49 protein-coding genes and 1 other RNA gene (2 of these 50 cut by a window edge) are annotated in these 57,671 nt (G+C 36.5%); 13 read left to right on the top strand and 37 right to left on the bottom strand.

Going from position 1 to position 57,671, the window contains the following annotated elements; all coding sequences use genetic code 11:
• The 3 genes from EK386_RS04320 to EK386_RS04310 all read right to left on the bottom strand — a co-directional run.
• Positions 1–924: the 5' portion of a sugar ABC transporter substrate-binding protein gene (locus tag EK386_RS04320; RefSeq protein ID WP_126657797.1), read on the bottom strand. 159 nt of this gene lie to the left of the window's left edge; 924 of the gene's 1,083 nt are visible here — the first part of the coding sequence; it begins with the start codon at positions 922–924; its stop codon lies beyond the left edge, outside the window.
• A gap of 545 nt (positions 925–1,469) precedes the next feature.
• Entirely contained in the window at positions 1,470–2,579 is a 1,110-nt protein-coding gene (locus EK386_RS04315) for a conserved virulence factor C family protein (RefSeq protein ID WP_126657796.1), read from the bottom strand.
• A 12-nt stretch (positions 2,580–2,591) separates the two neighbouring features.
• Positions 2,592–4,478: an ABC-F family ATP-binding cassette domain-containing protein gene (locus EK386_RS04310; RefSeq protein ID WP_126657795.1), complete on the bottom strand. Its 1,887-nt coding sequence runs from the start codon at positions 4,476–4,478 to the stop codon at positions 2,592–2,594.
• 153 nt (positions 4,479–4,631) lie between these two features.
• On the opposite strand from EK386_RS04310, the gene EK386_RS04305 reads away from it, so the two are divergent.
• Positions 4,632–5,279, top strand: coding sequence for a carboxymuconolactone decarboxylase family protein (locus tag EK386_RS04305; RefSeq protein WP_126657794.1), 648 nt, complete (start codon positions 4,632–4,634; stop codon positions 5,277–5,279).
• A gap of 89 nt (positions 5,280–5,368) precedes the next feature.
• Positions 5,369–5,614 (top strand): YkuS family protein, encoded by a 246-nt coding sequence (locus EK386_RS04300; protein WP_126657793.1) that lies wholly within the window; start codon positions 5,369–5,371, stop codon positions 5,612–5,614.
• Between the two features lie 84 nt (positions 5,615–5,698).
• Here the strand turns inward: EK386_RS04300 and EK386_RS04295 are convergent, their stop codons facing one another.
• On the bottom strand, positions 5,699–6,319 hold the full coding sequence (locus EK386_RS04295) for an HD domain-containing protein (protein WP_126657881.1): 621 nt from the start codon (positions 6,317–6,319) through the stop codon (positions 5,699–5,701).
• 115 nt (positions 6,320–6,434) lie between these two features.
• Here EK386_RS04295 and EK386_RS04290 point away from each other — a divergent pair, with 115 nt between their 5' ends.
• Entirely contained in the window at positions 6,435–6,893 is a 459-nt protein-coding gene (locus tag EK386_RS04290) for a DoxX family protein (protein ID WP_342774248.1), read from the top strand.
• A 243-nt stretch (positions 6,894–7,136) separates the two neighbouring features.
• On the opposite strand, the gene EK386_RS04285 is transcribed toward EK386_RS04290, so the two are convergent.
• Together EK386_RS04285 and EK386_RS04280 are read right to left on the bottom strand one after the other, a co-directional pair.
• Complete coding sequence (locus tag EK386_RS04285; protein WP_126657791.1) at positions 7,137–7,844, bottom strand: DNA alkylation repair protein; 708 nt, start codon at positions 7,842–7,844, stop codon at positions 7,137–7,139.
• 49 nt (positions 7,845–7,893) lie between these two features.
• Entirely contained in the window at positions 7,894–9,567 is a 1,674-nt protein-coding gene (locus tag EK386_RS04280; protein ID WP_126657790.1) for a formate--tetrahydrofolate ligase, read from the bottom strand.
• 185 nt (positions 9,568–9,752) lie between these two features.
• Here EK386_RS04280 and EK386_RS04275 point away from each other — a divergent pair, with 185 nt between their 5' ends.
• Positions 9,753–9,953: a cold-shock protein gene (locus EK386_RS04275; RefSeq protein ID WP_126657789.1), complete on the top strand. Its 201-nt coding sequence runs from the start codon at positions 9,753–9,755 to the stop codon at positions 9,951–9,953.
• Between the two features lie 185 nt (positions 9,954–10,138).
• On the opposite strand, the gene EK386_RS04270 is transcribed toward EK386_RS04275, so the two are convergent.
• Positions 10,139–11,281 (bottom strand): PstS family phosphate ABC transporter substrate-binding protein, encoded by a 1,143-nt coding sequence (locus EK386_RS04270; protein WP_126657788.1) that lies wholly within the window; start codon positions 11,279–11,281, stop codon positions 10,139–10,141.
• Positions 11,282–11,433: 152 nt separating this feature from the next.
• Here EK386_RS04270 and EK386_RS04265 point away from each other — a divergent pair, with 152 nt between their 5' ends.
• Positions 11,434–12,108, top strand: coding sequence for a phosphoribosylaminoimidazolesuccinocarboxamide synthase (locus EK386_RS04265; RefSeq protein ID WP_126657787.1), 675 nt, complete (start codon positions 11,434–11,436; stop codon positions 12,106–12,108).
• 220 nt (positions 12,109–12,328) lie between these two features.
• Here the strand turns inward: EK386_RS04265 and EK386_RS04260 are convergent, their stop codons facing one another.
• A complete protein-coding gene (locus EK386_RS04260) occupies positions 12,329–12,697 on the bottom strand; it encodes a cytochrome-c oxidase (RefSeq protein ID WP_126657786.1) in 369 nt (122 codons plus the stop codon).
• Between the two features lie 210 nt (positions 12,698–12,907).
• Between EK386_RS04260 and EK386_RS04255 the strand changes: the two genes are divergently transcribed.
• Positions 12,908–13,828, top strand: coding sequence for a class I SAM-dependent methyltransferase (locus tag EK386_RS04255; protein ID WP_126657785.1), 921 nt, complete (start codon positions 12,908–12,910; stop codon positions 13,826–13,828).
• Between the two features lie 58 nt (positions 13,829–13,886).
• Here the strand turns inward: EK386_RS04255 and EK386_RS04250 are convergent, their stop codons facing one another.
• From EK386_RS04250 to EK386_RS04240, 3 genes are read right to left on the bottom strand one after another with little or no spacing between them, the layout of a single operon-like run.
• Positions 13,887–14,639 (bottom strand): VOC family protein, encoded by a 753-nt coding sequence (locus EK386_RS04250; RefSeq protein WP_126657784.1) that lies wholly within the window; start codon positions 14,637–14,639, stop codon positions 13,887–13,889.
• Between the two features lie 43 nt (positions 14,640–14,682).
• Positions 14,683–15,360, bottom strand: coding sequence for a phosphopantothenoylcysteine decarboxylase domain-containing protein (locus EK386_RS04245; protein WP_126657783.1), 678 nt, complete (start codon positions 15,358–15,360; stop codon positions 14,683–14,685).
• A gap of 43 nt (positions 15,361–15,403) precedes the next feature.
• Positions 15,404–16,288 carry a LysR family transcriptional regulator gene (locus tag EK386_RS04240; protein WP_126657782.1) on the bottom strand — a complete coding sequence of 295 codons (885 nt, stop codon included), beginning with the start codon at positions 16,286–16,288 and terminating at the stop codon, positions 15,404–15,406.
• A 123-nt stretch (positions 16,289–16,411) separates the two neighbouring features.
• Between EK386_RS04240 and EK386_RS04235 the strand changes: the two genes are divergently transcribed.
• Positions 16,412–17,299, top strand: a complete 888-nt coding sequence (locus EK386_RS04235) for a DMT family transporter (protein ID WP_246027574.1) — start codon at positions 16,412–16,414, stop codon at positions 17,297–17,299.
• A 191-nt stretch (positions 17,300–17,490) separates the two neighbouring features.
• A complete protein-coding gene (locus tag EK386_RS04230) occupies positions 17,491–18,477 on the top strand; it encodes an SEC-C metal-binding domain-containing protein (protein ID WP_126657781.1) in 987 nt (328 codons plus the stop codon).
• A gap of 88 nt (positions 18,478–18,565) precedes the next feature.
• Here the strand turns inward: EK386_RS04230 and EK386_RS04225 are convergent, their stop codons facing one another.
• A complete protein-coding gene (locus EK386_RS04225; RefSeq protein ID WP_126657780.1) occupies positions 18,566–19,006 on the bottom strand; it encodes an SRPBCC family protein in 441 nt (146 codons plus the stop codon).
• Between the two features lie 772 nt (positions 19,007–19,778).
• A complete protein-coding gene (locus tag EK386_RS04220) occupies positions 19,779–19,970 on the bottom strand; it encodes a zinc-finger domain-containing protein (protein ID WP_126657779.1) in 192 nt (63 codons plus the stop codon).
• Between the two features lie 155 nt (positions 19,971–20,125).
• Here EK386_RS04220 and EK386_RS04215 point away from each other — a divergent pair, with 155 nt between their 5' ends.
• Positions 20,126–20,521: a ribonuclease HI family protein gene (locus EK386_RS04215; RefSeq protein ID WP_126657778.1), complete on the top strand. Its 396-nt coding sequence runs from the start codon at positions 20,126–20,128 to the stop codon at positions 20,519–20,521.
• 105 nt (positions 20,522–20,626) lie between these two features.
• Here EK386_RS04215 and coaW read toward each other — a convergent pair whose 3' ends face one another.
• The gene (gene coaW, locus EK386_RS04210) at positions 20,627–21,469 is read right to left on the bottom strand and encodes a type II pantothenate kinase (RefSeq protein WP_126657777.1); all 843 of its coding nucleotides are present in this window, start codon (positions 21,467–21,469) and stop codon (positions 20,627–20,629) included.
• Between the two features lie 109 nt (positions 21,470–21,578).
• Positions 21,579–22,646 (bottom strand): 3'-5' exonuclease, encoded by a 1,068-nt coding sequence (locus EK386_RS04205; RefSeq protein ID WP_246027573.1) that lies wholly within the window; start codon positions 22,644–22,646, stop codon positions 21,579–21,581.
• Between the two features lie 241 nt (positions 22,647–22,887).
• Here EK386_RS04205 and EK386_RS04200 point away from each other — a divergent pair, with 241 nt between their 5' ends.
• Positions 22,888–23,715, top strand: coding sequence for a squalene/phytoene synthase family protein (locus EK386_RS04200; RefSeq protein WP_126657775.1), 828 nt, complete (start codon positions 22,888–22,890; stop codon positions 23,713–23,715).
• Positions 23,716–24,067: 352 nt separating this feature from the next.
• On the opposite strand, the gene dsdA is transcribed toward EK386_RS04200, so the two are convergent.
• Together dsdA and EK386_RS04190 are read right to left on the bottom strand one after the other, a co-directional pair.
• Positions 24,068–25,393: a D-serine ammonia-lyase gene (gene dsdA / locus EK386_RS04195; RefSeq protein WP_126657774.1), complete on the bottom strand. Its 1,326-nt coding sequence runs from the start codon at positions 25,391–25,393 to the stop codon at positions 24,068–24,070.
• Positions 25,390–25,857: a YaiI/YqxD family protein gene (locus EK386_RS04190; protein ID WP_126657773.1), complete on the bottom strand. Its 468-nt coding sequence runs from the start codon at positions 25,855–25,857 to the stop codon at positions 25,390–25,392. The genes dsdA and EK386_RS04190 overlap by 4 nt, the downstream gene beginning before the upstream one ends.
• Positions 25,858–26,029: 172 nt before the next feature.
• On the opposite strand from EK386_RS04190, the gene gdhA reads away from it, so the two are divergent.
• Both gdhA and pepF read left to right on the top strand, forming a co-directional pair.
• The gene (gdhA, locus tag EK386_RS04185; protein WP_126657772.1) at positions 26,030–27,403 is read left to right on the top strand and encodes an NADP-specific glutamate dehydrogenase; all 1,374 of its coding nucleotides are present in this window, start codon (positions 26,030–26,032) and stop codon (positions 27,401–27,403) included.
• Positions 27,404–27,586: 183 nt separating this feature from the next.
• Entirely contained in the window at positions 27,587–29,386 is a 1,800-nt protein-coding gene (gene pepF, locus EK386_RS04180; RefSeq protein ID WP_246027572.1) for an oligoendopeptidase F, read from the top strand.
• 297 nt (positions 29,387–29,683) lie between these two features.
• Here pepF and EK386_RS04175 read toward each other — a convergent pair whose 3' ends face one another.
• The 5 genes from EK386_RS04175 to EK386_RS04155 all read right to left on the bottom strand — a co-directional run bounded on the left by EK386_RS04175 (position 29,684) and on the right by EK386_RS04155 (position 37,692).
• Positions 29,684–30,886 carry an NAD(P)-dependent malic enzyme gene (locus EK386_RS04175; RefSeq protein ID WP_126657770.1) on the bottom strand — a complete coding sequence of 401 codons (1,203 nt, stop codon included), beginning with the start codon at positions 30,884–30,886 and terminating at the stop codon, positions 29,684–29,686.
• Between the two features lie 415 nt (positions 30,887–31,301).
• Positions 31,302–32,207, bottom strand: a complete 906-nt coding sequence (locus EK386_RS04170; protein WP_126657769.1) for a stalk domain-containing protein — start codon at positions 32,205–32,207, stop codon at positions 31,302–31,304.
• A gap of 78 nt (positions 32,208–32,285) precedes the next feature.
• Positions 32,286–33,110, bottom strand: a complete 825-nt coding sequence (locus tag EK386_RS04165) for an MBL fold metallo-hydrolase (RefSeq protein ID WP_126657768.1) — start codon at positions 33,108–33,110, stop codon at positions 32,286–32,288.
• A 96-nt stretch (positions 33,111–33,206) separates the two neighbouring features.
• Positions 33,207–34,013, bottom strand: coding sequence for a sulfurtransferase (locus EK386_RS04160; RefSeq protein WP_126657767.1), 807 nt, complete (start codon positions 34,011–34,013; stop codon positions 33,207–33,209).
• 40 nt (positions 34,014–34,053) lie between these two features.
• Positions 34,054–37,692: a dynamin family protein gene (locus tag EK386_RS04155; protein WP_126657766.1), complete on the bottom strand. Its 3,639-nt coding sequence runs from the start codon at positions 37,690–37,692 to the stop codon at positions 34,054–34,056.
• Positions 37,693–38,341: 649 nt separating this feature from the next.
• Here EK386_RS04155 and EK386_RS04150 point away from each other — a divergent pair.
• Positions 38,342–38,797, top strand: coding sequence for a chemotaxis protein CheX (locus EK386_RS04150; RefSeq protein ID WP_126657765.1), 456 nt, complete (start codon positions 38,342–38,344; stop codon positions 38,795–38,797).
• 198 nt (positions 38,798–38,995) lie between these two features.
• Here EK386_RS04150 and EK386_RS04145 read toward each other — a convergent pair whose 3' ends face one another.
• From EK386_RS04145 to gpsB, 15 genes are all read right to left on the bottom strand, one after another.
• Positions 38,996–40,465 carry a class I adenylate-forming enzyme family protein gene (locus EK386_RS04145; protein ID WP_126657764.1) on the bottom strand — a complete coding sequence of 490 codons (1,470 nt, stop codon included), beginning with the start codon at positions 40,463–40,465 and terminating at the stop codon, positions 38,996–38,998.
• A gap of 18 nt (positions 40,466–40,483) precedes the next feature.
• On the bottom strand, positions 40,484–41,224 hold the full coding sequence (gene fabG, locus EK386_RS04140) for a 3-oxoacyl-ACP reductase FabG (RefSeq protein ID WP_126657763.1): 741 nt from the start codon (positions 41,222–41,224) through the stop codon (positions 40,484–40,486).
• Positions 41,225–41,252: 28 nt separating this feature from the next.
• Positions 41,253–42,146: an intracellular short-chain-length polyhydroxyalkanoate depolymerase gene (gene phaZ / locus EK386_RS04135; protein ID WP_126657762.1), complete on the bottom strand. Its 894-nt coding sequence runs from the start codon at positions 42,144–42,146 to the stop codon at positions 41,253–41,255.
• Positions 42,147–42,150: 4 nt separating this feature from the next.
• The gene (locus EK386_RS04130; RefSeq protein WP_126657761.1) at positions 42,151–43,167 is read right to left on the bottom strand and encodes a 3-oxoacyl-ACP synthase; all 1,017 of its coding nucleotides are present in this window, start codon (positions 43,165–43,167) and stop codon (positions 42,151–42,153) included.
• The gene (locus EK386_RS04125; RefSeq protein ID WP_126657760.1) at positions 43,164–44,192 is read right to left on the bottom strand and encodes a branched-chain amino acid ABC transporter permease; all 1,029 of its coding nucleotides are present in this window, start codon (positions 44,190–44,192) and stop codon (positions 43,164–43,166) included. Before EK386_RS04125 ends, EK386_RS04130 begins: the two co-directional genes overlap by 4 nt.
• On the bottom strand, positions 44,189–45,061 hold the full coding sequence (locus EK386_RS04120) for a branched-chain amino acid ABC transporter permease (RefSeq protein ID WP_126657759.1): 873 nt from the start codon (positions 45,059–45,061) through the stop codon (positions 44,189–44,191). Before EK386_RS04120 ends, EK386_RS04125 begins: the two co-directional genes overlap by 4 nt.
• 11 nt (positions 45,062–45,072) lie before the next feature.
• Positions 45,073–45,780: an ABC transporter ATP-binding protein gene (locus EK386_RS04115; protein WP_126657758.1), complete on the bottom strand. Its 708-nt coding sequence runs from the start codon at positions 45,778–45,780 to the stop codon at positions 45,073–45,075.
• Positions 45,755–46,531 (bottom strand): ABC transporter ATP-binding protein, encoded by a 777-nt coding sequence (locus EK386_RS04110; protein ID WP_126657879.1) that lies wholly within the window; start codon positions 46,529–46,531, stop codon positions 45,755–45,757. The genes EK386_RS04115 and EK386_RS04110 overlap by 26 nt, the downstream gene beginning before the upstream one ends.
• Before the next feature lie 100 nt (positions 46,532–46,631).
• The gene (locus EK386_RS04105; protein ID WP_126657757.1) at positions 46,632–47,885 is read right to left on the bottom strand and encodes a substrate-binding domain-containing protein; all 1,254 of its coding nucleotides are present in this window, start codon (positions 47,883–47,885) and stop codon (positions 46,632–46,634) included.
• A gap of 589 nt (positions 47,886–48,474) precedes the next feature.
• A complete protein-coding gene (locus EK386_RS04100; RefSeq protein ID WP_126657756.1) occupies positions 48,475–51,657 on the bottom strand; it encodes an AfsR/SARP family transcriptional regulator in 3,183 nt (1,060 codons plus the stop codon).
• Positions 51,658–51,750: 93 nt separating this feature from the next.
• Positions 51,751–53,652 carry an ATP-dependent DNA helicase gene (locus tag EK386_RS04095; RefSeq protein ID WP_126657755.1) on the bottom strand — a complete coding sequence of 634 codons (1,902 nt, stop codon included), beginning with the start codon at positions 53,650–53,652 and terminating at the stop codon, positions 51,751–51,753.
• 94 nt (positions 53,653–53,746) lie between these two features.
• The gene (locus tag EK386_RS04090; protein WP_126657754.1) at positions 53,747–54,886 is read right to left on the bottom strand and encodes a THUMP domain-containing class I SAM-dependent RNA methyltransferase; all 1,140 of its coding nucleotides are present in this window, start codon (positions 54,884–54,886) and stop codon (positions 53,747–53,749) included.
• The gene (locus tag EK386_RS04085) at positions 54,886–56,637 is read right to left on the bottom strand and encodes a putative bifunctional diguanylate cyclase/phosphodiesterase (protein ID WP_126657753.1); all 1,752 of its coding nucleotides are present in this window, start codon (positions 56,635–56,637) and stop codon (positions 54,886–54,888) included. Before EK386_RS04085 ends, EK386_RS04090 begins: the two co-directional genes overlap by 1 nt.
• A 317-nt stretch (positions 56,638–56,954) precedes the next feature.
• Positions 56,955–57,339: RNase P RNA component class B (rnpB, locus tag EK386_RS04080), an RNA gene on the bottom strand.
• A 57-nt stretch (positions 57,340–57,396) separates the two neighbouring features.
• On the bottom strand, positions 57,397–57,671 hold the 3' portion of the coding sequence (gene gpsB / locus EK386_RS04075; RefSeq protein ID WP_126657752.1) for a cell division regulator GpsB. Its footprint extends 22 nt past the window's final position; only the last 275 of its 297 coding nucleotides appear in the window; its start codon lies off the right edge, out of view — the gene reads right to left on this strand; its stop codon occupies positions 57,397–57,399.

Genomic DNA, 57,671 nt, shown 5'->3' with positions numbered 1-57,671 from the left:
TGTTTCTTCCCCAGCAATTTTCTTCGCCATCAAACGCATATTCATTTGACCAATAAGTGCTGGGTCTACTGCTGCAGTCGAGATCCATTGGCTATTTTCTTCTTTCATTAAGTTAATATCTTGATTGGATACATCAATTGAAATTAATTTTATATCTGTACGTTTATTATCCACTAATGCTTTATATCCACCCTTTGCCATTTCATCCCATGATCCCCAAATTGCGTCTACTGTACCTTCAGGATACTTGGCTAAAATTGCATTTACTTTAGATGCAATGTCACCTTGTACATCTTGGAAATTAGTTGGCCCGATTGTCTCTAACGTGTTTATTTCACCATCTGCTTCGAATTGTTTATATATTTCTTCACGACGGTCTAAAGGCGATAGACCACCAAACCATAATTTAATAACATTTACAGGTTCATCCTTTAAATCCGCAATTTCTTGTAATGACAACTGTGCTAACTCATAATCATCTTGGAATGTAGCTGTTACACCCTCAAGTTTTTCTCCATTTTTTTCTGCTACTGTATCAAAAAGAACTACTTTCATTCCTTTATCTACAGCGGGTTTAATCATGTCATAAGAATAATCTTCTTTACCGTGTGAGATAATGATTCCATCGTAGTCTTGTTGAATAATTTGAGAAACGAGTTCTTGAAATCTTGCATCATTATTCTCCACAATTTGAGTATCGACTGTAAAACCTAAAGACTCTCCTTCTTTACGTGCCCCATCTAAAAACTGTTTTGTATGGTCGTCTGATGCTAGATTCCTTAATACAGCAATCTTCACATCATCTTGAACACTTTCAGGTACCCCTTCTAATAATTCAGTTGTACCTTGGCTTTTACTTTCTTCTCCATTACATGCCCCTAAAACAAGAACGAATAGCAACAAGACTAAACCTAGCCTCCGCATCTAATACACCCCTTTTTTTAGCGTTCAAAGAAAGTCCTCTGTAATAAAGCGCTTTCATTGTATTTTTAGAATATTTAAAAAATCGAAGTCTGTCAATATACTTTGTTATTTTTTTTCAAAGATGAGTTATTTTTTTTCATTATTTATAGAATTATATGTTAATATGAACATTCCATTTAAAAATAAATGTTTTTATTTTTCACCAACTTATACATAAAATCACGAATAGATACGAATTGACAAGGTTTCTTAGGTTTCTAAGTGACTTATTTCGTTTATAAGTAAGATATAGCCCCTAAATGACATTTTTTACTGTCAATAGTGATGTTGAAAGATAACTTTCGGTATTCAACAAATTGCAGCAACCATTGTAGATATCTGCAAAAAATAAAAATGCAATTCACCCTCCTAAAAATCCTTTCATTAATCCTTAAAGATATTACTGTGGAAATTGTTCACTCAACAAAAAAACCAACGAAATCTCTTTTCGATTTCGTTAGTTAATTTTCAGAATTGTTTCTAAATTGTGCGAGTGCCAGGCACCATCATTTCATCATTTGCTTCCAAACAGAACCCTTTGCCTCTTCCCCTTGTTCGATACGGGCAATGGCCATTTTCACTTGCAATTTCACTTCAAATTCAAGGTCTTCTTCTGCTTCATGTAAGGCTGGTAAACATTGATCTGTGCCTGTTTCATACAAATACATCGCCGCGCGCCAACGAACGAGTTTATTTTTATCTTTTAATGCTTCCATCATGGCAGGTTCAAATTCAACTAAGCCTAAATCACTCATACAATCTCCTGCAGTTCGTCTTACTGCTGCACTTTTGTCTTTTAATGCGCGGCTTAGTGCTGGTACTACTGATACATCCTCTATCATACCTAAATAAACCGTTGCTAGACGTCGAATGGACATTTGATCATCTTCTAGTGCTTTTTCTAATAATGGAAGGTCCTCAAGTTCTGGGTCCGGAATTTGATCTAGTAGTTGATAGCGTTTATGCCAGTCGTCTGCCGCCTCAAATTGTTCCAACGTTACCTTTTCTCGCTCAACGCTTACCGTATTTTTTGCATTGGCGCCTTCTACAATTTGCGCAATCCGCTCTTCTGGATATGTCGCAACAATTTCCTCTAGCACATTTTCAGCAATTTCTTCTTTTGCTCCGTAACGCACACCAAAGTCAACCCATTTTCTTTCTAGCAAATAATTGTCGTCAAATTTATTGATCTGAACCGAATTAAAGGCTTTTGCAAAACGCTCCCCTGTTGATATGCGATGTTCCGATGCAGAATCAAAGACTTTAATTTGTAGTGGAATGCCTCGAAACATTTGAACATGCACAAACACTTCTCCATAATGATCTACGGTTTGTTGCGTTTGTTCTGTATTGGTTACATCTTCTCCTAATGCTACACGTACATCTGCTAAAATCGTTTCCCATTGGAATTTTGCATTGCGTTCTAAGGCAAAAAAGTCTGCTACCCGATAAATGCCTTTAACCCCATCAATTGCTAGGATGGATTGAATTTGTTCAGGTGCTTCGGAAACATTGTCCTTCGTAAAATTAAAGCTTTTACCAAATGGTAGTTCCTCATCGACTATTATTTTCATTGAATTCGGACTTGGTGTCGGTTCGATTGTAACGATTTTCATCTAATTCTCTCCTTATCCATTGACGATTTCATCTAAATAAGACCATCTCTCAATTAACTGTTCGTATTGTTGATTTAATTGATCTAGTTTTTCTGTTAAATTTTGAAGTTTTGTATAATCGCTACCCGCCGTTGCAATTTCTTGTTCTGTTTGCTCAATCTCTTCTTCTATTTTGGCGATTTGATTGGAAATCGTTTCCCATTCTTTTTGTTCTTTAAAAGATAGTTTTTTCTTTTCGCTCTTTTGTTTTTGTGGCTTAGGTTTCTCCACTTTTATTTCTTTTAATTCTACTTTTTGAAGTGCTGATTGCTTTTCTAAATAATCACTATATATATCTAAACTTTCTTCTACATTCCCTTTACCATCCAAAATCCATAGTTTCTTTGCGATACGATCAAGGAAGAAACGATCATGGGAAATCGTAATGACAACACCTGGGAAATGTTCAATAAAGTCTTCTAATACACCTAACGTTTCAATATCTAAGTCGTTTGTTGGCTCATCTAAAAGTAAAACATTTGGTTGTTCCATTAATAAACGTAATAAATGAAGTCGTTTGCGCTCTCCACCTGAAAGCTTGCCGATCGGTGTTCCATGCGTATGTAATGGGAATAAAAAACGTTCGAGCATTTGTGCGGCAGAATAACGAACCCCTTCTGCATCCGTTATGTCATTGGATGCTTCGCGAATGTATTCAATCATGCGCTCATTTTCATTCATTGGCGGCAATACTTGTTTAAAATGAGCACGTTTTACTGTAGAACCAACAATGACCTCCCCTTGATCGGGTTCAAGCTCACCTGCTAACATGTTCAGCAATGTCGATTTACCATAACCGTTTGCCCCAATGATTCCAATACGGTCTCCTGATTGTAATAGGAAATTGAAATCCTCAACAATCACACGGTCTCCAAAGGCTTTCGCTAAATGTTCCCCTTCAATAACCTTTTTCCCTAATCTTGTTGTAGCAAGTCCCAATTCTAAGTTCGCATCATTGGAACCGCGCTCGATTTTTGCATCTAGCTCTTCAAATCGATCAATTCTCGCCTTTTGCTTTGTCGTACGGGCTTTTGCGCCACGGCGAATCCATTTTAACTCCGAACGATAACGATTTTGTAGTTTCGCTTGAGTAGCCGCATGCATTTCTTCACGGATCGCACGAGATTCTAAGTAATCGGCATAGTTCCCTGTATGACGATATAACGTTTGATTGGCCAGTTCATAAATATGAGTAGATAGTTCATCTAAAAAGTAACGGTCATGGGTAATGAAAATAACAGCCCCTTTTAGTCGTAACACCATCTCTTGCAGCCATTCTGTCGATTGGACATCTAAATGGTTGGTCGGCTCGTCCAATAAATAAAGGTCTGCCGGTTCAATTAACACTTTTGCTAAAGCGACACGTTTTTGTTGACCGCCTGATAACTTTGTCACGTATTGATCGTACATATCAATGCCTAATTTTGTTAATGACTGTTTTGCCAATGCATTAACATCCCACGCTTTGTCGTTATCCATTTGTTGTTGAAGACGGAACAATTGATTTTGTAATTCTTCTGATTCAGGGTTTTGTGATAGTTTTGTTACGGTATCTTCATACTGTCGATTTAATTGAAGAATAGGAGAATCTCCAGAAAAGACGGCCTGTAAAACGGTTTCTCCCTCTTCAAACTTTGGTTCTTGAGGTAAATAAGCAATGCGATATTTATTTGGGTGATCCAGTTCAATTGTATCGGCATCTTGGCTACCCGCAAGAATGGATAGCAATGTAGATTTCCCCGTACCATTAATCCCAATTAGCCCCGCTCGTTCCCCCTCATAAATAGTAAACTCAATATTTTTAAATAGCGTTTTATCGCCCACTGTTTTCGTTAAATTTGATACAATTAAATGACTCATGAAATTCCATCTCTTTCGTTTTAGCTGTTACAACTATGAAACTAAGTTAACAGCATTAATAGTATAATTCTAATTATAAGGGAAATTGTAGAATAAAGCATTAAACTGAAATTATAATGAAATCTTCTTAAGAGGATGAAAGGAGTTTTACTCATGTCTTCAATTTTTGAGTCAATAGAACATGCTCAAGCTCAACTAAAAGAATTGGCGCCAAATCAATGGAACGCTTTTCAACAATTTAATGAACTTGTTTTTAAAGAAGGAGCTTTATCTGTTAAAGAAAAAGAAATCATTGCTGTAGCGGTTACTCATATTACACAATGTTCTCGTAGTACTGATTTTCATACAAAAGCGGCGAAAAAGGCTGGCGCTTCGTTGAAAGAACTTGTCGAAGCAGCCTTTGTTGCAACAGCAATTAAAGCTGGTGGTGGCGTTACACATGGCACACATGTACACAATGCAAAAAAAACAGATGCGAGCGATTTTCTTTATGCTCGTTCTAATTTACAAAACTTAAAATCGATTGGTAAAAATGCTCATGAAGGATTTAAAGGGTACACTCAATTTAATGCAGCTGCTACTACAGAGGGGATGCTAAATACGAAATTAAAAGAAATCATTGCAGTAGCCGTTGGAATCGCAACACAATGTCCTTACTGTATCGATGTTCATACAAAGAAAGCCGAAAATCTAGGTGCTACCAATGAAGAACTGGCAGAAGCTATTATGGTTTCTTCCGTTGTAGCTGCTGGAAGTTCTTTTACACATATAGCGAAGATGATTCAAAGTTACAATGATTAATGTTCAAGATTCTTTAACAAAAATTTAGCAAATGAAGTGAATAATAACCATCCATATATGACACATTACATATGGGAGGTGGAATAATCATGTCACAAATTATTGGTGTTGAACAGTCATTATCAAACGTTGAAGCTGCTTTAAAAGCAAAAGGCTATGAAGTGATTCAACTTCGTAATGAAGAAGATGCAAAAAATTGTGCTGCTTGTGTCATTACAGGGCAAGATGAAAACATTATGGGTATTAGCGATACTGTAACTTCTGGACCTGTAATCAATGCGAGTGGGCTTTCTGCTGATGAAGTATGTCAACGTGTAGAAAATATGCTCCATTAAAAATTTTTAAAGGTGCTACCCTATGAGGTTTTCAATCTCTAGGGTAGCACCTTTTACTTTTTATTTGTAGCTAACGCCTTCCTATTAGGCTTTACCTTCTCTTTCATTTTTCAATTGTTCTAAAAAGATTATCATAAATTTGTGTCGTTCTTCAGCCATTTGCTTACCTTTTTCGGTCGTCATTAAATCTTTTAGAAGTAATAATTTTTCATAAAAGTGTGTGACAGATGCCGTATTTTTCGTCCGGTACTCTTCTTCCGTCATATTGACACGCGTTTCTTCCTCATCATCATAGAGCTTTCTTCCTTTTGCTCCTCCATAAGCAAAGGTACGTGCAATCCCAATCGCCCCAATCGCATCTAAACGATCCGCATCTCGTACAATTTTTGCCTCAATCGTTTTTGCTGGCAATTCGTTCCCACCATTAAAAGAGACACTCTCAATGACATCTCGAATATGTCGCTTCTTTGCTTCTGTTAGATCTAATGTATCAATTAATCGATTTTCTTCATCTTTCGTATCCGTATATTTTTTATCGCTTACGTCATGTAATAACACTGCAATCCTTACAATTTCATGATCTGCATTCGGTTCTGTTGCTAATATAGCTTCTGCATTTTGTAACACTCTTTCTATATGTTGAAAATCATGACTAGCGTCGAATTGGTCATATACGGCCTTCACTGCTTGTTTTAATTGGTCCATCATCTTAAATCATCTCCTTGTTTTAATTATAGTTCATTTTTAACATCAACTTCAAAATCTCTAAACTATTTTCTTAAAGACGGTATTATCTTGGGACTAGCTACAATAAGATAGTATTAAGAAAGAGTTCGAAAGGAGAACAAATAAACTGGTAAAAAATGAGCTTGGGGCATTAGTATTACGAGTAGTACTTGGCATTATTTTTTTCATTCATGGGTTAACCAAATTTCAAGAAGGCATTAATGTGACAGTAGAGCGTTTTACCGGATATAACATTCCATATGCCGAATTTGTTGCCTTTGGTGTAGGAGGCATTGAATTAATCGGCGGTCTCTTTTTAATTATTGGCTTCTCTGTCCGTTTTGTATCCGCATTATTGATTGGCGTCATGATTGGTGCCATCGTGACAGTTGGCTATGATAAAGGGTTTTTAGGCGGTTATGAGTTTAATCTTGCCTTAATTGGTATGGCTACATATTTAATGCTAGCTGGTAGTCGTTTACTGGCGTTAGATAAACTGTTCACAAGCGAGCCGAAGAAAAAAGGGAGAATTGAGTTTAAAAGAAGTTATTAGATATAGAATTAGGTGCGCTTAGCTTCCGAACAATCTACTGCCTTCCGAAGAGCTAGGACCTATATGAAAAAAAGATACAAAATATTATTGTATATGTGGTATGTGGGGACCCTAGCTATAAAGAATTAGCGGCAAATGGTGAACAACTAAATCGTTTAGTAAATCAATTTAAATTATAAAAGAAAACATCTGACCATGTAGTCCTTGGTCAGATGTTTTTTGTTGTTTACACTACTAAGCTCTTTAGCATCGTACATATTTGCGTTTGAACCCAAGTTTCCCTCGATCTAGTTCCTTTTGAATATTTTCTGCGGCATTTAGCACCGCGCTTTTTTTCTTGTCTCGTTTCATTTCGACTGGTCCTACTTCCTTTGCCGTTTCAAGTGCCTTTTCATGGAGCGGTAAATAGGAAATTCCAACAGTATAAAGGAAATTATTCATAGCGGATTTTGTTCGTTCGGGTGCATCGTGAATCGTATTCTTTACCATTTCAAGCATATTAGCGATTTTGCTTTCTGAAAATTCAGCATCAGAGCGATTCCCTAAGAGCCAGCAGTAGCAGCTCCAACCCGCAGACATTCTCAGCTCTTCCCCACTTGCGATCCATTTATCCGCAACCTCTTGTGCAATAGGTGCTTCTGCTAACGTTACAGCCACAACATAATCCGATAACATATAAAAATAAGCATCATCTATCCAACGATCAAAATCTGACTCAGTCATTGCGTTCGGATTCGCAATAATCCCCGCAAAATACATCGCATCATAATTGCCCGTCGCATACAGCTCTTCCACTAAAGGTTGATTGATTTTTATTTTCTTTGCAATTGGCTTCATCGCGCCTGTTGCAACGCCAAATAGCGGTTCATGCGCACCATTAGAAATGTACATTTTTTTCGTTCGTTCCTTGCCAAGTGCTTCAAGTTCCTGCATTACTGTTGTACAATCCATTGCTAGAATGCTCCTTCCCTCTAAATGATTACCGTATCAAGCTACCTATTTAAAACAACCCAATCGCTTCCCCATCTTTATCAATATCCATACGTAATGCGGCTGGTTGTTTCGGTAATCCCGGCATTGTCATGATGTCACCTGTTAAACAAACGAGGAATCCTGCTCCCAATTTTGGAATGATCTCTCTCACTGTTATGACAAAATTTTCTGGTCGTCCAATTAAAGTTGGTTGGTCAGATAAGGAGTATTGAGTTTTCGCCATACAAACGGGTAAAATATCCCACCCAAATCGTTCAATTTGTGCTATTTGTTTTTTCGCATGATCTGTAAACTGAACACCTAAACCACCGTAAACTTTTTGAACAATTGCCGTAATTTTTTGTTCCACTGAATCGGAAGTTTCATATAGGTGATGGAAATTTTGAGGTTGATCCAAAACTTCTAACACTTCTTTTGCTAGAGCAAGACCACCTTTTCCGCCTTCTTCCCATACATTTGTTCGAGCGATGCGGATATTATTTTCTTTTGCCCAGTTTAGAACGATTTCGAGTTCATGTTCCGTATCTGTAATAAAACGATTTAGTGAGACGATTGGTTCAACACCAAAAGCTCGAACCGTGTCCACATGTTTTTCTAAATTTGCAATTCCAATTTCTACTGCTTCCACATTTTCAACAGATAATTCCGATTTTGCAACACCACCATGCATTTTTAACGCACGAATAGTTGTTACTACTACCACTGCACTTGGCGCAAATCCACCTTGACGCGCTTTAATATTCATAAACTTCTCCGCACCAAGATCTGCGCCAAATCCAGCTTCCGTAATCACGATATCGGCTAATTTACGAGCAGTTTCGGTTGCCACGATCGAATTACACCCATGCGCAATGTTCGCAAACGGACCACCGTGAATAATGGCAGGAGTTCCTTCAAGTGTTTGCACGAGATTGGGTTTAAAAGCGTCTTTTAACAGTAACGTTAATGCACCTTCAACACCTAAATCTCGAACAAATACAGGTTCCCTATCGTAGGAATAGCCGATGACAATATTCCCTAATCGTTCTTTTAAATTTTCTAGACTCGTAGCTAAACAGAATATTGCCATAATTTCGGACGCAACCGTAATGTCAAAACCATCTTCACGAGGAACTCCCTGCACTGGTCCACCCAATCCTACAATAACATTTCTTAATGCACGGTCGTTTAAATCAAGAACACGTTTCCAAATAATTCGTCGAGGGTCGATTTGTAGTTCATTTCCTTGATGAATATGATTATCGATTATGGCTGCTAACGCATTGTTTGCCGTTGTGATGGCGTGTAGGTCTCCAGTGAAGTGTAAATTGATCTCTTCCATTGGGATAACTTGAGCATAGCCTCCACCCGTCGCTCCACCTTTAATGCCCATTACAGGTCCTAATGATGGTTCTCTTAAGGCAACCATTACTTTTTGGTTTAGTTGTTTTAACGCATCCGCTAGCCCAACTGTTACCGTCGATTTCCCTTCTCCAGCAGGTGTCGGACTTGTAGCTGTAACGAGAACAACTTTTCCACTCGCTACATTTTTTAATTGGTTAATATCGATTTTCGCTTTAAATTTCCCATATTGCTCAATGGCTTCAAGGGGAATTTGGGCAGATTGAGCAATTTCAGTAATTGGTTTGATTGCAGCTTTATTCGCAATTTCTAAGTCAGTCATACGTTTTGTTTTCGTCATATTACGAACCTACTTTCATTATCATCCTACATATTATTAGCTTACCATTAAAATTAAACAGCTTTCTTTTTTTCGGGCAACTGTCAAAATGTTGACACCTCTTATAGAATAATGTATATTCAATTCGTAATAATCATAAAATTAGAAATGATGCCATTACTATTAATTAGGAGGAGAACGCCTTTATGCACCAAGGTAAAGTAAAGTGGTTCAATAACGAAAAAGGTTATGGCTTTATTGAATGCAACGATGGTGAGGACGTTTTCGTTCACTTCACTGGCATTAAAGAAGAAGGATTCCGTACATTAGAAGAGGGACAAGATGTGTCATTTGACATCATCGAAGGTAATCGCGGTCCCCAAGCTTCAAATGTTGTAAAATTATAAGTAAGGGTACCAGTCGATGATGGACTGGTTTTTTTTATTTCTTTACTATCTAAATTTTTATGTGCGATTTTTGAGACTTTACGTGCGATTTTCACCGTTTTATGTGCGGATAGCTCCTCGTGCACATATCTAGATCATAAAAAACCTTAAAAAGGCACATCACCTTTTTAAGGTTTTCCATCTATTTATTCATTTAGGGGTACATACCCTACCTTCTCTACTAGCTGCTGACCTTGTGCAGATAAAATCCATTCAATCAGTTTATCTACGTTTGGATTTGTAGTACCCGCTGTTACAATATAGAACTCCGAAGCAATGGGATATGTGTTATTTCGGATATTTTCTTTTGTTGGTGCGACCCCTTCAATTTCCAACAATTTAATTTGATTATTTTTCACCATTTCATTCGAGTAATATCGGAACGTAAAGCCAATTGCATTTTTAAAATTTTTATATTGAGACACTTCTTGAATAATACCACCCATACCAGTCACAATCTCTTCCTTCTCAGCTTTCATTAATGGTGTATCCCCCATTAATTTTTGTAAAGCTGTTTGGGAACCACTATCTTCTGGTCGCTGGAATGCGCGAATCGAATCATTGTCTCCACCAACATCCTTCCAATTTTGCACTTTCCCAGAATAAATGTCTTTTATCTGTTCAATTGTTAAACCATCGATAGCATTCTTCTTATTCACAAAAAATACAAATGCCTCTCTCCCAATTGGTGCGAGCTTCATTTCTAACCCAAGACGTTCCGCATACTTCCGTTGAGATTCAGAAGGAGCCGCGGCAAAGATCATATCCACTTCCCCTTTAAACAAGTTCGTATAAGCATCTGGTGTTGTATTGACCATCACTTCGCTCATATATGGATTGTAGTCCTTTTCTGGATACGTCGCTTGCACTATGGCTGAATACAATGGATACAAGGCAGTCGCTCCATCCATCTTTGGTAATTGATCCGTCAACGTTAAGGTTGCTTCCTCATTTAACGTTGTCACTTTTCCTTCTTCAGAAAACGGCATATATTGATAAACATTTACTTCTGCATCGACAGTTGGAATGGAATCTAAATACGCATGTTTTAATGGTGAAATCAGTGTAATGATTATTGCTACACCACTAATTGTAGTAAATACCACTTTTCTCTTTTTCGTTTTGAAAAATTGAAATAAATGAAACACGATGGCCAAATACAATATAATCGCAAAGGTAAATAATAATGGAATATAGTAGTCGTTTCCTGAAAGTAATAACATAAAGAACAACGGAAACAAAACAAAAATAAAACAGAAAAATAATATAATAGCGCTAAAGATATTCATGTCGGCACCTCCTTTTACACCCTTCGACAAACTTAAAGAAGATTCCTCCCATTTTCGAGGATGATCTGTCTTTGTTGGACTCTTTGTTGAATATGTATCTTATAATATAATAATAGATGGTAAAAATACTAATCTATGTAAGGGGTAAGATGATGGAGCTTAAATACACAGGCAAAACAAAAGATGTCTATGAATTAGAAGATGGAAATTTGTTATTAAAATTTAAAGATGATGTAACGGGTGTAGATGGTGTTTTTGACCCTGGAGCAAACACTGTCGGCCTAACATTAGAAGGTGCAGGTCGCGCTGGGTTACGATTAACAAAATTCTTTTTTGAAATTTTAAAAGACAAAGGAATTCCTACTCATTATATTGATGCCAATATTGACGAAGCAACGATGACAGTGAAACCTGCTGAAGTTTTTGGAAGTGGCCTTGAAGTGATTTGTCGTTATCGAGCAGTTGGTAGTTTCTTACGGAGATATGGATTATATGCAAAAGAAGGACAACCTCTTGACGCATTTGTGGAAGTGACGTTAAAAGATGACGATCGCCAAGACCCACCAATTAGTGAAGATGCATTACATATGCTAGATATTTTATCTAAGGACGAATATCAAGAATTAAAGGCTCTTACGCAACAAATCGGCAATGTCGTAAAAGAAGAGCTCGCTAAAAAAGGTATTGAATTATATGATATCAAGTTTGAATTTGGTCGAGTTGAAAATCAAATTGTTCTCATTGATGAAATCTCTGGCGGAAATATGCGTGCATACAAAGATGGCGAATATATCGAGCCACTAGAATTAGAGAAAATGTTTTTATAAAGTGAAACTTCAATCCGTGGGGGGTTTCCTCATCCCCCCCACTGATTGTTAGTTGAACCAATCGGGCTTTTACGGGCAGTTCATCTCCCACCTATTCATTTTGCTTTACTTAAGTCTTGAGTTGGGAGTCTTACTGCCCGTTAATGCGGGATAATTTTTGCAATTTTTAAAAAGCACTACAAGCTCAGGATTGCTTGCAGTGCTTTATTTTTTATAGAAACTAATTTGCTCGCAGTTTTGTTAGTAGATTAATAACAAATAATAATATACCTAAAACAACGATTAATGAGCCAATGATGATTCCAATTGTTAATTCTGCACCTGTTAAGATTTGGATAAATAAAGATCCCTGCATAATCGGTAGCCCAATATTATGAAGCCAAAAATGTGATACAGCTAACTTTGTTTTGCCTACATTCGGATAAACACTATAGATAAGTCCAAAAATCGCCATGGAAACCCATCCTAATAAATTTAGATGAGCATGAACCGATGTAAATGCAAAATCATGAATAATTCCCATCACAAGACCTAACATCACAGCAAGGAAAAAATAAACGCCTGCAATCTTGATGAAACGCACTCCCACTACTTTTCCCCCTTTTCTTGTTGTTGTTAAAATGTATAACTTTAGGATTCGTAATATACATAACTTAAAAAATATTATTTTGATATTCAACAGTGCGATTTAATTGACAAAATTTTTATTTTATTCTATAATTTACAATTATAATATTCGGATGTATAATAAGATTCTCCTGGCCAGGGGAATCTTATTTTTGTTTAGGGGGATTCTTGGATGAAGACAAATGAAGCAAGTGTAACTTCCTTAATGACCGCATTCGGACGAGCGTACCATACTTTATATGACACACCTAAGATTTTTGAGGATACGATAGTAAAAGATTTAATTACCGATGATGAATTTTCGGATATTAGTAGAAATCTAATTAACGGGGTTTCATTTATAAATAAAGAAATCGCTGCAAAGTTTCAACATCAACCTGAAGAAATATTAAAATGGTTTACCCAAATTCAACTTGCCCCAACAACACTATCACGGTCCGCTTTTTGTGAAAGTGTACTATTAAACGAGCTAGCACTCGGAGTAGAACAATATGTCATCCTAGGTGCAGGATTCGATACGTTTGGCTTTAGACATCCAGAAGTAAATGAGACATTAGAAATATATGAAATCGATCATCCCGCAACTCAACAGTTCAAAAAAGATAGATTGGCACAAGCAAATTATCAAATACCCAACAATCTTTATTTTATATCTATGGATTTTACAAAAGGGTTCGATATTCAAAAATTAATAGATCAAGGCTTTTCATTGAATAAAAAAACCTTTTTTAGTCTTTTAGGGGTTTCCTATTATTTGACGAAAGAGGAAATTGCCACTCTACTTAGTGAATTATTTTCATTTGTTCCATATGGGAGTTCCATTGTCATGGACTATGGAGATGCCACACTTTTCGAGGAAACAGGAGTGTATAATCGGGTTCAAAATATGATTCAAATGGCAGCATTCAATGGAGAACCGATGAAATCTTGTTTTACGTATAAGGGTCTCGAAAAAATGTTAGAAGATTCTGGCCTACTACTATACGAACATTTAACACCAGCGACAATTAATGAACGATTCTTTCAAAACCGTTCTGACTATTTGTCTGCCTTTGAGACCATTCATTTTATTCATGCGGTAAAAAAAGAATAGGTTTATAATAAATACCCCTCTCAATCACAAATGCGATTAGGAGGGGTGTTTCTATTTTTTAGCTAGTAATAAATTGATACGTAGCTCCTTCAATCTTCACTTCTTTTTCTTCTTTCGCACCTTTAATGACAATACGTTCTAGTTCCGTTTTTCCTGATTCTTTTAAATGAAAGGAAATCTGACAATTTGGTACCTTTAATATACTAGAAGATTGCTTTTCTTCTACTTCAAATTTAAATATGTTAGCCCATTCTTTTGCGATTGCTAAATCCGTTGTTGAATAAATAATTTCTTCTATCTTTAAGTCCCCTAGAGAATGTGCATCAATTGTCCCTAGTTGTACCAATTCAGCATATCGCTCTTCATCCGTTCCTTCCCACTGAATAAAGAAGGGGAATTCTAGATCATTTTGACCAAAGTGCAACAATTTCCATTTCACCACGGAGCCATCTGGTCGCGTTCTTGAAAAATCATCTGGACCGTATACTGCAAAACCTGCTTCTCGCAAGTTTTCTGCATCTTCTTCAATCGTATCCGTCCGTATAGCAATTCGCGTTAACCCGTTTTCATAATTTCGTTTCTTATACGACTCATGTAACGTAAATGGTTCCGATGCTGATTTTTCCAGCAACGCTTGATCGAAAACACCGATAAATTCAATATAAGATAAACCAAAATAAGATAAGGAATTATACGTTCCCCACATGTCATGTTTTCCTCCATGTACGGTGTGGAGTCCCATCAGTCTTGTTTCACCTACTAAATTTTCAGGCTTGTCCACGAAATGAACGATATGGTCTAATGCATACATAGTTGTTACTCCTCTACTTTAAGTTCACTAAAAAGAATTAATGCTATTGTTCATTTGCAAGGATTTCAAAAAGTTTCTCCGCAGTTCGTTCTTTTCCTTCTATTCGCTCCACTTCACCTGTTGCGGCGACAATAAAATGAGGCTCCTCTGAACCATATAACGAATTCGAACTATTCGCTACCATATAGGTTGCATTTGACGATTCCATTCTTAGCTTCGCACGATCGATGAGGAACTCTACATCATCGGTCGCCTCTAGCTTGAACCCAATTAATGTCGTCTCAGGTGCCCACGCTTTAATTTGCCCTAAAATTTTAGGCGCCTTTTTAAAATGGATAATTGGAGGCTCATCAGAAGGCATTTTTCCCTTTTCTTCCATTAGATTCCCCGATTGATCGTATACTTTGTCAATCACCCAATCTGAACCAGCAGCTGCCATGATGACATAATCAATTTTTTCCGATTGCACAAGGGATTGCACTTTATCACCCAAGTCTTCAATTCCTTCAAACATGATGGTACGCATTAATTCTTTATTTTCTGGGAGTTTAGCAAAATAGCCATGTAAATAAATAACCTCTGCCCCATGCTTAAGTGCAGCTTCCGCTAAATAACATCCCATCGCTCCCTTCGATAAGTTCGTATGACCGCGCACTCGATCCCATTTTTCTAACGTTCCACCACTTGTAATAATTACTTTTTTATTCGTTAAATTTTTCACATGATCACCTATATTAGTTTGAATTTACATATTATTAAGTGTACTAGACTTTGTGAACAATTTCATTAGTCGATAACCAATGCATTAGGACTTCTACAAATTTTTCCGTTGCTGGAGACATTTGCAGTTTTGTCGCTAATCCAATTGTACGGAAACTTTCTTGTTTTATTTTCAGCTTGCGGACGTTTTTCGGTAACTGATCAATGACAAGCTGAGGTAAAATCGTAATCCCTAAGTTATGTTCTACCATCGAAATTACCCCTTTTTCATCAAACAACTTAAAGCGAATCGTTGGATTTATCCGATAACGTTCAAATATTGCTAATACATCATTTGGTCCATTATACGTCGTTAAGATGAATGGTTCTGTTTCGATTTCATTTAAATCAACGGACTCTTTATTGAAGAGCGTACTTTTAGAAGAAACGATACAAAATAACTCATCTTGGAGTAAGGGCGTAAACTGTGTTTGTTTCGTATGCGTTTTATTTAAAAAACCACAATCAATTTCCCCTTCTTTTAGCCATTGCTCGATTTCAAAATAATCGCCTTCTCGCAGTTCAATTTCAATGCCGGGATATTGTCGATCCATTAGTTGGATAATTTTGGGCATCATTTTCGTGGAAATACTAGAAAAGGTACCGATTCGTACTTTCCCTTTTGTTACTCCAATTATTTTAGCTGCCTCTTGTTTTAACATTTCTTCTGCATGAAGCACATTACGAATAGCAGTTAACATGATAACCCCTTCATCCGTTAATGTTACACCATGTTTATTTCGGTGCACTAACGCAAAACCATAGTCCTTTTCTAAGCTTGAAATCGCATGACTGATCGCTGATTGAGTTAGACCTAAAATTTCTGCTGCTTTTGTAAAACTATTTAATCTAGCCACCTTATCTAATATTTCGTATTTAACAAGACTCACCTTCATCATCACCTTTACATGAAAATAATTCATGATAACTATAATAAACATTCGTTTTACTAATTTACAACTCCATTATATATTAAGAATTACCAATATTGATACATCATGGGAGAAGAAACTATGGAACTGAAAGCAAATATTTTAATGGTTATTGTCACAATGTTTTGGGGTTTATCTTACACATTTATGGTCATTGGCTTAGAAACGTTAGACGTATTTAATACGGTTGCGCTTCGAAGTTTCATTGCCTTTGTTATTGCCGCATTGATTTTTTATAAAAAACTTTTCAAAATTAATAAAAAAACGATTTATTTTGCTATGATACAAGGGTTTTTACTCGTATTTACAGTTGGCTTACCAATGTTTGGATTAAGTACTACCTCTGCATCAAACGCTGGTTTTTTAGTAAGTTTAACGGTTGTGTTAGTTCCAATCTTAGCTAGTATAATTGATAAACAGCTACCGTCTAAAACTGTAAGCATCGCGATTATTTGCACAATGATCGGCATTTCCGTATTAACAATCAATAGTACGTTAACATTTCAATTAGGCGATATTTATTGTCTATTAACAGCTTTTGCTTATTCGATTTATATTATTATTAACGGGAAAATTACTAAATCAGTTGATTCAATCTCATTTGGAATCTATCAAATGGGATTCGCTGCTATAATTGGTGGGGTATTTTGTTTATTGTTTGAGTCACCTCAAATACCAACTACTTCATCAGCTTGGATTGCAGTGTTAGGACTGGGTATTCTTTGTAGTGCATTTGGCTTTATTGGGCAAACCGTAGCTCAACAACATACTTCTGCGACAGCTACAAGTCTCATTTTTTCACTTGAACCGATATTTGCAGCGATTTTTGCGGTCATCTTTTTAGGAGAAATCGTAACAATTAAATTACTAATCGGTGGACTCTTCATTTTTGGCGGGAATATCATTGCCCAACTTGAACATTTCCAACACATACGAATTGTTAAAAAAGCAAGCGCAAAAACAGTTTAGTAATTTTTTCTACTAAACTGTTTTTTTTAGTCTATTTTTGAATGATCAAACATATAAATAATAATATGTCTGATATTTCTAATAGTTTTAAATAAACTATCACTTTTCAATTGAAGACAAACTCATTATCATTAACAGTGCTAAGTTTAACTACTAATCGTACTAGAATACGTGAAAGGAAGTGTGTGTACATGGTAGGACGTAATGAACCATGCCCATGTGGAAGCGGAAAAAAATATAAAAAATGCTGCGAAAACAACCAGCAAGACGTAGTGCAAAAGGTGTTTTTAGAAGAAATTGAGCAAGTTCTACAAAACTTCTATAATAGTTATCCGTCCAATGCGGATGTTAAAGAATATTTCCAATTAGTTCAAACGTGGGGACCGACGTTAAAAAATCATTTACAAAGGGATTTAATCGAAGCCATCGCATTAGATGACTTTTTCTTCCACCAAAGAATGGATATTTGGACAAACTATTTAAAACGAACAAAGAAAAAAATGATTCGACCAGCTAGCATTGAATTATTAGATCAATGGGCAGAACCTCGAGCATTTATCGGACAAGTAGAAGCTATTGAAAATCAATACTTACATGCCACTTGTACATTAACGAAGAAAAAAATATACATTCGAAGAGAATCAAATCGACCAATCCCATCTGGCATGCAAGCATTTGCCTTTATACTGCCAGATGGCTCTGGGGAAGAAAATCATTATTTAGCGGTATCGACATTTATCTTCTTCCCTGATACGTACCAACAAGCATTCCAATCCTTTGCAAAACAATTTGATGGAACAAAACAGACTCCAAGAGAATTTTTCAAGGAAAACCATTTGAACTTCTGGAAAAATTTGGTCGACTTTGGTTACAGTGGCGAAGAATATACGCCATTTGAAATTGAAGTAGTAGATCTAACGAAGCAATTTTTAAACGAACGAGGAATTCAATCGACGCGTATCATTGAAATTTTAGAAGATTATTTAGTAGAGAAAAAACCGAAAGCTCGAAAAGCATCCGCCATTGCTGCTGGTGCAATTCGATATGCACAAGAGCGCGAACTGTTCGAAGGCATTACTTTAACAGTAAAAGAAATAGCGGAAAGCTTTAATGTTTCAGCATCTTCATTAAATAAATACTATCAGGAATTATTGCAATTCGATGCTGTGCTAGTTTAAATTTGTGAAATTCAAAAAGACATCCATTTCTCGCTTTTAAAAAGCGAAAATGGATGTCTTTTTTTGGAGCTGTTTCAATTTTTGAAAACTATGAGAATACCACAATCTTACGGGCGATTGATTCTGTTAAACGAGATGCTACCTTTGGAACAGCCCATTTAATAATCGGTGTTAACATCGCACCCGATAATCCGCCTGCATTCACTTCTACCGTACAAGTCATCGTTGTTTTACCGTTAACTTCTTCCGCAGTAAATTGGCCACTTCCTGTAAAATTATCGGATAAACCTTTTAATTCGAACTTAATATTGGAAGGTTCATTCCATTCAATAATATCTACCTGTGCTTGTACTGTTTTTTTAATCCCTTTTACATTACCTTCAAATGTCCAAATCGATTGCTTGTCATTAATAATTTTATGTTCTTTATAGGCTGGTACCGCCGTTGCCCATTTTTCAAGATCACTGACATAATCCCAAACTACTTGTACATCTACTGGAATTTCTACTGTATGTGTTCCTGTTGCCATGATGATCCCCACTTTCACTACGTATAAATTGTAAATTATATGTCTACAAAACAATTATTACACAAAAAGTAGAAATTTACATCATTAAATATACGTAGTAATGCTAAACGGAAGCTCGTAAAAAATTCGTTCATTATATTAAATTTCCGCATCTCGCTATAAAGAACAAAAAGCGAACACATCTATTAAGGACTCCATATCAAAATCTATACTTAACAGCACATTCTACTTCAGGTAGACGTTTTGCGCGGGAGTCGCCATTCCGTTCCATGTGCTTACAGTTTGATTATTTTCATTTAAATCCCAAATATCTCTCAATCAGGACCCTACTAAATATTAGAAGTTTTCTTAAAGATAGAGTGGTATAATCCAACTTTAGTTGGCGCGGCCTACCACTGTAAGCCGCGTACTATATCTAGAAACTTTTGATGATATTCACTAATGTGAGCGGACCTTTCACAAGCACAAAGACAAGTCGTAGAGACGACTACAAGTTGGCTCTGCGACTTGTGTGCTAAGTCCGCTCACAAAGCAACTCTTAACAAAATATTTATCAGTAACTTCCAATGCGTTATCCATCTATCTAAAATTTATTATTTCTTTAAAAATAAAAAAAACGGACTGGCATTATGCGAAATTTACCAGTCCATGCATGTTTATATGTTATTTGTACATTCTACAATTCAAGTGACTAACTTATGCTTTAAACCATCTCACTTTATTTTTTCACTTCGCCAACTAATCTATGAAATAAATAAAAAATAAGTATCCATTATCTTTCGTAAATTTTCATTAATTCTTGCCCAAGAAATTGTAGTTGTTCACCAACGGAACATTGCTCGATGCAAAAACGGTGTGCACCGGATTTACCACGATCTTTTCGTAATTCTGTTTTTACAGGACAGTCATTACAATAAGTGTCCGTTAGTTCGTCGATATCTTTAATAACAGTACTTTTGTTCACATAACTCCCCCTCTTCACAACGTTTCTCTATTTTACTATTTCCGTTTTTCATTTGTCAAAATGGTTTACCCATTTAGTTCTTCTTATATATTTTATTACAGTAAGATATAATATGGTTTAATTTCATTCAAATATTTCAAAAGTGAGGGATTTTTATGTTAGAAATTTATATTGATGGTGCCAGTGCCGGAAATCCAGGACCAAGTGGCATTGGGATCTTTATTAAAGGTGAGGGGCATTTACTAAAATTTAGCGAATACATAGGTGAAACGAATAATCATATTGCTGAATTTACAGCGCTTTTAAGAGCATTAGAAGAAGCAAAAAAACTTGGTTCAACGCTCGTATCAGTTCGATCTGATTCAAAAATCGTCGTTTCGTCAATCGAAAAACAATACGTAAAAAACGAGGAATTCAAACCATACTTAGAAAAAGCCATAACATTATCTGAACAATTCGATTTATTTTTTATCAAATGGGTTCCAGAAAAAGAAAATAAAGCAGCAGACGCCCTTGCAAGAGAAGCCATACAAAAAGGAAAAAGTAAGTAAATCCGGATCGGCTTGTGCACTTATAATGGAATACATGTTGAAAACAGAAAAAAAATTCCCTCATCAGAAACTCTATTTAATAGAACTCTTAATGAGAGAATTTTTTTATGATGTTTGCTTGGATTGTTCCACTTTAAATAATAAAGCGCCAATCGCACCAGCAAAACCGCTATTTGTTAAAAATATTGGATGATGCTTTTTTAAGATTGTATAATTACCAATCACTTTTTTCAGATGTTCGTTATTCATTAAAGTTGAGCCAATATAGATGATCGACTCAGATTTTCGCTCTTCTGCAAATTGAATACTAAGCGTTGAGATTACTTCGCCAACCAGTCCTTGGATCGTTGCGAGTAAATCTTGATCTTTATGTTTTTTATCTTTTAAAATCGATACATTCCCAAAATTACTTGCCGTTAAATGACCCGAAATGGGCGGCTCCATCCCTTGAAAAATATCTTTTACAAATAAATCAATGGATTCTCTACTACCGTCATGGGCCTTTTTTGTGATTTCATTAAAATCTGAAATACCTGTCATAATTGTCGAAAGACCAGTCAACGTACCACCACCTATACCGGTACCACCAACACGAAAATGTTCTGTATCCTCCATATAATGAATAGATGTCCCTGTACCTATATTGGTAATGATCCCTCTTTTTAGTTGATGGCCCTCTTTTTTTAATAAATAACGAACACCTTTAATCGTCGCTTCAAATTCAACTAAATATTGAATGGATTTCATCGTATTTAACACTTCTAATAATTGTTTTGTACGTCCACCCGTTAAACCAATTTCTTGTATATGCGCATGTTGTTCAATCCAATGTTTTACTTGCGCAAAGTCATTAGATGGAAAAATTTTAAATGCCATCTCATTTTGATCATTTATATACGCAACTTTTGTTAAAGTTCCCCCAGCGTCAATTCCAATTACATTTTGCATAAACTTTCTCCTTTTTTTCTCCCTTTCTAAACTTTAACTTTCTTAGTATAATAGTGCAATTATTATTATTTATTTTGCTAAAAAAGGAGCCCTTCTTTTCGTTCAATCGTTATGAAATTTTAACCTCTTCTTTACTAAATAGATTTCGCCTTTTATATTCTTGTATGATATTATTTTGATATTTTTTTATTAATCGATGTAATTCCTGTTCATACGATTGGATCGGTAGGTCTTTAAAAGAAAATTCAGCTAGATTCTCTTCAGTTTTTAATAAATGTTGCAGTGTCATTACTTCAGTTTTTGGAAACGAACAATTATGTAGTCGATTAATACGCGAAAATTTCTTCAAGCCTGAACGCGTAATTAATACTTTACTATTCACGTCCTGAATAATTTTAGTTAAAAATTGTTTTACTTCATCATTTGGATAAATAATCGTCCGCTGAACAATTTCTTTTTCACCATTCTCTAATTTCTTTTCCTCTTCGTGTATGTCAAAGTTCAACTGTTTTTTTATTATTTTCATTTTATCAATTTCGATATTAGACGATGAAACATTCCCCGCAATATAAGAAATACTTAAATCATACGTATCCTCTAATTGTCGCAGTTCACTAAAGACCATTCCAAATTGACTTGTTTGTTGCTTTTCAATTAATGTTTCCCCTTTTGTTGCTTGAAAAATATGAAACAAACTAACTGCATCTGCTAATGCTCTGTGCTGCGTATCCACTGCGATATTGTACTTATCTAACAGCCCACCTAAACTTGGTTGCTCTTTTATTTGATGCTCAATCATATATTTTTGTTGAAAATCAATAATCGGATATAAAAACTCAACATCAAAATAGTTACGGGCAAATTCTTCCTCTAATACTTTTCGATCGAACTCTCCAAAAGTTATAAATATCGTATCTTTACTACACCATTTTTTAAAGCTCATCATAACTTCCCTAAAGGACTTTGCACCTAATAACTGTTCGGTTGTGATGCCTGTTAGCTTTTGAATATGAGCATTTAATTTCGTAAATCGATACGGTCGGATCAGTTCTGAAAACTTTTCCACTTTTCCATCCGGTAGCCATTTAATAGCACCAATCTCAATTATATATTGTTTTCCACGAATCAATGTCGCTTCAACATCAATGAATATGTAAGTATATTTTTGAACCATCATTTCACCTTAACTTTCTTACAAGGTTTACAAACTTCTAATCTATTGTATCGAATCTTAGCCAAAATAACACGAATATGTTATGAGTAAGAGTTCTCTCCAATGTAATTTTATTATCAGTTTCATACATTCATAGTGTAGATGGAGATTATTTTATCACATTTCGTATAGTTTCTAATTTTAATTTCACATCATTTGAGGTACGATAGTATAGATGTATGTAATGAACGGAGGAACAACAACAATGAACGAAAAAGCACTCCTAAAAGATGCGATGCGTGTATTAAAAGCGACGAGCCGTACGTTTTATATACCGATTACCTTCCTACAAAAAGAATTAAAAACTGCGGTTGCTACTGCCTATTTAATTATGCGGGCAATTGATGAAATAGAAGACAATGAAAATCCTCTTGTAACAAAGGAAATAAAGCATTCTATTCTTTCAGGAGTAAGCACTTTATTAAAGGAAGATGCCTTTAATGAAGAAAAATATTTACAATTAGTTGCCCCAGTAAAAGAGTATATGCCAGAAGTCACGTTGCGCTTAGGTGATTGGATTTCTCTTATACCAAAAGGAGCCGAAAAAATCGTCCATGATGCGGCAAGTGAAATGGCTGAAGGTATGGGGAAATGGGCAAAAGCAGATTTCCAGGTTCATACGAAGGAAGACTTAGACGAATATACATATTATGTTGCCGGTCTTGTAGGGGTCATGTTATCAGAGCTTTGGGAATGGAACGCGGGAGTAAAGACGGATCGTGAGTTAGCAATTGGTTACGGTCGCGGTTTACAATTAGTTAATATTCTTCGTAATCAGGAAGAAGATATGCTCGAACGTGGTGTAAGCTTTGTACCAGATGGTTGGACACGATCTGATTTATTTGCGTATGCGGAAGAAAATCTTGAAAAAGCTGATCTTTATATAGAAGATATTCATAAGCGATCAATTTTACTATTTTGTCGCTTACCACTCGCATTAGCGCACAAAACATTAAAAGCTTTAAAAGAAGGTAAAGAAAAAATGACGCGTGAAGAAGTGGAACAAACTGTAGAAGAAGTGCAGATGGATTAAAATGGGGCTGAGGGGATCTAGATCTAATAAAGTCCTTTTTAATAAAAATAATGGCTTAGAATGTTAAAATACACTCTGTAAATATACTAACAGAATTTCGAAAAAAGTTTGTATAGTGAGAGGACTTAGCACACAAGCCGCAGAGCCAACTTGAAGCTGTCTCTACGACTTGTCTTTGTGCTTGGTGAAAGGTCCTCTCACATAAAATAATCCCAACTAAACTTTCTAGAGTTATTGGCGGCTTACAGTGGTAGGCCGCGCTTTCTTAATTTATTCATACTACCGGTGGGTTGTTTCAATAGACTCCAAAAGCAAAATGTACAATTCAAATTTTGATATACTCCATTGTTCTTTATACATCCTTTTGCAAATACATTTGCCGTTCTTCAAAAGGCACCATTTGGCCACCCGTTGACCATACGAGATGTGTAGCATGATTCATTTTTGACGCTAACCCTTTTTCCTCCAAGTACTGTTTCCCCTGACTAATTAATTGAATTGGTCCAAATACTCCTGCATGCGCAGAAGGTTCCATGAAAATATTTTCCTGCTCATACATTGCTTTTAAACTTCGAAATAGAAAACTATCATCGACTGTATAACATCCACTAATTATTGGCTCCATTAATTTGCCAACAAATTTAGAGGCTCTTCCTACTGCAAGGCCATCTGCTTCCGTACTATTCGTAAAGCCAAAATCTTGTACAGAAACTTCATCATGTAAACCGGTCATCATCCCTAACGTCATACATGGTGACTGAATAGGTTCACCAAAGAATATATGAACATCATTTCCATAAATGGATTTTAGTCCATACGCTACCCCACCAGGTGCACCGCCTACGCCACACGGTAAATACACAAATAATGGGTGATCTTCATCGACCTTTACTTTTGCTCGTTGTAGTTGCTCTTGCAGTCTTAATGCTGCTACTGCATAGCCTGCAAATAAGTCACTCGAGTTTTCATCATCGACAAAATAACACCGCTCATCTTCTTTTGCTTGGTTTCTTCCTTCTAACACCGCTTTCGAATAGTCCGATGTATACTCAATTACCGTAACACCATTTTTCCGAAGCAATTGTTTTTTCCATTCCTTTGCTTCACTCGACATATGGACGATTACTTGAAATCCTAATTTTGCACCCATAATCCCAATACTCAACCCTAAATTTCCCGTAGAGCCAACTGCAATTTTATATTGACTAAAAAATTGTTTGAAGGAATCCTCCGCTAATTTTGAATAATCATCATGAAGTGAAAGTAAACCTTCCCGAATGGCAAGGGTTTCAGCTAACTTCAAAACTTCATATATACCTCCGCGCGCTTTAATTGAACCTGAGATTGGCAAAGAATGATCGCATTTTAAGATCAATTTTCCTGGAATTTTAAATCCACGACGACCTTCAATCAGTTTTTTCATGGCAGGAATCTCTTTTATGTCCGACTCAATGATACCTTGTGATGTTTGCGTTTCAGGAAAAGCTACTTTTATATAGGATGAAAATCGATCCAAGCGAGCTTTTGCTTCCTCTACTTCCGTAAATGAAAAAGGAAAATCCGATTGAAGGTGTTGTTTTCGTTCTGAATTGATCCATAACACCGAATGACACCTTGTCATCTCATGTATTAAAGGAAATTTTATTGTGATTTGACTAATTTTTTCTTCATCTATCATTTATTTTCACCCTGTTTCTTAGCTAAAATTGCTCGTTCACAAATTTGTCGAAAATTCCTTTCAAACAAAAAATCATTTTTTTCTGTACGTTTTTTTGGTCCTTTCGTACGACCTCCCGCCTTCCTAAATTTAGCATTTTCAAATCGAAAAGTGAGCAATTGATCAATATTGTCTGCTGTCATTTCCCTTCCATTTTGATCAATGACATTGGCCCCTTTTGCTAAACACATGGCTGCTAACCCATAATCTTGTGTAATGACAATATCATGCTTTGTAACCGTATTCACAAGCTTGAAATCAACAGAATCCGGACCTTTTGGGACAACAATTGTTATTGCATTCGGTCTTTCAATATTATGTGAAGTATCGCAAAACAAGATGGGTTTAATCTCATATTGAGATGATACAAATAGCGCCAAATCAATAACTGGACATGCATCTGCATCGATTAAAAGTTGTAAAATAGCTCTTCTCCTCCTATCGAAAATCGCTTAAAATTATTATATTAGAAAAATATATTTTCTAACAAATATAACCATTTTTTAGTTTACACCAAAATGTGACCAAAAATCTTTATTGAATTGTTAGAAAAATCATAATACGATACATTCAACAAAACAATTTGGAGGTAACAAAATGACGACACAAGTAATTAACCAAAAATCAGCTGCACAAAACTACATTGATTCAGTATTCGAACAATTAAAACAAAAGAACGGACACCAATCAGAATTCTTACAAGCTGTGGAAGAAATTTTCCTTTCATTAGTACCAGTGTTTGAACAACATCCAGAATATATTGAACACAACATTTTATCACGTATCGTTGAACCAGATCGCATCGTATCTTTCCGAGTAGCTTGGCAAGATGACCAAAACCAAGTTCAAGTAAACCGTGGTTACCGTGTACAATTTAGCAACGTAGTAGGTCCTTACAAAGGTGGGTTACGTTTCCACCCAACAGTAAATGAGTCAATTATGAAATTTTTAGCATTTGAACAAATTTTCAAAAACTCATTAACTGGTCAACCAATCGGCGGTGGTAAAGGCGGTTCTGATTTTAACCCTAAAGGTAAATCAAATTCAGAAATTATGCGTTTCTGCCAAGCATTCATGACAGAATTATACCGTCACATCGGTCCAGATGTCGATGTTCCTGCAGGTGATATCGGTGTTGGTGGAAGAGAAATCGGCTATCTTTATGGACAATACAAACGTATTCGCGGTGCGCACGAAGCGGGTGTTTTAACTGGTAAAACTCCTGGTTTCGGTGGTTCACTTGCTCGTAAAGAAGCAACTGGTTATGGTTTAGTATATTTCGTTGGCGAAATGTTACGTGATGCAGGTGAATCATTCTTAAATAAAACAGTTGTCGTTTCTGGTTCAGGAAACGTAGCAATTTATGCAATCGAAAAATTACAACACTTAGGAGCAAAAGTTGTTTCTTGCTCAGATTCAAATGGTTACATTTACGATCCAGAAGGTATCGATTTAAAAGTTGTAAAAGAAATTAAAGAAGTTAAAGGTGACCGTATTAAAACTTATGTGGATTACCGTCCAAATGCAACTTATACAGAAGGTTGTAACGGTATTTGGTCAATTCCTTGCGATATCGCGTTACCATGTGCAACTCAAAATGAGATTGACGGCGATTCTGCTCGTACATTAGTAGAAAACGGTGTAAAAGTTGTGGCTGAAGGTGCAAACATGCCATCAAACCTTGAAGCAATCAATGTCTTCTTAGATAATAAAGTATTATTCGGACCAGCTAAAGCTGCAAATGCAGGTGGTGTAGCTGTATCTGCTTTAGAAATGGCGCAAAACTCTGGCCGTAACTACTGGTCATTCAATGAAGTGGATGAAAAACTTCATAACATTATGCGATCAATCTTCGCTGAGAGCAAAGAAGCTGCAGAGAAATACGGACAACCAGGAAATCTAGTTGTTGGTTCAAACATTGCAGGTTTCGTAAAAGTTGCAAATGGAATGATTAGTGAAGGCGTATATTAATCAATAAATAAATTCTTCATTTTAAACCGGATTCTTCTTTTAGAATTCGGTTTTCTTTTTTATTAATTTAAATTTTTGAATTTTCTATTTCTTGATTGTATGATACAATTTATTTCGAAACTCGTAATAAAAAAATACAGGGCCACTTAATGAAACACCCCCCTGTAAAAGGAGGATATTAGATTGAAAAGAAATGAAGTGCCTATTGAAGAGACGTGGGATTTGTCTGCCCTATTTCAAAACGAAGATCAATTCGAGGATGCCATTAGTAAAGCGATCAATGAAGCAACCATAATAGAAGAAACATTTAAAGGAAACATTCGCAATTCAACTGTTGCTGCACAAGTGATTGAAGCGTATAAAAATTTAAATGCAAAACTAATTCCCATTGGTAGTTTTGCACAACTTTCAATAAGTGTGGACCAAACAAATGATGATGCACAAATGCGATCGTCCAAGGTTGGGCAAACGTTTGCAAAAATCAGTGCACAATTGTCATTTATCACATCCGAATTATTACAATTAGAAGAATCCATACTCCTAGAAACTAAAAACAAAGCACCACAATTCTCCCTTTACATTGATAAATTAATTCAAAAAAAGCCTTATCAACTTCATCCAGAAGCAGAAAAAGCATTGGCTGCATATGGCACAACGTTTAAAGCACCGTATGAACTGTATAACACAACAAAATTAGTCGATATACAATTTAACAACTTTGAAGTAAATGGAAAAAGCTATCCATTAAGCTATAATTCTTTCGAGGGAGATTGGGAGCTTGAAAGCGATACAGCTATTCGCCGAGCAGCATTTGACGCATTTTCAACTAAATTACATCAATATCAACATACGACGGCCAAAACGTATGACACGCATCTAAAAATAGAAAAAACAAATGCAGATCTACGTGGATTTGATTCTGTATTTGATGCCTTACTTTTTGACCAAGATGTGGACAGAACGCTTTACAATCGCCAAATCGATTTAATAACAAAAGAACTAGCACCACATATGCGACGCTATGCAAAGCTATTGCAACAAGTACACGGGCTAGAAAAGATGACCTTTGCTGATTTAAAAATTTCGTTAGATCCAACGTATGAACCAAAGATTTCAATTGAAGAGTCTAGAAATTATATGAAAGATGGGCTCTCCATTATGGGTGAGGATTATCAAAAAATGCTCGACCGCGCTTTCGATGAACGTTGGATAGATTTTGCACAAAACGATGGAAAATCTACTGGCGCCTTTTGTTCAAGTCCATACGGCTATCATCCTTATGTATTAATATCGTGGACATCTCGAATGAATGAAGTATTCGTACTTGCCCATGAACTAGGTCATGCTGGACATTTCTACTTAGCAAATGCCAAGCAAAATCTTTTTAATGCTCGACCTTCGTTATACTTTATCGAAGCACCTTCTACTATGAATGAAATGTTGATGGCAAATTATTTACTCGCCAATTCCAATGACGCTCGATTTAAACGTTGGGTTATTTCTACTATAGTAGCGCGCACTTACTACCATAACTTTGTAACACATTTACTAGAAGCTGCCTATCAGCGCAAGGTTTATGAACGGATTGATCAAGGCGGTAGCGTAAATGCCTCCATCTTAAACAGTTTAAAACGAACAGTACTTGAAGAGTTTTGGGGCGATACAGTAGAAATAACTGAGGGCGCAGAATTAACTTGGATGCGTCAGCCTCACTATTATATGGGATTATATCCTTATACCTACTCAGCAGGACTTACAATCGCTACACAGGTTTCACAGCGTATTCTTCATGAAGGCGATGTGGCTGTACAGCAATGGTTAACTGTATTAAAAGCTGGTGGTACAAAATCACCTGTAGAACTAGCTAAAATGGCCGGCGTTGATATTACAACCGATCAACCTCTCCGTGACACAATCGACTATATTGGTTCGTTAATTTCTGAATTAGAAGATTTAACAAAGGAACTTGAAGCGGGAAAATAAGAGAAACAGACAATTAGTGATTACGTAACGCTTAGGAAGTCAACTTAAGTTAGAAGCCGCGGCCTACCACTGTAAGCCGCGTACTAAATTATGAAAGATGAGTAACAGTTATTCTATGTGAGCGTACCTTACACAAAGCACTAAGACAAGTCGTAAAGACACGTGGCTTTGCGGCTTGTGTGCTCAAGTCCGCTCACTAAACAATACTTTTAAGAATAAAAGCAGAATTTTATTATCTTATCTGTCTACCTAATCGTGAGCAGTTCACTTATTGGATAGCTTCTTCTTTGTATAGAATTACTTCACTACGCTTAACGGTTGTTGAAAGAGATCTGAAACGCCTGTATCAATTGCTGCACTACCAACTGCTTTTGCTACTGCTGGTGCTACACGCTCATCTAAAGATTTTGGAATAATATAATCTTCATGTAGCTTATCCTCTGTAATTAAGGATGCAATTGCTTCTACAGCGGCTAGCTTCATTGATTCATTAATATCCGTTGCGCGAACATCTAACGCCCCTCTAAAAATACCCGGGAATGCTAAAAGGTTATTTACTTGATTTGGATAATCTGAACGGCCTGTCCCAATCACTCGAACGCCCCACGCTTTTGCATTATCATACGTAATTTCTGGGTTTGGATTCGCTAATGCAAATACGATCGGATCAGTATTCATTGATTTAATATGTTCTTCAGTCAGTAGGTTTGCAACTGATACTCCGATGAAAATATCCGCGCCAACAAGTGCCTCTGATAAATCACCTTTTAAGTTTTCAGGATTTGTTAAATGTGCAATATTGTCTTTAATTGGATTCATCCCTTTTTCACGACCACTATAAATAACACCCGTCGAGTCACACATTACAATATTGTTAAATCCAATTTGTAGTAAAATACGCAATATCGCAATACCTGCTGCCCCTGCACCATTAATAACGATTTTCACAGCTTCTTTTTGTTTGCCTACAATTTTTAAGGCATTTTTTAGACCTGCTGCAACAACAATCGCTGTACCATGTTGGTCATCATGGAAGATTGGAATGTTACATTCTCTTCTTAAACGATCTTCAATTTCAAAACAACGCGGTGCAGAAATATCTTCTAAGTTAATTGCCCCAAAAGTAGGTGCAATTGCCTTTACTGTACGCACAATTTCATCCACATCTTTTGTATCTAAACAAATCGGAACCGCATCTACATTACTAAATCTTTTCAGAAGTAATGCTTTCCCTTCCATTACTGGTAATGCCGCTTCTGGACCAATATCACCTAACCCTAATACAGCCGTACCATCTGTCACTACTGCAACAAGATTGCCCTTCATTGTATATTCGAACACTTTCGAACGATTATTCTCTATTTCAATACAAGGAGCCGCAACTCCAGGTGAATAAGCTAAACTTAAATCATAGGAATCTTCTAATGGAATTTTTGACCTAACTTCTAATTTCCCCTTAAATTCTCCGTGCATCTCAATTGCCTTTTTCATAATATCCATTTTCTACCACCCTTTCTTTATCCAACCAATAACTTATATTTTTGTATCATAGTGCTTTATTATATTAAAGTCAACAGAAAATATTGAAAATTTGCATCAAGAATCTTGATTTTACTGCTTTGCGCAACATTTTTATTAATTGTGCAACTTTTCACAATTCTTTTTTCTCCCCAATTTAATTATATTAGTATAATTATGGGTAGCGCTTACATTTTCCAATCCCTTCTATATAGCTTGTAATTGTGTGAAAAACTACACGTTTTGCTTTATCAGACAAAATATGAATCTTTTCACAAACTTCTTGTCCTCACTAGAGAAAAAGTTTTCAAAAAATTCACTTTTTGAACACAAAAAAGACTAACCCTTTTTTTCTTAAGGTTAGTCTTCAACATTTTATGAAAGTTATGAGCTTAAATTAATTCACATGCTCTACAAGTAGTTGTAAAAATTCATATGGAACATACGTTTTATATTGCTCAAGTAGTTCTGGTGTCTCTTTAAATTGTCTTAATGCTTTATTGTATCCATAGATAGTTGTTCCACGTGTAATGGTAAAGCTAACATTTCCTTTTGATACAATGGCACCTGTCCCAGTAGAATCCACTTTGTAGCCTAACGTTTCTGCGACTAATCGAAGTGGGATCATCATTTCCCCATTTACTTCATAGAAATCTTTTTCTACAATGGCATAGGCTTTTTCAATCGCTGTTGGCTCTTTTTCAAGCACGATGATTTTCGATGGCCCAATTTGCATTGGATAACTCTCTAACACTACTTCATAGAAAATAAGTACATCTTTATCCACGATCGCTTCTTTTTTAAGGGATTTACCAGATAAATCTTCAATGACCGTATCATCTGAAATGTTAATAACCGTATCTTTTTTCTTGTTTAAAAACTTTTCATCAAATTGCTCCAAAGCAACTGTTCCCGCTTCTTCTGTCTGAACAATGATCACTTCAGGTGAATAGCGCGGTGGATAAATTAGAATCATTGGTTTTCTCGCATCTACAAAGGCCGTAAATTTCAACCCTTCTTTTAGCTCTGTCACTTTACCTGTATTATCAAAAATTCTCGTTTCGTCATTAAAGTAAAAACCAAATTCCTCATCTTCATTTTTGATCGTTGCAAAGAAGTTCCCAGTGCTTTCTTCTGTGATTTTTGTAATCGTTCCCGTAACAGAAATAAAGTTTACGTTTCCGACTTCTTTCTCACTCTCTTCTACACTAATTACCTCTACATTTTCTGCTTTCGCAACCGGTGTAAGCATTATACTTCCAACCATTGTTGTCGCAAGTAATAAAGCTGTTGTTTTTTTCATGACTTTCTCTCCTTTCAAAGCTTTACGTAAAATTAGTCGTAAAGTTTTGGGAAAGGTTACAACATTAATTGATATTTTTTAATTACTGATCATCTGTTTTGATTCATTGAGAATAGACGTAATGATATGCATCGAATCCCATTCGCCAAAAGATAATTTCGTTATAGGATATTTCCGTTTCATTACTATTTGATGGATTTGACTCGGGTTCATTCCATTCTGATATAAGTCTAGTACCTTTTGTTTAAGCTCTAATAGATACTCCCTCTTTTGCTCGAGCGCTTTTTTTCCGTTTTTGACAAATCCCGCATGACAACAATACATTTCCCCAAAATCTAAGGTCAATACATGCTCAATAGAAGCAATAATTTGTGGTATGCTCTCATTCCTTAAAATGACTTTTGTTCTAGGTTGGACAAATAAGTCTCCCGAAAATAATTGACCCGTATTTCGATTTAAAAATGCAACATGGTCTTTTGCATGTCCAGGTGTTTCAATAACATCCCATTTTGCAGTACGTGAAGAAAATGATGTGGACAATGGTTTCGCTTTAAACGGGTCACGTTTCCCCCAGAAAAGCTTCCGATAAAGCGGATAATCAGAAGGTTTTCGACAATCATTTACGGACATTTCATGAATATAAATAGGAATATTTCGATCTTTCTCAATTAACGCGGCACATCCTGTATGGTCTTCATGGTGATGGGTTATGACAACTTGATCATAATTCTTCGATAATAAAAACGGTGCAAATTGCTTTTTTAAAGATTTTGCTCCCGTATCGATGAGTACACCATCCACCATATAGCTATAGACATTTAGTGTAATCGCATTGAAGGATACCGTACCGTTTGCAAATGATACGCCGTTTATTTCTCCATACTCAACGGATTTTTTTAGCATATTGATCTCAGCTCCTCAAAATTGAATGAATAGCCATTCATTTTTAGCGAATAAAAGTAAAGCGTATAACTCATCATTATACGCTTCACCTTCAAACTATTTATTTCCCCCTACTTCAACATCATATTGCGTAATCCAATCACTAAAACTCCCTACATATAAGCGTAAGTTTTCGTAATTTGCATCCGCTAATATGGCATACAATGGGGATGCTGTCACACCGGAACCACAATAAACGACAACATTCTCGTTTTTTTGCACTTTTTGGAGCAATTCGGCATTTGCACGTAAAGTGTTCCCTTCCTTTAATTGTTCCCAATCAAAGTTAATGGCAGTCGGAATATGACCCGCCACTTTATCAATCGGCTCTTGCTCCCCACGATATCGAACGGCTGAACGTGCATCTAAAAGAACCGCTTTTTCAATACCATCTACAATTTGTTTTACATCTTCACGATTTGCATAAATATCATCGCGCCAATCAATTGTTAAGCTTGTTGTTGGGTAGTTGGTTACTTCATTTGTACGGTTAAAGCCAGCTTGAGTTAATGCTTCAAAGCCTCCATTGACAATAAATACATTAGAAAAATTTGCAAACTGCAACATCCACCAAGCGCGGGCAGCAAAAGGCGCACCTCCTTGGTCATAAATATAGATATGATCTTCCTGCGTCAATCCCGATTGTTCAAACAACTGCTGTAATTGTTCTTTTGAAGGCATTGGATGTCGTCCATCGGGTTTAGCAAGATCCGATAAATCTTGTTCCATATCCCAATAAATAGCCCCTTCGATATGTTCCTTCGAAAACTCACTTTTTCCCCACTCTTTTTCTTGTAAATGAAAGCGGGCATCGATAAAGCGTCCTTCTTTCACTTCCGTTGCTTCTATAAATACTTTCCCCAATGTTGATCCCCCCGTTTTGCATTCGTGCAAACCTAAATGATTATTTAAGTGCTTTCAGGTCACCCACATTTTCTAATAGGTCAGCATAAATTGATTTCCACGTTGCCAAACGACTTTCTTCTTGGAGTAATAAACGTTCTGTTTCAATTTGACTCATGGCTTGATTATATAAATATTCATTTAAATGATTTGCTTCATTTTCTATAAAGTTCGTTGCCCACTTTAACAATTCCTCTTTTTCTAAATCCATATAGCTTTGAGCATCCGGTTTCGTTATTTCTTCTAAAGCAACCTTTAACTGCTCTCGTTCATTCTTTTCGAAAAACGCTTTTGCATTTTTAAAGTAAGATTTCACATGAGCGTATTTATTAAAATCAGCAAATGGACCGTCAAAATCTAGTAAATCAGATTCGTTTGGTTCATATGGAATAAATGAAAAGCTATTATTCAATTCTTTTAATGAACGTACTTCCTCTTTAAATTGTTCATTAATTTTCTTTTGAATAAATTGAACGAGACGGAAATTCGTTACGCGTAATTCTTGGGCAAAATCAAACTTCAATGCACTTAACGTATCCTTTAATGCTGTTTCTAACGCTGTTTGAACAGGCATGGAAGCGAAAGTAGACGGATTGTATGCTTCACGGAAGAAATCTGGATAACGATAGTAAACACGTTGCATTAAGTAATACAGCAATTCATCTAGTTCTTGCTTCATATCACTTTGAAGAATGCTTGTTGACGTCGTACTATATGTTTTACGAACATATTGTTCGAGCTTCGTTAATTCTTCTAAGCGTTCATCTTTACGTTTTAAGTTCTCTTCTGTTTGGTGAATTAACTCCGAGAAACGATGATGCGTCTTTTCAACTTCCTCGTGTAACGCTTGAATGGCAATTGATGCAAGCTCCTCATTTAAGAAATGATGGAATGCCTGTTCAAAATCAGCCATGCCTGATGCGAATTGTTGTTGCTCTACTTTTTCTTTTAATGCCATTAAGCTTGAAACACCATATAGTCGTGGGAAACGAATACCAAAACGTTGTAATTCGTTTCGAACATAGCTCTTTACTTCTTCTTCTTCCTCTTTCGTTGAAGCTAAATCAATCGCGTTAACGATGAAGAACATTTTATCTAGTTCAAATGCATCTTTTACACGACCTAACTGAATTAAAAACTCACGGTCCGCTTTTGCGAAGGCATGGTTGTAATACGTAATGAATAAAATGGCATCCGCATTACGAATATAGTCGAATGCTACGCCAGTATGACGTGCATTGATTGAATCAGCTCCTGGCGTATCTACCAGTGTTACGCCCATTCTCGTTAATTCGCAATCGTAATAGAAATCGATATTATCCACAAAACAAGAACGATTTTCTTCGGCAACAAACTTCTCGAATTCTTCACGGTTTACACGAATTGTTTCCCCAAGCTTTGATTCATAGCTTTTAAAGCCTTGTGCAAAGGCACGGATAAAGGATTTATGCACATTTAAACGCTCATCAGACAGTTGCACTTTAACGCCCTCTTCTGAACGATTAAATGCTTCCTCTAATGATCGAATCGTTAAACCAATCGCTTCATAAGAATACTTAATATCTTCTAAAAGTTGCTCAGCCGTTTTCAGTTGAACATCTGCTGTCTCGTGTGGATGTTCACTTGTTACAGGTTTAATTTTATTGATAGCAGCTGTTGTCGGATTTGGTGAAACAGGTAACACTTTTGAACCCATTAAAGCGTTAGAAAAACTAGATTTCCCAGCACTAAATGCACCAAATAAAGCAATGGTAAAATCTTTTTTCTGTAGACGTTCTACTTTCTTCATTAAGAAGTTAGACACTTCTTCAAAGCCATCTACTTTCTTTACTGAATTAGCCGTTTGAATGGCTGCGCGCACGACTTCATCACCTTTAACATTTAGTGTTAAAGAAGATTGAATCGACTCTACTTCTTCCATTACTTTTTCTTCTTTTGGCGCTAGCATCGATGGGTCAAATGGTCGAATTTCTTTTAACGACTGCTCAAAATTGTTCACCCATGTTTGTTCTTGTATTTTGGATGCAGAACGAACATCTTTAGTCGGGTAAGTAATTTCTTTTTCGGCAAATTGCATCCCATCATCTAATGAAAGAATTGAACGAATAGCATTGACCTTTTTCGACATCGAATTTAGTTTTAATAGAACAGGTGCTGATAACTGGCTCGCGACATCTTGTAATCCTGTTCGTTGACTTGCTTTCCAATCATCTGTCGCGTCCACAAAGTAACGTTTTGTCGCCTCAGCAACTCGATTTGCAAAATTCAGTAGGGCATCCCCTGTTGCAAGAGCATCCGCTTTTACTTGGTCTTCAATTAATGAAAATGGTACGTCAAATTGCATCGCTTCAATTTGAGCAGCATTATCGTCTTTTAATGCCCCAACATCTCGTAAAGATTGCTTCATTAAGTTTTTCATATGACCAATGATTTGAGATTGTAAAACGGTCTTGAATTGCTCATAAACATCTTGTATGCGTTTAGAGCGTTCTTCTTCTGTTTTCTTTTTAGCCGAGAATAGACCGCCTACTTTAAAGCCTGGTTGCTTACTTTCTAAATACAAACGTAATTTATCTCGGAAATCAGCCGGAATGATGGCCGCATTGTTCAGAAGTTCTTTCCGTTTTTCTTTAAATGAATCTTCCCAATTCTCGATTGAAAACATTTCTGTTTGTAATTTTAGCTTTTCATATTGTTCAAGAAGATCCTGTCTATTTTCCCACTCATCATCGCTTAACACATTTTCGTATTCAGCAAACAGGTTTTGCTTCTCTTCTTGTAAGTAGGTTAAATGTTCGCTTTGTAACTTTTTCAATGTGTTCTCTGCCGTTAAAACAAGTTGCTCCTGCCAATCATCCATTGAGTCCATCACAATCTTTTTCACTGTCGTAAAGTCATTGTGTGGATGGTCAAATTCTCTTAGTGATGTGAAGAAGATCCCTTTTGGTTCTACTCCCCATGCAGCAAACGACTGGTGTACAGATTGTTTAAACGCCTCGAATGATAATTCTTGTTCTTTATGTTTATCAATTTGGTTTACAATCAGGTAGACGTTTGGATTGTATTTCATTAATTGTTTTGTAAATTGGAAATTCAATTCAGATTGGACATGGTTGTAGTCCATTGTATAAAAAACGACATCTGCAATATGAAGTGCAGATTCTGTCGACATAGCATGCGCATCATCTGTCGAGTCGACTCCTGGCGTATCCATTACCGTTACACCTAATGGGAGCGATGAATTGCTATGACCGATTTCAATCTGTGAAACGAGCTCTCCATTTTTACTTAATTCTTTTACGGTTTTAAAGTCATACCCAGCTTCAAATTTTACTGGCTTTTCGTGATGCATATAAACAATAGCGAAATCTTCTTCGGATTTATGTACCTTTACGATGTTCGCACTCGTAGGAATTGGACTTGCTGCTAAAATGTCCTCGCCAGATAATGCGTTGATCATACTCGATTTCCCTGCTGAAAAGTGACCAGCGAAACCGATTACATATTCTTTTTGTAAAAGCTTTCGAGCAAATAAATGAAGTTTCTCCATACGTTCTGTATCTTCATTATTTTTATAGATTATGTATTGTATTGCGGATTGCTTTAGCAATTGATGTATTTTATCTTCAAACGAACTCATATGCAAATTAATGCCCCTTTGCCTCAGTTTTGTCACAATTATATACTACCATGATTGTTTCGTAAAATCGGCAAAAAAAAAGAATTAAGGGCAAATAAATCCATTTTCCAACTATTCAAAAAACAGGGGGGGGATTTTAGAGGAGCGGAGATTAATAAAATAGTGACGAATTGGATCATTTAGTTGTCTTTTTTAATACATAAGTACCAACACTCGCATAAATTAAAATCGTAGCTCCAACAAACATGTACACCATCATTTTCAGTCTCCTTTTATTTTGATTTTATAAATTTCTTTTGGCTAGTTTTTACAGAGTTGGACGAACTGTTTTCTCTTTTCTATTTGTCTAGCTACGAACGCTAGCTCTTCAACAACTTCGAAAACGCCTGTGAGGACAAAGAGCGTCCTCTTGTCGTTTCCTCCGCCGTACATGGATGTACAAGTGCCGAAAATGCTACACGATGTGGCGTTTTTGTCGGCCAGTTGTTTTCAGAGCTGAACGAGCGTTCTTCGCTTTTCTATTTGATAATCATTTTCACTTAATTATATTAAAATTTTAGAAAATTAGTCAACTCCCTTCAATATTTTATATACTAGGATGTTAATTTAATGGTAAGATAAAAAAAAGTCGAAAAAAGGGTGTATTTAATTGAATAATTCGAAACATATTCAAACAATATTAAACGGGTCTATCCACTCATTAAAAACAATCCTTCCTATGCAACTAAATTTTCAGTCTCCTTCGATTTTATCAGAACCTTTTATTCAAAAAGAGATGGGTGTATTAATAGGACTATTAGGCGATATAAAAGGGAGAGTCATCATCGATAGTACAACATCAACATTTAGTGCAATTGGTGCACAAATGTTTGGTATGCCTTTAGAAGGGGAAATGTTAGAATCCTTTACTGGTGAATTGGGGAACATGTTCGCTGGGAATTTATGTACACATGTAGGGACACAAGACTTGAATGTAGACATTACGCCTCCAACTGTCATGGTAGGAAATACGAAAATGTTTGGTTTTGACAAAGCATTCCGATTACCTGTAGAAATTGCAGATGTTGGTATGGTAACCATTTTATTTACAATCGATAACGAATAACATTTTACAAAAAAACAATTGAAAATAATGAATTAGCACACTATATTTTTAGTGTGTTTTTTTCACTATTACATACTACTTTCGGTCGCCCAATATTATGAACGGTTAAAATTACTGATTTGTTATTTCAATTATTGAACCTACTGTGGCTATGATCCAGGAAGCTTCTACTTTACTAATCAAAACAAAACGATCTGCCTAAACAGATCGCTCGACTAATTGCTTTTTATCAATTTTTCCAACATGGGTTTTCGGTAATTCACTAACAAAATGAAAGCTTTTCGGCACTTTATAGCCTGCTAGTTGCTCTCGACATAGGAGGACTAATTCATCTTTTAATTGAACGGATACCTCACTAGCGACAAGAAATGCCGTAACCGCTTCCCCCCATTTTGAATCATGCACCCCAACAACGGCTACTTCCTTTATCTTTGGATGTGTAATGAGACATTGCTCCACTTCTTGTGGATAAACATTCTCTCCGCCTGTAATAATCATATCTTTCCTTCGACCGACGATGTATATATCCCCATGTTCATCCATTTTTGCAAGGTCACCCGTTTTTAACCACCCATCGCTTAAGGCGCTCGTTGTTTCTTCAGGATTATTCCAATAATGAGTGAACATATGCTTCCCTTTAATGTATAGTTCTCCAACTTCACCTGTATGGCATAGAGTACCTTTTTCATTTTGAATTTGAATGGCGTTAAAGAGCATGCATTTCCCTACTGAGCCCACCTTTTTTGCAGCTACCTCAGGGGGAATATAAAAATTATTTGGCCCAGCCTCAGTCAACCCATACCCTTCCTTAAATTTTAAGCCTTTTTCCATAAAATATTGATAAATTGTTTTTGGACAAGGTGCACCACCAGATAGAAATACTTTAACGGTTGGAAAGGAGGATTGTTTAAAATAAGTTGTTTCAACCATTGCCTGATACATTGTTGGGACAAAAAGTGAAATGGTTGTTTTATATTCATCAATCGCACGGATGGCCTCTTCCGGTTCAAACCGTTGACCAATGACAACGGTGCCACCTACCATTAAGATTGGTAAAGAAAGTGCGTTTAATCCACCTGTATGAAAGAGTGGCATATAATTCAGTGTGCAATCTGACGGCTCTAATCCCCAACTAATGATCGTATTCATTGCATTCCAATTAATTGCTTCAAACGAGAGAACTACTCCTTTTGGTTTCCCGGTAGTCCCCCCTGTATAGATGATAAGTAATGGATCAGAACTTTTCCAAGATGATGAGTGTGAGAATACGGCACACTTCCCATCGATATTTTTTATTGCCTGTGTATTTGGACATATACGTTTTCCTATAGCCGCAAACTTGTCATCTGTAAATAAAATGGTAGGGGTACAATCATCTAGTATAGACGATAATTCATGTTCACTAAGTCGCCAATTGAGAGGGACGAATATATATTCACCTAATCCACAAGCAAATAATAAAGGAAACAAATCAATCCGATTTTCTGCTAAAAACGCAACACGCTCACCTTTTTGGATCTTTTGATTTTGAAGATAAGCGAGCCATTTTAACGTTTCGATCGACAATTGTTCATAGGTCCATTTTCGATTGCTTTGGATATCAATCAGTGCAATTTTGTCAGGTGTTAGACGAGCTCTTTTTAATATCCAATCTTGGCCACCCAGCATGTAAACACCCTCCTTTCGTCACATCATGATTCCCCCATCAACATGTAAAACATGACCCGTAATATAGCTGGACTCATCGGATGCTAAAAACAAATATGCATTTGCAATATCAGTCGGGTTCCCTAGACGTTGTAATGAAACAATCGATTCCATTTGATTTAAAACCTTTTCTGGCATTTTTTCGACCATACTTGTTTTTGTAAAGCCCGGTGCAACCGCATTCACATTAATGCCTTTTCTCCCAAATTCCTTCGCCCATGTTTTTGTCATTCCTACTACGGCCGCTTTTGTCGCCGCATAATTTGTTTGCCCAACGTTACCATAAACCCCGCTTACAGAGGATGTATTAATAATTTTGCCATAACCTTGCGCAATCATATGTGGAACGACGGCTTGTGTACAATGAAATACTCCTTTTAAGTTCACGTCTAACACTTGGTTAAAATCTTCTTCCTTCATTTTGACAAGCATTGCATCTCGTGTAATGCCCGCATTATTTATTAAAATATCAATCTTGTTATATTTATCTATAACTTGCTCTACCATCAATTTTACACTGGATGGATCTGCTACATTGACTTGAATAAATAACACATCATAGCCTTGTTCTAAAAGCGAGGTTTCGAATTGTTTCCCTGCTTCCAAATCAAAGTCTACAATCGCTACTTTCGCTCCCTGCTGTAAAAAAACCTCTGCCGCTGCCTTTCCAATTCCATTGGCAGCCCCTGTAATAACGGCTACTTTATCTTTTAATCTCACAATCGTCACCTCACGTAAGTTTTGCCATCTAATCTATTAAAAAGTTTTCTATTGTTTGTTGTAATTGATCTAAGTCATCCATTAATGGTGAATGCCCGCAATTGTTTAATTTTACTGCGCTCGCTTTTGTACCAAAATCCTCTATTAGCTCATTCGTCATATGAACAGGCACTACATAATCTCGTTCCCCATACAAAATAAGCGTAGGTATTTGAATTCGATCGATTTCCCCATTACCTTTTGAAGCTTCATTGTCGACATGGCTAATGTTAAATGTATTTAATACATGGTACACATCCGCTAAATTCCGTTGCGTTAACATATCATCAACGTATTCTTCATATTTTTTTTGATTGGGCTTGTTATGGGTATAAATCGCTGCATTCCAAATGGCTTTTAACCCTTCTCGATTTTTCTTATCGTATAGAGCTTGCATTGGTACCGTTTTGCCATGATCGTTTTCAATTTCTTCAATTGTTGTAAAGCGTGTTGAAAAGTTTGGCGATCCATCGTCATTTGTTTTATAAAATGGGTAGCCGCGCGTAGAAGCCGATGCAAGGAGAATGAGCTTGTTACAATACTCAGGATAATCGACGCAAAATTGCATCGCCACTGCGCCACCTGTCGACCAACCTACTAAACTAAAATCTTTTAATCCTAAACAATCCACAAAACTTTTTACATCATCACTAAAATCTCTCATGTGCGACACACGATGATGGTATGAAGATTGACCAAATCCACGTAAATCCGGTGCGATTATCGTAAATCGCTCATCAAACACTTCCATTAATACATCCCAATGTTTTGAGGAGGTCATATTGCCATGAATAAACAGACATAGTTGATCTCCACCAAGTCGTTCACGGTAAGAAAGTGTTTCTCCATTTGGTAGCTCTACAAACTTCAAAAGCTCACTCATTTTTTCAACCCCTTTGTTTTCCCCATTGAACCGTAACGGCCCCCCATGCGTAACCAATACCGGCACTAACTAATGTAACTACATCACCGTCTTTAATTTTCCCTTCTTCTAATGCTAATTTTAAAGAAAGAATTTGATCGATTTGACCAATATGACCGTAGTTTGATAAATAGATAGAATTCTCATCTTGTAAATCGAACACCTTTAATACGTAGTCATGGGCCGATTTTTTCATATGCAGCATCGCTAAATACGATAACTGTGATTCAGTAAATCCACTCTTCATTAAAGAGTTTCGAATAACTTTAATAAAATTATCGAGAGATTTTTGCTCAAGTCTTTGTTTCATGCCTTCTGGGTCTGTCACATCTAACCGGAATAACCCTTGCTCTAACAGGAAAGGCGTTAACGGTTGTTTTGTTCCACCTACCGGGACAATAACATCTTCTGAAAAGGAACCATCTGTAATAATGTCCGATTCATAAACAATATTTTCTGAAGCATCTCGTTCTACTACCAGTGCACCGCCACCCGCACCTAAGTTAAACATAAAGCGAGTTCTCGGATTTTCATAATCAATTAAATCGTGGTTTCGGTAGCCACCTGCAAGTAACACCGTTTGAATGTTTTCATCGGAGTGCATTAAGCTTTTTGCTAATTTCATCGCCAAAATAGCCGTTCCACATCTTAGTTGAATATCAAATGCCCATGCATTGGTAGCTCCAATTTCTTCTTGGATTTTAATTGCTGCTGTCCAAATCGGGTATTCTTTATGTTCTTCCCCAAAATAAATAATGACATCAATCGCTTTTGGGTTAATCTTTGCATGCTGTATAGCTTCTTTAGCTGCCCAAATCGCCATTTGTACCGTATGTTCGTCGTTTCCTGCAATCGTCTTTTCATCAATACCCATTTTCGTTTTCACAATATTCACCGGTATATTCGCTATACGAGCAATTTCTTCACCGGTCATTCTTTTTTTTGGTAAATAGACGCCTAATCCTGTAATTCCCACATTCATTCCGACCGCTCCTTCTCCTCTGGTAAAGGACCTTTACTGACTACGCTTTCGATAGTATGTTGTTGTTTCCATTTTGAGAATTTCGCCATAATCGACCCGACAATTCCTTTTGGGAAGAAAACGACCGCTAAAATGTAAATGATGCCAAAGAAGATGATCCACCGTTCGAAAATTGGGAAATCTCTTGCAAGTCCTGATAAATAATGTTGAGCAAATTCAATTACTACTGAACCAACTAAAGGACCAATTAACGTACCAACGCCACCTATAATCGTCATTAGTAATGCATCCAGGGTGATATCCATCGTCATCATGCTTGTATTCACAAAGCGTAAGGACACGGCATAAAGCGATCCGGCTAAACTTGCAATGACACCCGCTACAATGGATGAAATAACTTTATAATGCAATGTTTTAAATCCTAGCGATCTCGTTCGTTGTTCATTTTCTCGAACCGCGATCAACACCCGTCCAAGAGGAGAATTAACGAATCGGCGTAAAAGTAAAAAGACAATGACTAGACATGCCAATACACAAAAGTAAAAGACAATTCGATCTTTAAAAACTTCAGGTGCTCGAAATGTAAACCCATCATTTCCTTTCGTAACAGTGCGCCACTTTTCCGCAACCACTAACAATAAGCCAGAGATCGCGAGGGTTAGCATGGCAAAAAAGTGACTTTTCAATCGAAGTGTTAGTAGGCCGACAAAAAAGCTAATAATGCCTGAGAGAATCATTCCAATGGCAATTGATGAAATAAATACTGTGATGGTTGGATCTATTTCTTTTAGCATAATGGCCGTCGAGTATGCACCTACTCCAAAGAACATCGCATGACCAAATGAAACAATCCCTGTATAGCCTAGTAAAATATCATAACTCATTGCTAGAATGCCAAAAATAAAAATTTGCGTTAGTAAAATGGTTAGTGTACGGGAATCCGCAACAAACGGGAAAGCGACTAGAGCAACTAGAAGTAGGACAAAAATAATATTTTGCTTGGATAACAACGCTGGTTGATTCATGTACTTTCCCTCCTAATCATTGAAAATAACCCTTGTGGACGGAAAATTAAGACGATTGCCATTAAGATCATATTGACAGCAAGTGATAAATATGGAACATAGTAAGCCATAAAACTACCAGCTAAACCTACTAAAATGGCCGCTAGTAATGATCCGGAGAAGCTCCCCATCCCTCCAATGACAACAACGATGAATCCTAAGATAGCAAATTCCATCCCCATTTCTGCATAAATCGATCCCGAGTAAGGAGCCATTAGCATTCCACCTAAAGAAGCAAGTGCGGCACCTGTCATAAAAACAAATAAGAATACCCTTTTTATATTAATGCCTAACGCTTGCACCATTTCTTTATTCATTACACCAGCACGAACAATTAAGCCAATTTTCGTACGCGTTAATATATAATGGAAAATACCGAAAATAATAAATCCAACAACGATGATAAAGATTCGATATTTGATAATGATGACTTCCCCTACTTCCCAACTACCGGCTAGTAAACTAGGTACCGTTACAGGGATAGCATTCGGACCAAATGCTACTTTAATCATTTCTTGCAACACGAGCATAAACCCTAATGTAATTAATATTTGTTGCACATGATTACCATACACAGGCGTAATAATTAACTTTTCCATAATAAAGCCTAAAATGACGCCAGTTAGAAGTGCCACTACTATACCGATTAGAAAACTTTCCGTAAATGCATAGGTGAAGACGCCTGTATAAGCCCCCCAAACAAATAGACCACCATGGGCAAAATTAAGTACATCCATTAGACCAAAAATTAACGTTAACCCCGCTGCGAGCAAAAAAATTAACATCCCTGTTGCTAACCCATTGATGACGAGACTAATGATTAGATCCATACACTCCCTCCTTAGCCAATTCCTAAATATTTTTGTTTCAATTCATCATTTTGAATTAAATCGCTCATTGCACCAGCATGAACCGTTCGCCCATCATCAATAAGGGTGTACGTATCCCCAATTCGACTCGCCATCATGAAGTTTTGTTCTACGAGGACAATGGTTGTTTGTTTTTTCATTTCTAAAATCGCTTCCATTACTTTCTCAATCACAATCGGTGCCAACCCTTTAGACGGCTCATCAATCAAAATCAGTTTACAATCATTCACAAATGCTCTTGCCATCGCAAGCATCTGTTTTTGCCCACCCGATAAATTTCCGCCTGCTTTTTTCCAAAACTTTTTTAAATCTGGAAAAAGAGTTAACACATACTCCTGCTTTTCCATCACTTCTGGTGTTTCTTTTCTAATGGCAACCTTTAAATTTTCTTCCACCGTTAATTGACCAAATATTCCTTGATCTTCTGGAACGTAACCAATCCCTAAATTTGCAATGTCGTAGGTCGGCTTTTTTGTAATCTCCCTCTCTAAATACGTCACAGAACCATTGGAAGCTGGCGTTAAACCCATAATCGTTTTTAACGTAGTTGTTTTTCCAGCACCATTTCGACCTAGAAGTACGGAAACCTCGCCTTCTTTTGCTTCGAATTCAATCCCCTGTAAAATGTGGAATTGACCGATATGGGTATGAATGTTATGAAGTTTCAACAAGTTCTCCATCATAAAGTCCTCCTAAATAAGCGTTTTGAACAGTAGCATTATCCATAATTTCTGAAGGCGTTCCATCTGCAAGTAACTTCCCATTGAATAACACCATGATGGAATCTGATAAGTCTAAGATCATATCCATTTTGTGTTCAATGAGTAAGATCGTTTTATTTCCTTGATCTTTAATGGAACGTATGACTTCTAAAATGGCTGGTACTTCTTCTAAAGACATGCCTGCAGTTGGTTCGTCGAGTAATAAAACTTCAGTATCTAAAGCTAGCAACATCGCAATCTCAAGTTTCCTTTTTTCGCCATGGGATAACTGACTCGCAATGGCATGAATTTTATTGGAAAGTAATACTTGGTCTAAAATGTCTACGGCTTTTTCTGTAATATTTTTATAATGAGAAAAATGTCTAAGGAAATGGAAACGGATCTTTTCCTTTGATTGCACTGCAAGACGAACATTTTCTAGTACCGTTAAATTCGGAAATACATTAGTGATTTGAAAAGACCTACCTAGTCCTTTTCGAGTTCTTTCAATAGAAGAATATTTTGCAAGGGATTCTCCTTTAAAGAAGACATCTCCTTCAGTTGGTTTTAACTCGCCGCTAATTAAATTGAAGAAAGTTGTTTTTCCTGCACCATTCGGACCAATGATCGACTTGAAATGCTTCTCTGGCATTACAAAGTTCACACGGTCTACTGCTTTATGGCCTCCAAATTGAATAGATAAATTTTCAGTACGTATGATCGGCTCCAAATGATTACCTCCTTTTGCCATTCTGTCCCTCTTAAAATCTTTTATCATAAAAGATTTTAAGAGAAACAGACCAAGTAACTTGATCTGCTCTCTAAAATTTTTAATTCATAATTGGTGGTTCTGTTTCATCTGGTGTTAGTTCGCGAATTAACACAGGAACTGGATAATCCACGCCTTCTACTGTTTCTAAGCGAATTGAATACATTGTTTGTAATGCTTGGTGGTCTTCTTCACGGAAAGTCATCGTGCCTTTTGGTGTTTCAAAGGACATACCTTCCATCAGCGGAATTAATGTATTCCCATCTGCATCTCCACCTGATTTTTCTAAAGCCTCTACAATCGCAACGGCCGCAGAGAATCCACCTGGCGTGAATAAATCTGGCACTTCCCCGTTGAAACGTTTTTTATGTTCTTCTACTAACCAATCATTCACTGGATTGTTTGGTAGTGTGTGATAATAAACCGAGAACCCTTCCATTCCAACTAGAGGTCCCATCATTTGTAGTGCTACGATATCCGGAGCACCCGTTGAAATTTTGATCCCTTTATCTTGAAGTTTCATATCAGCAATTTGATTCCACGGTGAGTTTGCTCCAGCCCACACAACAAATAAATAATCTGGTTTTGCTTCAATGATTTTTTGTAAATTCGATGTGAAGTCCGTAGCTGCTGGATCTGCATACTCTTCTACAACAATTTCAGCCCCTAGCTCTTGTGCCGCAGTTTTAAATGCCGCAACGCCATCCCAACCAAAAGAATAGTCCGGTGCAAAAGTTGCAATCTTCACACCATCCCCTGCAATGGCTGCAGCTGCTGCATATGCATCCTGTGAAGAGTTACGTGCTGTACGGAAAATATATGGGTTAAATTCCGAACCAGTAATACTATCTGCTACGGCTGGTTCAACAATCATAATTTTCTCGTACTCTTCCGCAAGCGGTAATACGGCGAGCGTATCACCAGAACTTGATGATCCAACTAGGAAATCAACAGCGTCATCTTCTAATAGTTTCGTAGCTTTCTGAACCGCTACTTCTGGCTTTGTTTCCGTATCTTCCCAAATTACTTCAATCTTCTTACCGGCAACTTCCATCGTGCCATCTGTTGCATACTCTAACCCAAGTTCAAAGCCCTTTTGCGTTTGCTTCCCATAAGACTCCAGCGCACCCGTTAACGATGCAAGAACTCCCACTTTCACCGTACCGCCTGATTCTGTCGGTTCCTCTGTTGCCTCCCCACCAGTTGTCACCGTCTCCTCACCAGCATCTTTCGTCCCCGAATCATCATTACTACAAGCTGCCATAATTAAGAGTACTAATCCCATGATGAAAAATAATGACCAAAACCTCTTCATTCGATTACCCCCTTACCCAAATTTAAGCGCTTACAAATGCTTTAAATACAAGATAACTTACTTAGGTTACAAAGTAGTTACAAAAAAAGGATGTGTCTCATATGATAGACACATCCTTTTTTTGCGACGAGCATTGCTTGCAAGCGCAGGAGCACATTTTCTTTGGAAGTGTCTCGCATTCTTGAGACACTTCCTTTTATTTGCGACGAGCATTGATTTATCAAGCGCAGGAGCACACAGGCATGGTATCTCGATGGGTTGAGATACCTATTTTTTCTGCGACGAGCATGCTTGCAGCGCAGGAGCACATTTTCTTTGGAAGTGTCTCGCATTCTTGAGACACTTCCTTTTTCGCGACGAGCATTGCTTGCAAGCGCAGGAGCACACACCGGAGATATCTCTTAGGGATGAGATCTCTCCTTTTCCCTGCGCCGAAAGCTTGCGACAGGCGTAAAAAAACAAATTTTATGAAGACCTCTTTAACCAACTTTTCTAGCAGATTCGGTCTTCATCACCCTTATGAACACCTCTTCAGCCAATCTCCGCAATAATTTTGATCTTCATTAGCTTAAAACTCGTACATAATTCATCACCTTACAATCATCTCAAACACCTGCACCGTCGTTTCCATTGGCTCAATATTTAACTCTTCCTCTAACACTTCCACGCATTTTTCATACCATTTAATTGCTTGCGGTCTGTTTTCTAGATGATAGTAAGCAAGCATGAGTAAGCGATAGCCTTCCTCCCACGTATTATCCAGGCGAACTAATTTTTCCGCCCACTGAATTACCTTTTGAAAATCTTTCAATCTCATAAAATTTTGCGCAATTCGCTCCACCACTAATATAAACAAATGATGCAAATCTTCACGTTTACTTTGCAGCCATTCAAACGACTGTAAATCCTCGAGTAAATCTCCTTTATAGTAAGCAACTGCTCTTACTAACCAATCTTGTCCTAGATGCAAATCTCGTTGTTCTAATCCTATATTGGCAAAGCGCTCAAAATACTCCTGGTCACTCGTAAACGCAAGCTTTTGATGTAATTGATACATCGATTGCTTTCGGACAATATAGGCACTTTCATCTCGAGCTTGTCGTTGTGGTTCTAACACTTTCAAACAAGCATTATAGACCACTTTAAAATCTCTGTTCATTGCCTGTTCATCCCCATTTGGCCAAAGTACATGCATGATTTCTTCTTTGGCAACAAAACGGTGACGATTCATATACAAATATAAAAACAATTCCTTCGCTTTTTCCCGTTTCCATTCCTTATCAATTACTTCTACACCATTCCGGAACATCGTAAATGGCCCAAACAGGTGCAATGTAAAGTAATGTTTAGGAATCGGATCCCCTTTTTTATACTGTAATAATTGACTAATATAGTGCGCATCCGCTTCACAATACTCCATATAATAATTGAGCATTTGCAGCACCATTAAAGAATTTTCTGGTCCAAATAACGTTCGTTTTGTGAGAAAAAAATAGTAATTGTACTCACTGCACGCCATGAGAAATTTTTGGAATTGATTCACGAAGTCATCCTGCGTAGTTTGACGAAATGCAATGTAAGCGAGCCAAAAATTCGTTACCATTTCTCCATAGACATCTGGACTTAAGAGAAAAAGTTTTTGTGCTTTTAGTGCACTTTGTTTTGCTTTCTCTAGGTTGTTATTTTCAATATATATAGTTGTCAAAGCTGTCAACAATAAGGCAGATACCCAATGATCTTGTACACGTTCAGTTTCATATAGTCCTAATTTTGTATAAGAGAGCGCTTCATGATTCATTCCTTGTTTGGACTTTACCATTGCTAAACCCATATAGGATTCTGCCTTTGCCCTCGTAATATGAATCTCATCCATTAATGCATTTGTTTTTACATAACACTTTTCCGCTTCATGTAAATTGAAAGGATCTAACAACATCAGTGCATGCCCTTTTCTAAGATAAGCAACCGCCTCTACATATTGCGCATGATCCATTTCACTATTTTTTATACTCATCGTCGAACAGTTCAACGCTTCTTCATTGTCACCCATCATCGTTAAAATAAGTGCGTGTAGAACATCGGATTCGCGATGAGCATCCGTCGTTAATTGTTCTTTTCCTTGCTTTGAATTGATTAATCGTTTCGCTTCAAATAACTTCCCCTGTCGTAACATGATGCGTACATCTAAGTTTCCTTGACTCAATATAGACGGGGGAAGTTTTTTTGTTTGGACTAAGTTTTCCGCCTCTTTTGCTCGTCCAAGATTTACTAGATTTTCAGCATATTGATGTTGAAGCAAATATAAATCGTCCTGTTTTAATTGTACAGAGTCCGATAGTTTTAATGCTTCATATAAATAGGATTCCGCCAGTCCAGGCTGGATGGTATCTAAATAAATATGAGCAATCCCTGTATTTGCTTTTAATACAAAAAATAAATCCTGCTCATTCGTCGCAAGTGCTAAACATTTTTCATATGCCTTTTTTGCCTTTTCATATTGCGCTCTGAATCTTTGACACTCTCCTTCATAAAAATATAAAGGATAATAACGTTCTTTCGTCTGCTCTGATAATTCTTTTAGTCTCTCTAAAAAGTAATCGTATTGTCCCGCTTCTATAAAGTAACTAGCAAATTGAACGAACAACTCACAAATCATCGTTTCATCTAATGATTTAAACGCATGATACAACGCATTGATTGGTTCATTTTTCATTGCGAAATATTGCGCGGCTTTTCGATGAAGTTCATAGTACTCTTTACTTCTTTCTCGTAATTTCATTTCTAAAAATTGATGAAATAAAGCGTGAAAGCGAAATTGTTGAAAACCTATTAAAGGTTGAATAAATACTTTGTTCTGAACAAGTTCGTTTAAATGATGTGTAAAATCTTCATCGTAAAATTCCTTTACTACCTCATTAGAAAAGGTTTGAAAAATACTACATTTCAATAGCGTCTCTTGTTGGATTTCACTTAAATTTTCAAACACTTCTTCTGATAAATAGGAAAAAAAGTCTTGTAGCGATAAACTTGTAATCTCATCAATTGATAAAGTAGAATCATTGGATTGCATGGCGAGTAAAAGAATCGCAATGGCCCAGCCTTCTGTCACTTGATGAATTTTGTCTGTTTCCTCTTCCGAAAGTTGACGACCAAAATAATCCTCAAATAAAATTTGGATTTCCTCATTAGAAAAAGTAAATTCCTCTTCTTTACATTCTACTAAGCTTCCATTCATTTTAAGATTTAATAAGCAATTCCAATTCGGATAACTGCGAGTGGCAACGATAAAATGAATATGGGATGGCAAAAACTCCATAATTTTATTCAAAATATAATTGATTTGAAAAACATGATGAACTAAATGAAAATCATCAATAATGACATACATCGGTTCTTTCACTTTGCAAAATTCATTGACAAAATACAGATATAGTTTATTTAATTCGTCGATTTTAGGGAACATGGAAAAGCTGTCCCAACCGATAATCGATTCACCAAATTGAGGATAAACTCGCTGAATACTATAAAATAAATGCCTTAAAAAAGGTAACACATCATCGTCTTCTTCCGTCACTTGATACCATGAGTAAGGGAGCCTTTGATCGGCCATTAATTGTGAAAGTGCAGAAGTCTTTCCAAAACCAGCTCCACTATGAACAATGGTTAACTTTGCGCTTGTACTTTTTGAAAGCTTTTTTAACAATTTGCTTCTGCGCATATAGTACATGGAGGGGTCTGGTGGAATAAGTTTTGACAACAATACATTTTGCATAACATAACCTCCCAACTCACAAAATATTCGAAAAATTGAATGTAGACTTAAGAAAAAATGCGTCTACTATTATGAAGTAGGCGCATTATCTATTTACTGAGGTTCTACCGGTAAAATCGAAACAAACTCTTTTTTCATATCTTTTTCATCTTCATTTAAGAATATATGAATATCACCATAGTCATTAGAAGTACGAATGAGTCTTCCGATACCTTGTTGAAGGCGGAGTTGCATAAATGGTAACTCTACCTCTTCAAATGGATTTTCAGAAAATGCACGTTTCGCGTCAAATAATGGATCATGTGGTGGGAAAGGTAAATCAAAGATAATCACTCTTGTTAATGCTTCTTCCGGCAAATCTAATCCTTCCCATAAATGATACGAGCATAGCGTTTTGACCGTACCATCTTGGAAATCTCGAACGATGGCTGATAGTTCTCGATCTCCTTCGAAAGCAACTGTTAGACGAGTCATCATTGACAATTTTGATTTAAAGGTTAACATCGCTTGTTTCGATTTAAATAAAATTAATGTTTTTTGGTTGTCCTTTAATAATTGTTCTACCTTTGCTACCTTTTCTCCTTGTTGTAATTCATGTAAATATACTTTCATTACTTCATCATAATCAAATGGAGATGGCACACTAAAGGATTGATATTTTTTAATGCCTAAACTGTACGCAATATAAGAAAAGTCTTTTTTCACCGATAACGTAGCAGATGAAAAAATAATCGGTGTTTTTTTCGAGAATAACTTCTCTTCTAATACATCGGTAATTAATCTTGGCATAATGACTAATGTTTCTTCGCCATCCGTTTCTTCTAGCCAATCCACTGCATCACCTTGCGCAGTAAAGATCCGAATCGCCGCAACATATTGCTCTAAAAATTCTTCCGCCATATTCAATTCATATTCCGGAATCATATATAATTCAGATTCAAAAACGAATTCCTCTAATAATACATCCACATCTTTTATTAATTGTTTTCCAATGGATAATAGTCTTGCGGATTTATTAATTTTTTTACGATCCTCTTCAGAAGGCACGACGTCATCACGTAATTGGTCAAAAAATAGCTCATGGTCGTCTTGTAATCTTTCCATTGCGTATAATGTTTTTTCTCGTACGCCATCTACCATCAAACGCTCTAATAAATTTACAATTGTATGACTTTGCACTTTTACCGTCATCGCTTTTTGTGCGGCATATTCTAATAAATGCCCTTCATCTAGAACAATCATCGACACTTCTGGTAAAAGTGGTAGTTGCCCTTCTCGTTCACGCGACTCTTTTGTTGCTAAATGTTCCATTAAAAAGTCTTGTGAGCAAATAATTAAGTCCGAAGATTTTCGGTAATGCGCACGATGCAACGTTTGACCACAACGATTTCGCATATCACAAACAGAACATTGCATAATCGCATTGTAATTTACTTTTTGCCAATCTTCATCGCTAACAGTTGGGTAATCACTTCTTGCACCAAATGGACTTACAGAAATCATGGAACCTTGTGCATAGACCCCATCTGGAATGGACATCGCCACATCATCAATCCATTCATCGGTTACAACTTTTTCTGATTCTTCAAAGCGTTTTAAACATAAATATTGATTACGAGATTTTGCTAACCGTACATCGATCGTTAAACCTAGATGTTCCGTCAGTTTATAAATATCTCCGCCCTCTTTTACGAGCTGGTCAATTAATGTTTCATCCGCGCATGCAATTAAAGCGGGTTTACCTGTATAACGAGCATAGGAAATAGCAGGTAATAGGTAAGCAATGGTCTTCCCTGTCCCAACTCCTGCTTCTGCAAATAGCACATTTTTTTCTTTTAATGCTTGTTCAATTTGATAGGCCATGAAAATTTGTTCATCACGACATTCAAACCCTTTTTCAGGTAATTCATCGTATAAAACATCGCCCATCCAATCTCCTAATGAGTCGAAAAAGCTTTTTTCTCTTGATAATTCAAACGGTAATGACTGTCTCATATTGATTTCTCCCTCATTTAGCTGTCTATCGAATAGACATTGAAACGGAAGGAGTGATCCTCCTTCCGTTAAATAATATTATTATATTTTATCATTAATTATCACGATTTGATTTTTGACCCCAATATTGATAAAGGTCTGTACGAATAAAACCGTTAAATAGTTTTCGTTTTTTTGTCGCTTTCTTGCCGTATAACTCTTCAAAATTTTCCATAGAAGAAAGCATATACACGGACCAGGTTGGATAGTTTTTCATAATTTTGCCAATTTCACGAATCACTTTTTCAATTTCTTCTTTTTCCCCAATACGTTCTCCGTATGGTGGATTTGAAATAATGACACCATCCGTAAACTTCGTTGTAAAATCGGTTGCTTGCATTTGCTTAAATGTAATTAGATCCGCAAAGCCTGCTTCAAGTGCATTTTCTTGTGCAATTGACACCATACGATGGTCAATATCTGAGCCTATAATTTCTAATGGCTCATCATACTTCGCAAGATCGTCTGCTTCATTTCGTGCGTCTTCCCAAATCTTTGCTTTCATCCATGTCCAATCTTCTGAAATAAACTCACGGTTATAGCCAGGCGCAATATTTTGCCCAATCATCGCAGCTTCAAGCGGAATTGTTCCAGACCCACAGAATACATCTACAAATGGTCTTGTTGGGCTCCATTTTGAAATTTTAACTAATGCTGCAGCAAGTGTTTCTTTTAATGGGGCATCTCCCTGTGATTGACGATAGCCACGTTTATGTAAGCCTGCACCGGACGTATCGATTGTTAATGTAGCCACATCTTTTAATATGGAAACTTCAATTTTATAAGTTGCACCGGATTCATCTAAAAAGCCTAGACGTTTATAGTGTAATTTCATTTTTTCGACAATGGCTTTTTTTACGATAGCTTGACAATCTGGCACACTAAATAGTTTAGACTTTACAGACTTTCCTGATACAGGAAAATTTGCATCTACGGGTAAATATTTTTCCCACTCAATCGCTTTCGTACTTTCGAACAGCTGATCAAACGTATGAACAGGGAATTGTGCAACTACAATTTTCACACGATCTGCTACACGTAACCATAAATTACAACGAGCAATCGCCGTTTCATCGCCTTCAAAATATACTTTCCCATTTTCGACTCTTGTTTCATATCCTAAATCTTGAACTTCTTGTGCAACGATTGCCTCTAGACCCATTGCGCTCGTTGCTACTAGTTGGTATTTTGACATTATTCAATTTCTCCTTGATGTTCATATTCCCATAGTTGTAAAAACTCAATTAACTCATCCATAGGGACAGGTCTACTATAGTAATATCCTTGTATATAATCACAGCCCATTTTTCGCAGAAGATTTAGCTGTTGCACACTTTCAACACCTTCTGCAATAACTTCCATATTTAATCGGTGAGCCATTTGTATAATGGCATCCACAACTGCTTGTTTATCATCTAAAGTAACAATATGCTGAATAAAACTACTATCAATCTTTAAATAATCCAGTGGAAAACGCACTAAATAGCTTAACGATGAATAGCCTGTACCAAAATCATCAATCGCTAATTTAAAACCAAGTTGTTTTAAGCGAACTAGTTTTCGGATCGTTTCCTCATCACTGTTCATGACAGTTCTTTCAGTTACTTCGATTTCAAAGTTTTGAGCAGATGTATTTTCTTTTTCTAATATTTTTTGAATGGATTCTAAAAAGTTTGTTTGTTGGAAATGAATGCTTGAAATATTAATGGCAATTGTTAACTTGGAGTACCCTACTGCTCGAAGTAGTACCAAATCTTCACATGCTTTTTCGAGAATGATTTCACTGATTGGAATAATAAGCCCCGATTCTTCAGCATACGGAATAAATTCACCTGGGGATACAAACCCTAGTTTATCATTTTTCCACCGAACAAGTGCTTCTAAGCCAACAATTTTATTTTGCTCAATATTTACTTTTGGCTGGTAGTATAATGTGAAATCACGATTTTCAATGGCTTTTCGAATTTCTGTATCCAGAGTAATGACTCGTTCATTATCTATATTTAACTCTTCAAAATAAAATGAAAACCCATTACGTCCGTTTTCTTTTGAAAAGTACATCGCCTTATCTGCACGATTTAATAATTCCTCTGTCGTATTTCCATCATGTGGATAAATACTAATTCCTATACTCGTTGAGACGAATAATTCTTGATGTTCAATGATAACGGGTTTCTCAACCTCACGAATAACTTTCTCCGCAAATTTTGCCGCTTCTCTAGGATGATGAATATTTGTAAGTGTGATGACAAATTCGTCGCCGCCATACCTCGCAACGATATCTTTCGATGTTAACAATCGTTTAATCCGCTTTGCAATCTCCACTAACAATAAGTCCCCTATGGAATGACCTAATGTATCGTTCACTTGTTTAAATCGGTCTAAATCTAAGAAAAATACTGCATGTTGAACAGCGTCTGAAGTCTTTGATGAAGATTCTAATAGGGTATTCATCTTTTCGAGATAAGCAAAGCGATTATTCACTTCTGTTAACGAGTCGGTAAGTGCCCGTTTTTTCAGTTCATTTTCTACATTTTTTCTTTCAGATAAATCTGTAAAAATTCCGCAGTAGTTGATGATTTTATCCTGATCATCTTTTATTTCAATAATCGTTAACCATTCTGGATATGTTTCACCCGTTTTGCGGCGATTCCAAATTTCGCCTTGCCACGTACCTTTACTACGAATACTTTCCCACATATCAAGGTAAAATGAACGATCGTGGACACCAGATTGCAAAATATTTGGACTTTTGCCCACAACTTCATCCCGTTTATATCCTGTTACAATTTCGAAGGCTGGATTTACCATAATAATTTTTTTATTTTCGTCTGTGATCATAACACCTTCGTATATGTTATCAAATATTTTCGTTGCTACCTGATAAGGGTAAGTCAAATTTGCATTATAATTATTTAAACTGAAATTATTAAATGCTTCCCTCATTTGAATTCTCCTATTATTCAAGAAAAGCGGAAGGTGCTAGTGCCATTTCTAAAACAACTGATCGAATCGAATTAGGATCGTTTTTTCCTTGTAAACGATTGTTGTGTGATGTTGAGACTAGCATCTGCAGCTACACTGTTCTAAAAAGTTTTTATATTTTCTTCTTTGCTAAAAGAAAGGCTCTCCAAATTGATGGAGAGCCTATCAGATTGAGCATACGCTATTATGTATAAACATACTTCCCAACTGGAGTATGTTTTAATTCGTTTTGGACAAAGGTTATCTATATCCATCTTACAAAAGTTATATCATAGAAATTCGTAAGCCATGTTTTGTTCCCAAGTACTCAAACGGCCTAAGCCTCGTACGAAATGGGTAGTAATCATCTATCTACGTTGAAGTTTCAACGTCCCTCCATCCGTTCATTTCCTTCAGGAGAGTGCCCCTACCATAATTTGGGTTTCTCACTCGCGGGGTTTACCTCGTTCCACCTTCACCGTTTCCGATGAAGCTCCGTCACTGTGGCACTTTCAGGAAGTGTTAACCATATCACAAGGACTTAGGTCAACTTCTCCGCCGTCAAGGCTTGTACCTTGCCTTACCTTATTTTTTCAGTAAGCACGAACACTACGGTCATCTCAGAGCCGTGTGAGCATGGACTTTCCTCTACAACTTCAAGAGTTGCAGCGATTACTTGAATTGACTATGACAATGAATATTATACTAAAGTTTAATTATAAAAACAACAACCTATTATTGTTATTCGAATAATTTACTTCCAAACACTTCTTTTTCTAGGTTAGAAAGACGTTTTAAAATATCAAAATTTGTATTGCTTGTTGCCTGTTGTACTTGGGGTCTTCTAGTAGATGAATTTTCTAGCTCTTCTTTAAGTCGTTTATTTTCAGCACGCAATTCCTCGACAACTTTTTCGAATGCGTCATAATCTTCCATAACTTGATCTAAAAATTGATCTACTTGGTCGACATTATAGCCCTTCATCGACTTTTTGAATTCTTTTTCTAAAATAATCT

Origin of the sequence: Lysinibacillus antri (assembly GCF_003977595.1) — a bacterium.
In the GTDB taxonomy this organism is placed as follows: Bacteria; Bacillota; Bacilli; order Bacillales_A; family Planococcaceae; genus Ureibacillus; species Ureibacillus antri.
Note: the sequence above shows the minus strand (reverse complement) of the source record. Positions and strands in the feature narration are given on the sequence as shown.

What these genes read in the sequence shown, in the direction of transcription:
- EK386_RS04230 (WP_126657781.1), top strand. Translation starts at nt 17,491, where the DNA reads ATGGTAGGACGTAATGAACCATGCCCATGTGGAAGCGGAAAAAAATAT.
- EK386_RS04115 (WP_126657758.1), bottom strand. Translation starts at nt 45,780, where the DNA reads ATGGAGAACTTGTTGAAACTTCATAACATTCATACCCATATCGGTCAA.
- EK386_RS04100 (WP_126657756.1), bottom strand. Translation starts at nt 51,657, where the DNA reads ATGCAAAATGTATTGTTGTCAAAACTTATTCCACCAGACCCCTCCATG.
- EK386_RS04225 (WP_126657780.1), bottom strand. Translation starts at nt 19,006, where the DNA reads ATGGCAACAGGAACACATACAGTAGAAATTCCAGTAGATGTACAAGTA.
- coaW (WP_126657777.1), bottom strand. Translation starts at nt 21,469, where the DNA reads ATGCAAAATGTAATTGGAATTGACGCTGGGGGAACTTTAACAAAAGTT.
- EK386_RS04130 (WP_126657761.1), bottom strand. Translation starts at nt 43,167, where the DNA reads ATGAATGTGGGAATTACAGGATTAGGCGTCTATTTACCAAAAAAAAGA.
- EK386_RS04255 (WP_126657785.1), top strand. Translation starts at nt 12,908, where the DNA reads ATGAAGACAAATGAAGCAAGTGTAACTTCCTTAATGACCGCATTCGGA.
- EK386_RS04165 (WP_126657768.1), bottom strand. Translation starts at nt 33,110, where the DNA reads ATGCTAAAAAAATCCGTTGAGTATGGAGAAATAAACGGCGTATCATTT.
- EK386_RS04215 (WP_126657778.1), top strand. Translation starts at nt 20,126, where the DNA reads ATGTTAGAAATTTATATTGATGGTGCCAGTGCCGGAAATCCAGGACCA.
- gdhA (WP_126657772.1), top strand. Translation starts at nt 26,030, where the DNA reads ATGACGACACAAGTAATTAACCAAAAATCAGCTGCACAAAACTACATT.
- EK386_RS04175 (WP_126657770.1), bottom strand. Translation starts at nt 30,886, where the DNA reads ATGGATATTATGAAAAAGGCAATTGAGATGCACGGAGAATTTAAGGGG.
- EK386_RS04235 (WP_246027574.1), top strand. Translation starts at nt 16,412, where the DNA reads ATGGAACTGAAAGCAAATATTTTAATGGTTATTGTCACAATGTTTTGG.
- EK386_RS04145 (WP_126657764.1), bottom strand. Translation starts at nt 40,465, where the DNA reads ATGCTGGGTGGCCAAGATTGGATATTAAAAAGAGCTCGTCTAACACCT.
- EK386_RS04090 (WP_126657754.1), bottom strand. Translation starts at nt 54,886, where the DNA reads ATGTCAAAATACCAACTAGTAGCAACGAGCGCAATGGGTCTAGAGGCA.
- EK386_RS04250 (WP_126657784.1), bottom strand. Translation starts at nt 14,639, where the DNA reads ATGTATGCATTAGACCATATCGTTCATTTCGTGGACAAGCCTGAAAAT.
- EK386_RS04155 (WP_126657766.1), bottom strand. Translation starts at nt 37,692, where the DNA reads ATGAGTTCGTTTGAAGATAAAATACATCAATTGCTAAAGCAATCCGCA.
- EK386_RS04285 (WP_126657791.1), bottom strand. Translation starts at nt 7,844, where the DNA reads ATGGATTGTACAACAGTAATGCAGGAACTTGAAGCACTTGGCAAGGAA.
- EK386_RS04265 (WP_126657787.1), top strand. Translation starts at nt 11,434, where the DNA reads ATGGAGCTTAAATACACAGGCAAAACAAAAGATGTCTATGAATTAGAA.
- EK386_RS04095 (WP_126657755.1), bottom strand. Translation starts at nt 53,652, where the DNA reads ATGAGACAGTCATTACCGTTTGAATTATCAAGAGAAAAAAGCTTTTTC.
- EK386_RS04275 (WP_126657789.1), top strand. Translation starts at nt 9,753, where the DNA reads ATGCACCAAGGTAAAGTAAAGTGGTTCAATAACGAAAAAGGTTATGGC.
- EK386_RS04270 (WP_126657788.1), bottom strand. Translation starts at nt 11,281, where the DNA reads ATGAATATCTTTAGCGCTATTATATTATTTTTCTGTTTTATTTTTGTT.
- EK386_RS04085 (WP_126657753.1), bottom strand. Translation starts at nt 56,637, where the DNA reads ATGAGGGAAGCATTTAATAATTTCAGTTTAAATAATTATAATGCAAAT.
- EK386_RS04305 (WP_126657794.1), top strand. Translation starts at nt 4,632, where the DNA reads ATGTCTTCAATTTTTGAGTCAATAGAACATGCTCAAGCTCAACTAAAA.
- EK386_RS04205 (WP_246027573.1), bottom strand. Translation starts at nt 22,646, where the DNA reads ATGATGGTTCAAAAATATACTTACATATTCATTGATGTTGAAGCGACA.
- EK386_RS04125 (WP_126657760.1), bottom strand. Translation starts at nt 44,192, where the DNA reads ATGAATCAACCAGCGTTGTTATCCAAGCAAAATATTATTTTTGTCCTA.
- EK386_RS04200 (WP_126657775.1), top strand. Translation starts at nt 22,888, where the DNA reads ATGAACGAAAAAGCACTCCTAAAAGATGCGATGCGTGTATTAAAAGCG.
- EK386_RS04310 (WP_126657795.1), bottom strand. Translation starts at nt 4,478, where the DNA reads ATGAGTCATTTAATTGTATCAAATTTAACGAAAACAGTGGGCGATAAA.
- EK386_RS04300 (WP_126657793.1), top strand. Translation starts at nt 5,369, where the DNA reads ATGTCACAAATTATTGGTGTTGAACAGTCATTATCAAACGTTGAAGCT.
- phaZ (WP_126657762.1), bottom strand. Translation starts at nt 42,146, where the DNA reads ATGAGTGAGCTTTTGAAGTTTGTAGAGCTACCAAATGGAGAAACACTT.
- EK386_RS04170 (WP_126657769.1), bottom strand. Translation starts at nt 32,207, where the DNA reads ATGAAAAAAACAACAGCTTTATTACTTGCGACAACAATGGTTGGAAGT.
- EK386_RS04120 (WP_126657759.1), bottom strand. Translation starts at nt 45,061, where the DNA reads ATGGATCTAATCATTAGTCTCGTCATCAATGGGTTAGCAACAGGGATG.
- dsdA (WP_126657774.1), bottom strand. Translation starts at nt 25,393, where the DNA reads ATGATAGATGAAGAAAAAATTAGTCAAATCACAATAAAATTTCCTTTA.
- EK386_RS04295 (WP_126657881.1), bottom strand. Translation starts at nt 6,319, where the DNA reads ATGGACCAATTAAAACAAGCAGTGAAGGCCGTATATGACCAATTCGAC.
- EK386_RS04105 (WP_126657757.1), bottom strand. Translation starts at nt 47,885, where the DNA reads ATGAAGAGGTTTTGGTCATTATTTTTCATCATGGGATTAGTACTCTTA.
- EK386_RS04315 (WP_126657796.1), bottom strand. Translation starts at nt 2,579, where the DNA reads ATGAAAATCGTTACAATCGAACCGACACCAAGTCCGAATTCAATGAAA.
- EK386_RS04280 (WP_126657790.1), bottom strand. Translation starts at nt 9,567, where the DNA reads ATGACGAAAACAAAACGTATGACTGACTTAGAAATTGCGAATAAAGCT.